At 71.5% G+C, this 57,182-nt stretch carries 47 protein-coding genes, 3 tRNA genes and 2 pseudogenes (1 of these 52 only partly in view); 24 read left to right on the top strand and 28 right to left on the bottom strand.

Features of this window, described 5'->3' with window-relative positions; genetic code table 11:
- From ACI2LP_RS05805 to ACI2LP_RS05795, 3 genes are all read right to left on the bottom strand, one after another.
- Positions 1-4 carry the beginning of a ferredoxin gene (locus tag ACI2LP_RS05805; protein ID WP_404723740.1) on the bottom strand. The gene continues 191 nt to the left of window position 1, outside the view, so only the first 4 of its 195 coding nucleotides appear in the window; its start codon is at positions 2-4; its stop codon lies beyond the left edge, outside the window.
- A 44-nt stretch (positions 5-48) separates the two neighbouring features.
- Positions 49-1,281 carry a cytochrome P450 gene (locus ACI2LP_RS05800; protein ID WP_404723302.1) on the bottom strand — a complete coding sequence of 411 codons (1,233 nt, stop codon included), beginning with the start codon at positions 1,279-1,281 and terminating at the stop codon, positions 49-51.
- Between the two features lie 146 nt (positions 1,282-1,427).
- Positions 1,428-2,222, bottom strand: a complete 795-nt coding sequence (locus tag ACI2LP_RS05795; protein WP_404723739.1) for a helix-turn-helix domain-containing protein — start codon at positions 2,220-2,222, stop codon at positions 1,428-1,430.
- Between the two features lie 147 nt (positions 2,223-2,369).
- Between ACI2LP_RS05795 and ACI2LP_RS05790 the strand changes: the two genes are divergently transcribed.
- Positions 2,370-3,344 (top strand): DMT family transporter, encoded by a 975-nt coding sequence (locus ACI2LP_RS05790; protein WP_404723301.1) that lies wholly within the window; start codon positions 2,370-2,372, stop codon positions 3,342-3,344.
- On the opposite strand, the gene nirD is transcribed toward ACI2LP_RS05790, so the two are convergent.
- Genes nirD through ACI2LP_RS05775 form a run of 3 tightly spaced genes read right to left on the bottom strand, consistent with a single transcriptional unit; the run spans position 3,338 to position 7,441 of the window.
- Complete coding sequence (gene nirD, locus ACI2LP_RS05785) at positions 3,338-3,688, bottom strand: nitrite reductase small subunit NirD (RefSeq protein ID WP_404723300.1); 351 nt, start codon at positions 3,686-3,688, stop codon at positions 3,338-3,340. The two genes, ACI2LP_RS05790 and nirD, sit on opposite strands and share 7 nt — an antisense overlap.
- Positions 3,685-6,264 carry a nitrite reductase large subunit NirB gene (nirB, locus tag ACI2LP_RS05780; protein WP_404723299.1) on the bottom strand — a complete coding sequence of 860 codons (2,580 nt, stop codon included), beginning with the start codon at positions 6,262-6,264 and terminating at the stop codon, positions 3,685-3,687. Before nirB ends, nirD begins: the two co-directional genes overlap by 4 nt.
- Before the next feature lies 1 nt (position 6,265).
- Positions 6,266-7,441 carry an NAD(P)/FAD-dependent oxidoreductase gene (locus ACI2LP_RS05775; RefSeq protein WP_404723298.1) on the bottom strand — a complete coding sequence of 392 codons (1,176 nt, stop codon included), beginning with the start codon at positions 7,439-7,441 and terminating at the stop codon, positions 6,266-6,268.
- Positions 7,442-7,618: 177 nt separating this feature from the next.
- Between ACI2LP_RS05775 and ACI2LP_RS05770 the strand changes: the two genes are divergently transcribed.
- From ACI2LP_RS05770 to ACI2LP_RS05750, 5 genes are all read left to right on the top strand, one after another.
- Positions 7,619-8,212, top strand: a complete 594-nt coding sequence (locus tag ACI2LP_RS05770; RefSeq protein WP_404723297.1) for a hypothetical protein — start codon at positions 7,619-7,621, stop codon at positions 8,210-8,212.
- A gap of 24 nt (positions 8,213-8,236) precedes the next feature.
- A complete protein-coding gene (locus ACI2LP_RS05765; RefSeq protein WP_404723296.1) occupies positions 8,237-9,493 on the top strand; it encodes a sensor histidine kinase in 1,257 nt (418 codons plus the stop codon).
- Positions 9,494-9,514: 21 nt separating this feature from the next.
- Complete coding sequence (locus ACI2LP_RS05760; RefSeq protein ID WP_404723295.1) at positions 9,515-10,165, top strand: LuxR C-terminal-related transcriptional regulator; 651 nt, start codon at positions 9,515-9,517, stop codon at positions 10,163-10,165.
- A gap of 183 nt (positions 10,166-10,348) precedes the next feature.
- Complete coding sequence (locus tag ACI2LP_RS05755; RefSeq protein WP_404723294.1) at positions 10,349-11,200, top strand: putative protein N(5)-glutamine methyltransferase; 852 nt, start codon at positions 10,349-10,351, stop codon at positions 11,198-11,200.
- Between the two features lie 37 nt (positions 11,201-11,237).
- Complete coding sequence (locus ACI2LP_RS05750) at positions 11,238-12,023, top strand: sulfite exporter TauE/SafE family protein (protein WP_404723293.1); 786 nt, start codon at positions 11,238-11,240, stop codon at positions 12,021-12,023.
- Positions 12,024-12,121: 98 nt separating this feature from the next.
- Here ACI2LP_RS05750 and ACI2LP_RS05745 read toward each other — a convergent pair whose 3' ends face one another.
- Both ACI2LP_RS05745 and ACI2LP_RS05740 read right to left on the bottom strand, forming a co-directional pair.
- Positions 12,122-12,745, bottom strand: coding sequence for a class F sortase (locus ACI2LP_RS05745; protein ID WP_404723292.1), 624 nt, complete (start codon positions 12,743-12,745; stop codon positions 12,122-12,124).
- A 94-nt stretch (positions 12,746-12,839) separates the two neighbouring features.
- The gene (locus tag ACI2LP_RS05740) at positions 12,840-13,355 is read right to left on the bottom strand and encodes a hypothetical protein (RefSeq protein ID WP_404723291.1); all 516 of its coding nucleotides are present in this window, start codon (positions 13,353-13,355) and stop codon (positions 12,840-12,842) included.
- A 375-nt stretch (positions 13,356-13,730) separates the two neighbouring features.
- On the opposite strand from ACI2LP_RS05740, the gene cutA reads away from it, so the two are divergent.
- Entirely contained in the window at positions 13,731-14,063 is a 333-nt protein-coding gene (gene cutA / locus ACI2LP_RS05735; RefSeq protein WP_404723290.1) for a divalent-cation tolerance protein CutA, read from the top strand.
- Positions 14,060-14,491 (top strand): gamma-glutamylcyclotransferase family protein, encoded by a 432-nt coding sequence (locus tag ACI2LP_RS05730; protein WP_404723289.1) that lies wholly within the window; start codon positions 14,060-14,062, stop codon positions 14,489-14,491. The genes cutA and ACI2LP_RS05730 overlap by 4 nt, the downstream gene beginning before the upstream one ends.
- A 40-nt stretch (positions 14,492-14,531) precedes the next feature.
- Here the strand turns inward: ACI2LP_RS05730 and ACI2LP_RS05725 are convergent, their stop codons facing one another.
- The 8 genes from ACI2LP_RS05725 to ACI2LP_RS05690 all read right to left on the bottom strand — a co-directional run bounded on the left by ACI2LP_RS05725 (position 14,532) and on the right by ACI2LP_RS05690 (position 30,815).
- Positions 14,532-16,799 (bottom strand): molybdopterin oxidoreductase family protein, encoded by a 2,268-nt coding sequence (locus ACI2LP_RS05725; RefSeq protein ID WP_404723288.1) that lies wholly within the window; start codon positions 16,797-16,799, stop codon positions 14,532-14,534.
- Between the two features lie 116 nt (positions 16,800-16,915).
- Positions 16,916-17,497 (bottom strand): TIGR03086 family metal-binding protein, encoded by a 582-nt coding sequence (locus ACI2LP_RS05720; protein ID WP_404723287.1) that lies wholly within the window; start codon positions 17,495-17,497, stop codon positions 16,916-16,918.
- 75 nt (positions 17,498-17,572) lie between these two features.
- On the bottom strand, positions 17,573-18,187 hold the full coding sequence (locus ACI2LP_RS05715) for a vancomycin high temperature exclusion protein (RefSeq protein WP_404723738.1): 615 nt from the start codon (positions 18,185-18,187) through the stop codon (positions 17,573-17,575).
- 102 nt (positions 18,188-18,289) lie between these two features.
- Positions 18,290-20,299: a hypothetical protein gene (locus tag ACI2LP_RS05710; protein ID WP_404723286.1), complete on the bottom strand. Its 2,010-nt coding sequence runs from the start codon at positions 20,297-20,299 to the stop codon at positions 18,290-18,292.
- Positions 20,296-23,865 (bottom strand): DUF5682 family protein, encoded by a 3,570-nt coding sequence (locus ACI2LP_RS05705; RefSeq protein ID WP_404723285.1) that lies wholly within the window; start codon positions 23,863-23,865, stop codon positions 20,296-20,298. The genes ACI2LP_RS05710 and ACI2LP_RS05705 overlap by 4 nt, the downstream gene beginning before the upstream one ends.
- Entirely contained in the window at positions 23,852-25,003 is a 1,152-nt protein-coding gene (locus ACI2LP_RS05700) for an AAA family ATPase (RefSeq protein ID WP_404723284.1), read from the bottom strand. The genes ACI2LP_RS05705 and ACI2LP_RS05700 overlap by 14 nt, the downstream gene beginning before the upstream one ends.
- Positions 25,000-29,943: a hypothetical protein gene (locus ACI2LP_RS05695; protein WP_404723283.1), complete on the bottom strand. Its 4,944-nt coding sequence runs from the start codon at positions 29,941-29,943 to the stop codon at positions 25,000-25,002. The genes ACI2LP_RS05700 and ACI2LP_RS05695 overlap by 4 nt, the downstream gene beginning before the upstream one ends.
- On the bottom strand, positions 29,940-30,815 hold the full coding sequence (locus tag ACI2LP_RS05690; RefSeq protein ID WP_404723282.1) for a DUF4132 domain-containing protein: 876 nt from the start codon (positions 30,813-30,815) through the stop codon (positions 29,940-29,942). Before ACI2LP_RS05690 ends, ACI2LP_RS05695 begins: the two co-directional genes overlap by 4 nt.
- Before the next feature lie 150 nt (positions 30,816-30,965).
- Between ACI2LP_RS05690 and ACI2LP_RS05685 the strand changes: the two genes are divergently transcribed.
- The 5 genes from ACI2LP_RS05685 (at position 30,966) to ACI2LP_RS05665 (ending at position 38,001) form a co-directional block, all read left to right on the top strand.
- Positions 30,966-31,943 carry a sirohydrochlorin chelatase gene (locus ACI2LP_RS05685; protein WP_404723281.1) on the top strand — a complete coding sequence of 326 codons (978 nt, stop codon included), beginning with the start codon at positions 30,966-30,968 and terminating at the stop codon, positions 31,941-31,943.
- A gap of 46 nt (positions 31,944-31,989) precedes the next feature.
- The gene (locus ACI2LP_RS05680; RefSeq protein ID WP_404723280.1) at positions 31,990-33,306 is read left to right on the top strand and encodes a deoxyguanosinetriphosphate triphosphohydrolase; all 1,317 of its coding nucleotides are present in this window, start codon (positions 31,990-31,992) and stop codon (positions 33,304-33,306) included.
- Positions 33,307-33,434: 128 nt separating this feature from the next.
- Entirely contained in the window at positions 33,435-34,697 is a 1,263-nt protein-coding gene (locus tag ACI2LP_RS05675; protein ID WP_404723279.1) for an NAD(P)/FAD-dependent oxidoreductase, read from the top strand.
- Positions 34,698-34,731: 34 nt separating this feature from the next.
- On the top strand, positions 34,732-36,630 hold the full coding sequence (gene dnaG, locus ACI2LP_RS05670; RefSeq protein ID WP_404723278.1) for a DNA primase: 1,899 nt from the start codon (positions 34,732-34,734) through the stop codon (positions 36,628-36,630).
- Positions 36,631-36,747: 117 nt separating this feature from the next.
- Positions 36,748-38,001: a sigma-70 family RNA polymerase sigma factor gene (locus ACI2LP_RS05665; protein ID WP_404723277.1), complete on the top strand. Its 1,254-nt coding sequence runs from the start codon at positions 36,748-36,750 to the stop codon at positions 37,999-38,001.
- 183 nt (positions 38,002-38,184) lie between these two features.
- Here ACI2LP_RS05665 and ACI2LP_RS05660 read toward each other — a convergent pair whose 3' ends face one another.
- From ACI2LP_RS05660 to ACI2LP_RS05645, 4 genes are all read right to left on the bottom strand, one after another.
- On the bottom strand, positions 38,185-40,119 hold the full coding sequence (locus ACI2LP_RS05660) for an ABC transporter ATP-binding protein (RefSeq protein WP_404723276.1): 1,935 nt from the start codon (positions 40,117-40,119) through the stop codon (positions 38,185-38,187).
- Entirely contained in the window at positions 40,116-41,849 is a 1,734-nt protein-coding gene (locus ACI2LP_RS05655; protein WP_404723275.1) for an ABC transporter ATP-binding protein, read from the bottom strand. The genes ACI2LP_RS05660 and ACI2LP_RS05655 overlap by 4 nt, the downstream gene beginning before the upstream one ends.
- A gap of 103 nt (positions 41,850-41,952) precedes the next feature.
- The gene (locus ACI2LP_RS05650; RefSeq protein ID WP_404723274.1) at positions 41,953-43,398 is read right to left on the bottom strand and encodes an FGGY family carbohydrate kinase; all 1,446 of its coding nucleotides are present in this window, start codon (positions 43,396-43,398) and stop codon (positions 41,953-41,955) included.
- A 35-nt stretch (positions 43,399-43,433) separates the two neighbouring features.
- Positions 43,434-43,733, bottom strand: a complete 300-nt coding sequence (locus ACI2LP_RS05645; protein WP_360879718.1) for a YtxH domain-containing protein — start codon at positions 43,731-43,733, stop codon at positions 43,434-43,436.
- A gap of 174 nt (positions 43,734-43,907) precedes the next feature.
- Between ACI2LP_RS05645 and ACI2LP_RS05640 the strand changes: the two genes are divergently transcribed.
- The 3 genes from ACI2LP_RS05640 to ACI2LP_RS05630 all read left to right on the top strand — a co-directional run bounded on the left by ACI2LP_RS05640 (position 43,908) and on the right by ACI2LP_RS05630 (position 44,334).
- Positions 43,908-43,980, top strand: a tRNA-Asn gene (locus ACI2LP_RS05640).
- 5 nt (positions 43,981-43,985) lie between these two features.
- A tRNA-Asn gene (locus ACI2LP_RS05635) sits at positions 43,986-44,058 on the top strand.
- A gap of 202 nt (positions 44,059-44,260) precedes the next feature.
- Positions 44,261-44,334 (top strand) — tRNA-Ile (locus ACI2LP_RS05630).
- A gap of 606 nt (positions 44,335-44,940) precedes the next feature.
- On the opposite strand, the pseudogene ACI2LP_RS05625 reads toward ACI2LP_RS05630, so the two are convergent.
- Positions 44,941-45,132: pseudogene (locus ACI2LP_RS05625) on the bottom strand (thioredoxin-disulfide reductase); the annotation flags it as partial.
- Between the two features lie 146 nt (positions 45,133-45,278).
- On the opposite strand from ACI2LP_RS05625, the gene ACI2LP_RS05620 reads away from it, so the two are divergent.
- The gene (locus tag ACI2LP_RS05620) at positions 45,279-45,827 is read left to right on the top strand and encodes a DinB family protein (protein ID WP_404723273.1); all 549 of its coding nucleotides are present in this window, start codon (positions 45,279-45,281) and stop codon (positions 45,825-45,827) included.
- Here ACI2LP_RS05620 and ACI2LP_RS05615 read toward each other — a convergent pair.
- The 5 genes and pseudogenes from ACI2LP_RS05615 to ACI2LP_RS05595 form a co-directional block, all read right to left on the bottom strand.
- The gene (locus tag ACI2LP_RS05615) at positions 45,820-46,269 is read right to left on the bottom strand and encodes a GNAT family N-acetyltransferase (protein WP_404723272.1); all 450 of its coding nucleotides are present in this window, start codon (positions 46,267-46,269) and stop codon (positions 45,820-45,822) included. The genes ACI2LP_RS05620 and ACI2LP_RS05615 overlap by 8 nt on opposite strands.
- 33 nt (positions 46,270-46,302) lie before the next feature.
- Positions 46,303-46,629 carry an ArsR/SmtB family transcription factor gene (locus ACI2LP_RS05610; RefSeq protein WP_404723271.1) on the bottom strand — a complete coding sequence of 109 codons (327 nt, stop codon included), beginning with the start codon at positions 46,627-46,629 and terminating at the stop codon, positions 46,303-46,305.
- A 156-nt stretch (positions 46,630-46,785) separates the two neighbouring features.
- Positions 46,786-47,157: an ArsR/SmtB family transcription factor gene (locus tag ACI2LP_RS05605; protein WP_404723270.1), complete on the bottom strand. Its 372-nt coding sequence runs from the start codon at positions 47,155-47,157 to the stop codon at positions 46,786-46,788.
- Between the two features lie 44 nt (positions 47,158-47,201).
- A pseudogene (locus ACI2LP_RS05600) lies at positions 47,202-48,119 on the bottom strand (flavin-containing monooxygenase); the annotation flags it as partial.
- A gap of 18 nt (positions 48,120-48,137) precedes the next feature.
- The gene (locus ACI2LP_RS05595) at positions 48,138-48,260 is read right to left on the bottom strand and encodes an FAD-dependent oxidoreductase (protein WP_404723269.1); all 123 of its coding nucleotides are present in this window, start codon (positions 48,258-48,260) and stop codon (positions 48,138-48,140) included.
- Between the two features lie 106 nt (positions 48,261-48,366).
- Between ACI2LP_RS05595 and ACI2LP_RS05590 the strand changes: the two genes are divergently transcribed.
- From ACI2LP_RS05590 to ACI2LP_RS05580, 3 genes are read left to right on the top strand one after another with little or no spacing between them, the layout of a single operon-like run.
- Positions 48,367-48,585, top strand: coding sequence for a hypothetical protein (locus tag ACI2LP_RS05590; protein WP_404723268.1), 219 nt, complete (start codon positions 48,367-48,369; stop codon positions 48,583-48,585).
- A 54-nt stretch (positions 48,586-48,639) separates the two neighbouring features.
- Positions 48,640-49,998, top strand: coding sequence for an NAD(P)-binding domain-containing protein (locus tag ACI2LP_RS05585; protein ID WP_404723267.1), 1,359 nt, complete (start codon positions 48,640-48,642; stop codon positions 49,996-49,998).
- A 5-nt stretch (positions 49,999-50,003) separates the two neighbouring features.
- A complete protein-coding gene (locus ACI2LP_RS05580) occupies positions 50,004-51,224 on the top strand; it encodes an MFS transporter (RefSeq protein WP_404723266.1) in 1,221 nt (406 codons plus the stop codon).
- 979 nt (positions 51,225-52,203) lie between these two features.
- Here the strand turns inward: ACI2LP_RS05580 and ACI2LP_RS05575 are convergent.
- Entirely contained in the window at positions 52,204-52,584 is a 381-nt protein-coding gene (locus ACI2LP_RS05575) for an AraC family ligand binding domain-containing protein (protein WP_404723737.1), read from the bottom strand.
- 142 nt (positions 52,585-52,726) lie between these two features.
- On the opposite strand from ACI2LP_RS05575, the gene merB reads away from it, so the two are divergent.
- Complete coding sequence (gene merB, locus ACI2LP_RS05570) at positions 52,727-53,332, top strand: organomercurial lyase (RefSeq protein ID WP_404723265.1); 606 nt, start codon at positions 52,727-52,729, stop codon at positions 53,330-53,332.
- Between the two features lie 57 nt (positions 53,333-53,389).
- Positions 53,390-53,701, top strand: coding sequence for a hypothetical protein (locus tag ACI2LP_RS05565; protein ID WP_404723264.1), 312 nt, complete (start codon positions 53,390-53,392; stop codon positions 53,699-53,701).
- Between the two features lie 143 nt (positions 53,702-53,844).
- On the opposite strand, the gene ACI2LP_RS05560 is transcribed toward ACI2LP_RS05565, so the two are convergent.
- Complete coding sequence (locus tag ACI2LP_RS05560) at positions 53,845-53,988, bottom strand: hypothetical protein (RefSeq protein WP_404723263.1); 144 nt, start codon at positions 53,986-53,988, stop codon at positions 53,845-53,847.
- A gap of 150 nt (positions 53,989-54,138) precedes the next feature.
- Here ACI2LP_RS05560 and ACI2LP_RS05555 point away from each other — a divergent pair, with 150 nt between their 5' ends.
- Positions 54,139-55,215 (top strand): medium chain dehydrogenase/reductase family protein, encoded by a 1,077-nt coding sequence (locus ACI2LP_RS05555; protein ID WP_404723262.1) that lies wholly within the window; start codon positions 54,139-54,141, stop codon positions 55,213-55,215.
- A 66-nt stretch (positions 55,216-55,281) separates the two neighbouring features.
- Complete coding sequence (locus ACI2LP_RS05550) at positions 55,282-57,108, top strand: glycoside hydrolase family 15 protein (RefSeq protein ID WP_404723261.1); 1,827 nt, start codon at positions 55,282-55,284, stop codon at positions 57,106-57,108.
- The last annotated feature ends 74 nt before the right edge of the window (positions 57,109-57,182 follow it).

Here is a 57,182-nt window from a genome sequence, read left to right as displayed (position 1 = left end):
CGATGCCGATGCCGATGCCGATGTCCGTACGGTCGGTGCCCATGACGGCTACCAGGCCACGGGGAGTTCGAGCATCCCCTGGATCGTGTCGCCGGGTTTGAAGGGGATCGAATCGGCGGGCTCCGCAAGCCGCAGTCCCGGCAGCCGGCCGAAGAGCGTCCGCAGCGCGATCTCCATCTCCGCACGGGCCAGGTTCTGCCCCAGACACTGGTGGATACCGAAGCCGAACGCGACATGGTGGCGGGCCGAGCGGTGCCAGTCCAGTGCGTCCGGCTCCGCGTACGCGGCGGTGTCGCGATTGATCAAAGACGTCGAGAAGACGACGCCCTCGTCGGCCCGGATGGTCGTGCCGGCCACCTCGATGTCCTCCGTGGCCACCCGCAGCATCCCGTCCGCGATCGACAGGAACCGCAGCAACTCCTCGACGGCGGTGGGCATCAGAGAGTCCTCGGCGCGCAGCTCCGCCAGCTGCTCCGGGTGCTGGAGCAGGGTGAACGTACCCAGCGAGATCATGTTCGCCGTCGTCTCGTGACCCGCGACGAGCAGAATCGCGGCCAGGCTGATCAACTCGCGCCGGTTCACGGCTCCTTCGCGCAGCTGCTGCTGGATGAGCTCGTCGAGGAGCCCGTCGCCCGGGTCCTTGCGCTTGCGGTCGATCAGCCTGCCGAGGTAGTCGTTCAACTGGTCGCGCGCGTCCCCCGTGTCGGCGGCGCCCGGCCCGCGCAGCAGCCTGCGCGACTGCTCCTCGAAGAAGTCGTGGTCGGCATAGGGCACGCCGAGCAGTGCGCAGATCACCATCGACGGCACCGGCAGCGCGAAGGCGCTCACCAGCTCGGCGGGCGACCCCTGCTCGGTCATGGCGTCGAGCAGCCGGTCCACGGTCTGCTGGATCTGCGGCCGCAGCGCGGTGATGCGCTTGACGGTGAAGCTGGGGATGAGCCTCCGCCGCTGGGTGTTGTGCTCGGGGTCGTCGACGCCGAGCAGTGCCGTACGGCGATTGCTCAGCCGCGCGAAGCGCTCCGTGGGCATCGGGAACGCCTGGTTCTCGCGGTTGGTGGAGAGCCGCGGGTCGACCAGCAGCTCGCGCGCGACGGCGTGTCCGGTGACGATCCACACGGAGCGTCCGTCGTAGAGCGAGACACGGGAGAGGGGCCGCGCTTCGCGCAGCGGCGCATAGGGGGTGGGCGGGTGGTAAGGGCAGCTGCGGTTCTGCGGAAAGGTGATCCGGTCCACGTCTGCGGGCTCTGAGGCGATACGTTCTGTGGCAGTGGGTTCTGTCATGGTGACCTCATAAGCGAAGAGTTCCCCCGTGCCGATCACCATTAGATGCCTCGGGCATCTAGTCGTCCATGCGCAGTTCGGCCAAATAGCGCAGCGGCGAAGCCCGCTTCGATGGCTCCTTCTCGCCCCCCCCCGGGGGGCAGGTCCTATCCGGAACGACCGGTCACGATGGGTGTGGCGTTCCGGTACGCGCCCGGAGTCACCCCGAAGCAGCGCACGAACCAGCGGTGGAAGTGGCTCTGGTCCGCGAATCCGGCCGCGGCTGCCGCCTCCGCCGCCGAACTGCCGTCCGCCAGCAGCGCCCGCGCCCGGCGCAGCCGCAGCAGCCGCTGACAGTCGCTGGGCGACATGCCGTACTCGGCGTGGAAGGCGCGGTACAGCGCGAACCGGCTGCAGCCCGCGGCCTCGGCAAGCCGCTCGGCGGGGATCTGCTCCGCGTACGCCTCCTCGAGGAGAGCCCGCGCCCGGCGCGCCACGGTCCGGGTCCGGCCGCCCCGCTCCAGCTCGCGCACCCGCAGCGGCCGCGTGGTGCCGCGCCCGACCATCGCGGTGACGGTCGCGGTCAGCCGCTCGTCCCGCACCAGCGGACCGGCGTCGCCGACGAGCGCGGTGTGCAGACGCAGCAGGGCGGTCCTGAGCACCGGATCGCTCAGCGCGGGCTGCGCGAACAGCGGCATCACGGCCCGCCCGTCGGTCACATCGGTAAGCAGCTCGCGCACGACGTCGGGCCCGATGTGCACGATCCGGTACTGGTATCCGAGGTCGGCCGCGGCCCGCCCGTCGTGCGGATCGTCCGGGTTGAACGCCATGACCATTCCGGCACCGCTGGTGTGCGCCGCACCGCGGCAGCTGAAGCGCTGGGCACCGGCCTCGGTGATCCCGAAGGAGTACGCGTCGTGGCTGTGCAGGTGGTACACGTGCTGGAAGAAATGCGCGTGCATGGCCTCCAGCGGGCGGTCCGGGTCGCGCCAGTAGCGTGCCCAGCCGTCGCGGCCGTCTGCCGTGGTCCGTGCGGTGTCCACCTCTCCATTGTCACCGCCGCACGAGCGTTCAAGACGGGCCGGGTGCCGGGGGCCAACCATCGGCGCATGAGCACAGTCAAGAGCCAGAACAACCCCTACCTCCTGCTGACGGCCACCATGGTGCTGTGGGGCAGCGCCTTCAGCAGCTCGAAGGTCGTCGTCGAGCAGGTGCCGCACGGTGTCGCCGCGCTGCTCCGCTTCGGCGGCGGCGCGCTGGCGCTCCTGCTCGCCCTGCGCCTCTTCGGCAGGCGGGACACGGCGGTCTCGGCACGCGACCGTGGCCGGGCCGCACTCGCGGGGGTCCTCGGCGTCTTCGCATACAACGTCTGCTTCTTCTGGGGTCTTGCCCTCGCGCCCGCCATGGACGGCGGCGTGATCATCCCGGTCATGAGCCCCGTACTCACCACCGCTTTCCTGCTGGTCAGCCGCAAGGAACGGGCCTCGCCCGCGCGGATCGCGGGACTGTGCCTGGGTGTGGCCGGAGCGGTGGTCTTCTTCATCGGCGTCTCCACCGGCGGCGGGGGCACGGGGCGGCTCGCCGGGGATCTGCTCTTCCTCCTCGGCGCCTGCTGCTGGGCCGCGTACACCCTGGCCGGACCACGGGTCCTGGCCGGCATCGAGCCGCTGCGCGCGACGACGTACGCGACGCTCGCCGGCGCGGTGCTCCTCGGCATCTACTCCGCGCCCGAGATGGGCCGGGTGGCCTGGAGCGATCTCACGCCCGGGCTCTGGCTGAACGTCGTCTTCCTCGCCGTCGGCCCGGCCGCAGTCGCCAATCTCCTCTACTACCGGGGAGTCGCGGCGGTCGGACCCGCGTCGGCGTCCGTGATGATGTTCATGGTGCCGGTGTTCGGGACCTTCTGCGCCACGGTCTTCCTGGGCGAGTCCTTCGGCCCGGTCCAGACGGTGGGCGCGCTCATACTCCTCGGCGGCGCGGTGCTCGCCGTGACGCAGGGGAGGAGACGGCCGTCAGGCCGCTCACGCGTCGCGGGGAGTCAGGGCAGTGACCTACGACGCGTGAGCGGTGTCAGCGGTCAGTGAAGCCGTACCTCGTACGCCGTCACCGACACCGTCTCGTCGTCCAGGCAGCGCCCGCTCGCCAGGTCGAAGCGCTGCTTGAGCAGCGGCGACGCGACGAACGGGCCGCCGGACGACGAGCCGAGCAGGCCGCGGGAGAGAACCTGGGCGCCGGAGAAGGGGTCGCGGTTGTCGATGGCGTACGCAATGCCCTCGCGGTCCAGGAAGACCGCGGCCTGACGGCCGTCGGGCAGCAGTGCCGCGACACCGCGTCCGGGGGTGAGCAGGGACAGCGCACACAGCGCGATCCACTCCTGGCCCAGGCGGAGCTGGACCTGAGTATCCGTCTTTTCGGGGGCGATCGTCATCGGGCGGCAGTACCTTCCAGGGCTTCCAGCGGACGGATGGACAGCAGCGGCAGATCGGGCTTGACCTGATCGCGCTCGGGCACGAACTTCACCGTCGGGTCCGGGACGTCGGGCGCGTTGACGAACGAGACGAAGCGGCTCAGCCGCTCCGGGTCGTTGATCGTCTCGGACCACTCGTCGCGGTAGCCCGCGACATGGTCCGCCATCAGCGACTCCAGCTCGGAGCAGATGCCGAGCGAGTCGTGGACGACCACGTCCCGGATGTGATCGAGGCCGCCCTCGATCCGCTCCAGCCACGTCGAGGTGCGCTCGAGACGGTCGGCGGTGCGGATGTAGAACATCAGGAACCGGTCGATGAGCCGGATCAGCTCCGCGTCGGAGAGATCCTGGGCGAGCAGATCCGCGTGGCGCGGCGTCGCGCCGCCATTGCCGCCGACGTAGAGGTTCCAGCCGTTCGCCGTGGCGATGACGCCGAAGTCCTTGGACTGTGCCTCCGCGCACTCGCGCTGGCAGCCCGAGACCGCGGATTTCAGCTTGTGCGGGGAGCGCAGCCCCCGGTAGCGCAGCTCCAGATCGATCGCCATCCGGACCGAGTCCTGCACGCCGTAGCGGCACCAGGTCTGGCCCACACAGGACTTCACGGTGCGCAGCGCCTTGCCGTACGCATGCCCGGACTCGAAGCCCGCGTCCACCAACCGCGCCCAGATCAGCGGCAGTTGATCGACGCGTGCGCCGAACATGTCGATGCGCTGGCCGCCCGTGATCTTTGTGTAGAGACCGAAGTCACGCGCCACCTCGCCGATCACGATCAGCTTCTCCGGCGTGATCTCGCCGCCCGGAATACGCGGCACGATCGAGTACGAGCCGTTCTTCTGCATATTGGCGAGGAAGTGGTCGTTGGTGTCCTGGAGCGCGGCCTGCTCGCCCTCCAGGACATAGCCCGAGGCGCCGATCGTGGGCGCGAGGGAGGCGATGATCGAGCCGACGGCCGGCTTGCAGATCTCACAGCCGTTGCCGCCGCGGGCGCCGTCCCGTCCGTGCCGGTCGAGGAGATCCTGGTACGAGGTGATGCGCATCGCCCGCACGATCTCGTACAGCTCCTGGCGGCTCTGGCCGAAGCAGCCGCACAGGCCCTTGTCGACCTCGACGCCCGAGGCCTCCAGCTCGGCGTTGACCAGCTGACCGAGCACCTTGACGCAACTGCCGCAGCCCGTACCGGCCTTGGTGCACTTCTTGACCTCGGGCACGGTGGTGCAGGAGTGCTCGGTGACCGCGCCGCGGATCGTGCCCTTGGTGACGTTGTGGCAGGAGCAGATCACCGCGTCGTCGGGCAGCGAGGACGGGCCGAGCGCGGCCGGTGCGCCGATCCCGGCGGGCAGCACGAGCTGCTCGGGCGAGAGGGGCGGGACGGAACCGGTGAGCGGGCGCAGCATGCCGTAGGAGTCGGCGTCGCCGACCAGTACGCCGCCGAGCAGCTCGCCCTCGCGGCCGATGACCAGCTTCTTGTAGATCCCGGAGCGGGAGTCGGAGTACACGACGTCCAGGCAGCCCTCCGCGGTGCCGTGCGCGTCGCCGAAGGAGGCCACGTCCACGCCGAGGAGCTTGAGCTTGGTGGACAAGTCCGCGCCGGTGAAGGCCTTGACCTCACCCTCCAGCGCGGCGGCCGCGGTCTCGGCCATCTCGTAGCCGGGCGCGACCAGGCCGTACACCCGGCCGTCCGACGCCAGCGCGCACTCGCCGATCGCGAAGACGGCGGGGTCGGACGTACGGCACTGCTCGTCGACGACGATGCCGCCGCGTTCGCCGATCTCCAGGCCGCAATCGCGCGCGAGCTGGTCCCTGGGCCGCACACCCGCCGAGAAGATGACCAGGTCGGTGTCGATGGACGAGCCGTCCGACAGCGCCATCGCGGTCACGGCGCCGTCCTCGCCCGCCGTGATCTCCTTCCCGCCGACGCCCGTGTGCACGATCAGGCCCATGTTCTCGACGGTGCGGCGCAGCGCGGCGCCGCCGCCCTCGTCCACCTGCAGCGACATCAGCCGCGGATTGAACTCGACGATGTGCGTGGCGAGTCCCAGCCCCTTGAGGGCCCCGGCCGCCTCGAGGCCCAGCAGCCCGCCGCCGACCACGGTGCCGGTCGTGCAGTTCTTGGCGTACTCCTCGATCGCGAGGAGGTCCTCGATGGTGCGGTAGACGAAGCAGCCGTCGCTGTCCTTGCCGGGCACGGGCGGCACGAAGGGGTACGAGCCGGTGGCCAGCACAAGCGTGTCGTACGTGAAGGTCCGTCCGGCGCGTGAGGTGACGGTGCGTGCCTGCCTGTCGATGGTCTCGGCCGGGTCGTCGAGGTGCAGCTCGATGCCGTGGCGCTCGATGAAGTCGTCCTCGACGAGGGAGAGTTCGTCGGGGGTGCGGCCGCTGAAGTAGGAGGTCAGCTGGACCCGGTCGTAGGCGGGGCGGGGCTCCTCGCACAGCACGACGATCCGCGCCCGCCCGGCAACCCCGCGCTCCGCGAGGGCCTCCAGGAAGCGCTGGCCGACCATCCCGTGGCCGACGACCACGATCGTGGGGGTGGACATCTCAGGAGCCTCCAAGCAGGTGCAACAGCGGGGTGGAGGGGAGCGGCTCGTCGCCCTCCCAGGTACGGGCCAGTTCGCCGACGGTGCCGAGGTCGCCGAGGAGAATCCCCCCGACGAGCCGGTCCCCGCGGACGACGACCTTGCGGTATGCGCCCCGGGTGGCGTCGGCGAGCCGGACGACGTCGTCCCCCGGGAGCGGGGTCGTCTCGCCGAACGCGGCGAGGTCGAAGGGGCCCTGCCCGGCCAGGGTCAGCCGGGTCAGGGCGCGGGTGCCGGTGTAGGCGGCGGTGCCGCCGGTGAGTACCTTCGCCAGGACGTCGGCCTGGTCGAGGGCCGGACCGGCAAGTCCGTAGCTCTGACCGTTGTGCTCGGCGCAGTCGCCGATGGCGTGGATGTACGGGTCCGAGGTGCGCAGTTCGTCGTCGACGACGATGCCCTTGCGGACGTCGAGACCGGCGTCCTGCGCAAGACCGACCCGGGGGCGGACGCCGCAGGCGATGACGACGAGTTCGGCGTCGAGGACATAGCCGTCGGCGAGTTCGACGCTCGTGCCGCGCAGTCCGCGCAGTCCGCGGACCCGGCACTCGGTGTGCACCTCGACGCCCAGCTCTTCGAGGTGGCTGCGGAGCAACTGCGAGGCGGCGACATCCAGTTGGCGCTCCATCAGATGCTCGCCCTGCTGGGCGAGCACCACCTTGGCGCCGCGTTGCGCGAGCGCTCGTGCCGCGGAGACGCCGAGCAGCCCGCCGCCGACGACGACCGCGCCGATGCCGGGCCGTACGGCCGCGGACAGGGCCGTGCAGTCGTCCATGGTGCGGAAGGCGTGCACCCCCTCGGGCAGCCCGCCGTCGAGCCCCCGCAACGCTGGCAGCACCGGGTTCGAGCCGGTCGCGAGCACCAGCCGGTCGTACGCCAGCGAGGTACCGTCCTCGCAGTGCACGAGCCGCCGGTCCCGGTCGATGGCGGTCGCCCGCACACCGCGCCGCACGGGCACCTCGGGCAAGGCGATCACCTCGGGCCCGTACCGTCCGGCGAGAACCTCCGCGAGCAGCACCCTGTTGTAGGGGGCGTGGGGCTCCTCACCGATGACGGTGACGGACATGCCGCTGGTGACGAGCTGCCGCGCAAGTCGCGCGCCCGCCGTCCCGCCGCCGATCACCACAGTCTCCGAAGCCATGTCTGAAGCCTGCGGCGTCGGTGTTACCCGGCAGGTCCTTTGCTGTTACCCGACGGGAACGCTGAGCTCAGCGCGCCGAAGGAGAAGGTGTGAGGGGCAGCGGTTCGGTCTACCCCACCCGACAGCTCCGTACTGGCACGATCGAGCGCCGGGCGGCCCCGCGGAAGCCTGGGGTGCATGGACACCACACAACGGAACCCGCTCGTCGCGAACCGTACCCGCGTGATCCTCCGTGCCCCCTTCACCGCGGACACCTGGAAGCGGGTCGGATACATTGCGCTCGCTCTCCCGGTCGGCATTGTGTGCGTCCCGATCGCTCTCGTGGGCGGCCCGGCCGGGCGCATACAGCGCGGGCTCGCCGAGCGCCTGCTCGGGGTGGACGCACACGGGCCGGAACGTACCGGACCGCTCGCCCTGGCGCACGCGTTGATCAGCCTGCCGATCAACCTTGTCGCGCTGACCGTCACCTTCTACTTCTGGACCGTGGTGGCGGTCAACCTCGGCTTCCCGCTGCGTCCCGACAACGACCCCACCCAGTCCTGGGGAGGCCCCACCCCGGCCGGCGCCTGGGCCGTGCACGCCATCGGCGGCGGCGTGCCCTTCCTGTTCCTCACCCCGTGGGTCGTCAAGGGATTCACGAAGCTGCAGGCGCGGCTGGTCACGGGCTTCCTCGGCTGGGACCGCGGGGGGCTGGCGAGGACCGCCGGGATCGCGGCGGCCGTCGCCGCGGTGTGCGCCGTCCTTTCCGTACCCGTGATCCACCAGCTCTAGGTTGGCGCCATGCAGCCTCGCCCCATGCAGCCTCGCGCCCTGCTCCTCCTGCGCACCGCCGGATTCGCCGTCCTCGCCCTGCCGCTCGCCCTGGTGAACATGCCCCTGGTGCTCGCCGGGCTGCTGGCGGGCGGGGTGCTCTCGGTGACGGCGGCCGGTCCGTGGCTCATCGCCCTGACCGTGCGCGGGGCGCTGGCCGTCGGCGGGCTCCAGCGGGCTCTCGCCCGCGCCCTGCTCGGCCTCGGCATCGAGCCGCCGGTGCGGCGTGAGGAGCCCGGGGCCTTCGGCTGGCGGCGGGCGGTGCTGGGGGACCGGGCCGGCTGGCGGGCAGTGGGCTGCGCGCTGGGTGCCCCGCTGACCGCACTCCTGCCCTTCGGTGCGGTGGTCGTCGCCTATGTGTACGGGATGCTGTTCGTCCTGCACCCCCTCCTCAAGCGCTGGAACTACACGACGGTGCGCGAGCCGGACGGCTCCGTACGGCATGTGACGCTCGAGTTCTGGGACGTCCAGATGGACTCCTGGCCGCGCTGGCTCGTCGTCATGGCGGCCGGAGTGCTGCTGCTGTACATAGCCCCCTGGCTGCTGCGCCACGCCCTCGTACCGCACCGGCTGCTGCTGTCCACGCTGCTCGGCCAGGACCCGGCGGAGCGCCGGATCCGCACGCTGGAGGAGACCCGGGCGCTGGCCGTCGAGGACGCGGCGGCGACCCTGCGCCGCATCGAGCGGGATCTGCACGACGGCACACAGGTCCGGCTCGTCGGACTCGGTATGCACCTCACGATGATCGGCGAACTGATCGCGGCGGACGCGGACCGGGAGCGGGCGCTTGCCGTGGTCGAGACGGCCCGTACCAACGCCACCCAGGCGGTGGCCGATCTGCGCCATCTGGTGCGCGGTATCCATCCGCCCGTACTCGACCAGGGCCTGGACACGGCGCTGGAGACGCTCACGGCGGACGTGCCGCTGCCGGTGTCGCTGACGGCGGACATGCGCGAACGCCCCTCTCCCGCCCTGGAGTCCATCGTCTACTTCTGTGCTGCCGAGTTCCTTGCGAACGTCGTCAAGCACGCGCACGCCACGCGAGCCGCCGTCGACGTGTCGTGCGGGAACGGCGAACTGCGCCTGTCCGTACGGGACAACGGCCGCGGCGGGGCGGCGATCGGCGCGGGCAGTGGACTGACAGGGCTGCTCGGCCGGATCCGAACCGTCGACGGGGTACTGACCTGCGACAGCCCGGTGGGAGGCCCTACCGTGGTGACCGTCCTGCTCCCCTACCACTGAAACCGACTGAGGACTCATCCCATGCGCGTGGTCATCGCCGAGGACTCCGCGCTGCTGCGCGACGGCCTGGTCCAGCTCCTCGCCCTGCGCGGCGTGGAGGTGGCTGCGGCGGTCGGCGACGCGGCATCCCTGCTCGCAGCGGTCGCCGAACACAGGCCGGACGCGGCCGTGATCGACATCCGGCTGCCCCCGGGCCACACGGACGAGGGCCTGCGCGCGGCCGTCGAGATCCGCTCCTCCTGGCCCGGCGTCGGAGTGCTGATCTTCTCTCAGTACGTGGAGACGCGGTACGCGACCCAGCTGCTCGGCGACGGCGGCGCGGGAGTGGGCTATCTGCTGAAGGAACGGGTCGTGGACATCGGCGAGTTCGTGGCGGCACTGGAACGGGTCGCATCGGGCGGCACCGCGCTGGACCCCGAGGTGGTCGCCCGGCTCTTCGGCGCCACCCGCAGGGCCTCGGCGCTCGACGCGCTGACCCCGAGGGAGCGTGAGGTGCTCGGCCTGATGGCCGAGGGCCGTACGAACCAGTCGATCGCCGAGAGCTTCGTGGTTTCGGACCGGGCGGTGGAGAAGCACATCGCGAACATCTTCGCCAAGCTCGGCCTCGTGCCGGGGGAGCCGGGCCACCGCCGCGTCCTGGCGGTACTGCGGTACCTGGACGCGAGGTCCTGAGCCGAGGGCCCTTCTGTGTTCGCCGTCCGAACTGTCGGGTAATGTTGCTGTCTCCAGCAGCACACGTTCCAGGAGGTGAGACCCATTACCGCTGTAGCAGGCCGGGTGCTCTCATCTCACGGCTGCGCGGCTCGCTGAGCCGGCTGACCGGGAGAGCGCCCTTCGGTGTCCCGAAAGGCTCTCGTGTCAGTTTCTCCTTCTCCCTCATCCCTTTCTCAGTCCGCCATCGTCACCAGGCTGCGCGCCGCCGGCTGTGTTTTCGCCGAGGACGAGGCGCAGTTGCTCATCTCCACGGCACGGTCCCCGGACGACCTCGCGGCCATGGTGGACCGGCGCATCGCCGGGCTGCCCCTCGAACACGTCCTCGGCTGGGCCGAGTTCTGCGGTCTGCGGGTGGCCGTGGACCCCGGCGTCTTCGTACCCCGCCGCCGAACCGAGTTCCTTGTCGGACAGGCCGCCGCCCTCGCCGGGCCGGGAGCCGTCGTGGTCGATCTGTGCTGCGGCTCGGGCGCGTTGGGCGCGGCACTGGTGGCCGGGCTCGACGGCGGAGAGCTGCATGCCTCCGACATCGATCCCGCAGCGGTGTGCTGTGCCCGGCGCAATGTCGCCGCCGCCGGTGGGCGGGTGTACGAGGGCGATCTCTACGATCCGTTGCCCCCCGGCCTGCGCGGCCGTGTCGACGTCCTCCTGGCCAACGTCCCGTACGTGCCGACCGAGGAGATCGAACTGCTGCCCGCGGAGGCGCGCGTGCACGAGGCGCTGGTGGCGCTCGACGGCGGTGCGGACGGGCTCGACGTGCTGCGCCGGGTGACCGCCGAGGCCTCGCGGTGGCTGGCTCCGGGCGGCTGCCTGCTCTTCGAGACGAGCGAGCGCCAGGCGCCGCGGGCTGTCGAGACCGTCGCCCGCGGCGGACTGCTCCCGCACGTGGCCACGTCCGACGAGCTGTACGCCACCGTCGTCATCGGAACCAGGCCGCCCCTTGTGTCGGGGCCCGCCGCCCCGACCTCAGACGTCGCTCAACTCTTCCGGGATTGATGGACGCCACACCCATCACGTTCGTAGGGTCGCGAGCATGCCCGACATATCGCTGACCACGCTCGTCTTCCTCTGCCTCGCCGCCGCGGCGGCGGGCTGGATCGACGCGGTGGTGGGTGGCGGCGGGCTGCTGCTCCTGCCCGCCATGCTGCTCGGCCTGCCGCATGTGCAGGCCGCGCAGATCCTCGGCACGAACAAGGCCGTCGCCATCGTCGGCACCTCGGGCGCGGCGATCACCTATGTGCGCAAGGCGCCGGTGCAGGTGAAGACGGCGGTACGGATCGGGCTCGCCGCGCTCGTGGGCTCGATGGGCGGCGCGTTCTTCGCGGCCGGGATCAGCAGTGACGTACTGCGGCCCGTGATCATGGTGGTGCTGCTCGGCGTCGCGGCCTTTGTGATGCTGCGCCCGGCCTTCGGCACCGCGACGGACGCCGACCGGCGCAGTGTCGGCCGGGCCAGGACGGTGGTCGCGATCGTGCTCGTGGGCGGCGGGATCGGCTTCTACGACGGGCTGTTCGGGCCCGGCACCGGCACCTTCCTGGTGCTCGCGCTCACCGCCGTACTCCACCTCGACCTGGTGACCGCGTCCGCCACCGCCAAGATCGTCAATGTCTGCACCAACGGCGGGGCGCTGGCGATGTTCGCCTATCAGGGCACGGTGATGTGGCAACTGGCCGGTCTGATGGCGTTGTTCAACCTGGCGGGCGGGATGTTCGGCGCGCGGACGGCGCTCAGGAAGGGCAGCGAGTTCGTCCGCGGGGTGCTGCTCGTCGTCGTGTTCTCACTGGTCGCGAAGCTCGCCTTCGACCAGTGGACGGCGTAGTCACGCCGGCGCGGGCCGCTTGGCCGGAGGACGCTGACCGCTCTTGGGCCGGTACCGCTTGAATCACGAGCCGCGCACAGCGAGTACGACTGCGTGCACTATGCCTGCCGTACCCCGATGAGATGCCCGTACGCCACCACATTGCCGCGGTAGCCGGTCTTCTTTGTGAATCCGCCCCCGCAGGTGATCACCCGCAGCTCGGCCCGGTCCCTGGACCCGTACACCTTTTCGTCCGGGAAGTCGTCGGCCTCGTACACCTCGATGGCGTCGATGGTGAACACCGCGGTGCGGCCGTCCTTGCGGGTCACCTCGATCCGGTGCCCCTTCTTCAGCGCGCCCAGGCTGTAGAAGACCGAAGGACCCTTCGCGTTGTCGACGTGTCCGACGACGATCGCCGTGCCCTTCGCCCCCGGGGCAGTGCCGTCGCGGTACCAGCCCACGAGGTTGCGGTCGCCGGCCGGCGGCACCTGCAGGCTGCCGTCCTCGCGCAGGCCCAGTCGTGCGACCGGGGCGTCGACCCTGATCTCGGGGATGCGCAGCCGTACGGGCGCGGACGGCGGCAACGGGTCGGCGGCCGCGTCGGTGTGGATCCTGGGGCCGGCCGCGAACGCCTCGGCGGCGGACGGCACGGGCGGGGTGACATTCTCGGAGCCGCTGTGCACCAGCCACAGGCCGGCGCAGACGGCGACGGCTATGCCCCAGCCCTTGCCCCTGCCGCTCATCGGTCCTCCGGAATCTCGCCCGCTCCCGTCAGGTCGCGAAGACCTGACGGGAGCGGGGACACGGCGGTACGAGGGGACGGTGGCAACCGGCCCGTCAGCTGTCCTGCGCGCCGCTCGCCCGACGGCGCAGGAGCAGCGTCCCGCCGACGGCGGCTGTGGCCAGTACGGCCACACCCGCCGCGATCTTGGTGGTGTCGGGACCGACGCTGCCGCCGACGCCGGTGTTCACATGGCCGCTGGGCTGCTGGCTGTGGTGCCGCACGACCAGGTCGCCGGTGGCATGCCGGCCGTTGCTGCACTTCACCCCGATGGCGTAGGTCCCCGCCTGGGCGTGATCGGGAACCCTGAACTGGCCGCCCAGGGCCTCCTTGTGGCTCCCCGGTGACAGCTGGAACTCGTCGACGCCGAGCGCACGCGCGTCACCGACGCCATGGCCGCCCGTGCCGCAGATCGTGATGTTGATGTTCACGATGATGACGGTGCCCGGCGTGGCGGTCGCCGGAAAGATCTCCAGTGAGTCGATGTCCGCCGCGTACACCCCGTGGGCACCGATCCCTATGGTGGCGAGCGCCAGCGCGGTGCCGGTGAGCAGGCGGGCGGTGGTGCGCATGGTGTTCCTCCGGGGAAGCGCGGAGTGCGACGGGCGTCGTCCTCCCCTCCTTGGTAAAGCGCAGCCCATGACTCACGCCTGCTGATGGGCAATCAGATTTCCCGGCATGGCGCGGAGTGTCGCGCTGGACGTGAGGCGTCGTCGCAGGTCATCGCGGGTGATGGGGAATCAGGCGACCTTTGGGGACCCCGGCGCGCCGAATGGGTGACGGCACGTCGGCTCAGGGGTTCCGGAAGGCTGTGCGTCTATTGACGTCGGCCGTTCCATCATGGTCGTCACGGTAGTCCTCCGCGCTGCTCTCGTGCGCAAGGAACGACCGACCGGTGCTGGACTCGGGTCCCGTCCCGGGACCCGACGACGACAAGGAGCCTGTCAGTGGCCGAGGCGCTGACCGTACTGACCGTGTCCACCACGACCGACAGCGCCGACACGGCGCAGCAGCTCGCGCGCGGGGCCGTGGAGGCGAGGCTGGCCGCGTGCGCGCAGATCTCCGCGCCCGTCACCTCCGTCTACCGCTGGAAGAACGCGATCGAGACGACGGAGGAGTGGCAGGTTCTCTTCAAGACAACCGAGGCGTGCTATCCGGCGCTCGAAGCGCAGCTGATCGCGGCGCACAACTACGACACCCCGGAGATCATCGCGACGCCGGTGGTGGCAGGCAGCGGGGCCTATCTGGCGTGGATCGGCGCGGAGACCGTCGCGCCGTGAGCGGGTCCGGGCATCGGGATGCGCTGCCGTTCTTCGTCTACGGCACGCTGCGCCCCGGCGAGTGCAACCACGACCTGTTCCTGCACGGCCGAACGGCGAAGGAGGAGCCCGCGGTGCTCGAGGACGCGGTGCTGTACGACGGGCCGGGCTATCCGTACGCCCTTCTCGAACCCGGCGGCGGCGCGGTCGTGGGCGAGGTGGTGACGGCGGCGCCGGGGGAGTACGGGGAGCTGCTGGCCGTACTCGACCGGCTGGAGGAGTACGTCGCACCGGGGCACCCGCGCAATCTGTACGAACGGGTGGCGCGCGAAGTCCACCGCCCGGACGGCACGGCGATACGGGCGTGGGTGTACGTCGCCGCGCCGGTCGTGGCCCAGGAGCTGCGGGCGAAGGGCGCGCGGATCCACGGCGGCGACTGGCGCGGCTGAGCGCGGGCGCTGTGCGCTGGGTGCTCTGCGCTCGGCCGGGCTAGGGCTGCTGCTCCACGCGCTCCACGCGGACCGCGCACAGCTTGAACTCGGGCATCCGCGAGGTCGGGTCGAGCGCGGGATTCGTCACCGAGTTGACCCGGCCCTCGCCCGGCCAGTGGAACGGCATGAACACGGTGTCCGGCCGGATACCGGCAGTGATCCGCGCGGGCCCGACGGCCCGGCCGCGCCGCGACACGACGGCGAGGGGTTCACCTTCGACGGCCCCGAGCCGCTCGGCGAGCATCGGATGCAATTCGACGAACGGCCCGGGCGCGGCGGCATTGAGCTCGTCGACACGCCGGGTCTGCGCCCCGGACTGATACTGCGAGACGACCCGCCCGGTGGTGAGCAGCACGGGATAGGCCTCGTCGGTCTCCTCGGCGGCGGCCCGATGAGCGACGGCGATGAACCGGGCACGCCCGTCGGGTGTGGCAAACCGCTCGAGAAAGAGCCGGGGCGTCCCGGGGTGGTGCGCGCGATCTGCGGGGCCGTCGGGCTCGGCGGCGACGCCCGGCAGGGCTGCGGGTGACTGAACGCCGCCCGTCGTCGCCGGTTCGGCGAGCCGGGGTCCCTCGTGGCCCAAGGCGACCGGCTCCGCGCCGGGGCCATCGGGCTCGGCGGTGGTCTCCGGGCAGGGCCAGAACACCCCGTTCTCCGCCGCGATCCTCCCGTACGTGATGCCCGAGTAGTCCGCCGGGCCACCCGCCGACGCCCGGCGGAGTTCGTCGAAGACCTCCTCCGGGTCCGACGGGAAACCCTTCTCGTGGCCCAGCAGGTTCGCAAGCCCGCCCAGGACCTCCAGGTCGCTCCGTACTCCCGGCGGCGGCGACACCGCACGCCGGCGCAGCAGGACCCGGCCCTCCAGGTTGGTCGTCGTACCTGTCTCCTCCGCCCACTGGGTCACCGGCAACACCACGTCCGCCAGCGCCGCCGTCTCCGAGAGGACCACGTCCGCCACCGCCAGGAAGTCCAGCGAACGCAGCCGCTCCTCCACATGCCCGGCGTGCGGCGCCGAGACCACCGGGTTCGAGCCCATCAGCAGCAGGGACCGGACGTCGCCGCCCAGCGCGTCGAGCAGTTCGTATGCGCTGCGGCCCGGGCCCGGCAGTGTCTCGGGCTCCACGCCCCACACCCGGGCGACATGCGCCCGCGCAGCCGGGTCGTCCAGCTTGCGGTAGCCCGGCAACTGGTCCGCCTTCTGGCCGTGTTCGCGGCCGCCCTGGCCGTTGCCCTGGCCGGTCAGGCAGCCGTAGCCGGACAGCGGCCGTCCCGCCCGCCCCGTCGCCAGGCACAGGTTGATCCACGCGCTCACCGTGTCCGTGCCCTTGGACTGCTGCTCGGGCCCGCGCGCCGTGAGCACCATCCCCGAGTCCGCGTCGCAGAACAGCCGTACCGCCTCGCGCAGTTGGGGCACGCCCACGCCCGTGAGGCGTTCGACCAGCTCCGGCCAGTGCGCCATCACCGCCGCCCTGGCCTCCTCCCAGCCGCTCGTGCGGTCCTGGATGAACGCCTTGTCCGTACGCCCCTCGGCCACCACCACATGCAGCAGTCCCAGCGCGAGCGCCAGGTCCGTCCCCGGCCGGGGCGCCAGATGCAGGTCGGCCTGTTCCGCGGTCCGGGTCCGCCGCGGGTCGACGACGATCAGCTTGCCGCCGTTTTCCCGCAGCTCGGTCAGATAGCGCAGCGCGGGCGGCATCGTCTCGGCGAGGTTCGACCCGACGAGGATCACGCACCCGGAGCGCGGAATGTCCTCCAGCGGGAACGGCAGCCCGCGGTCCAGACCGAACGCCCGCTGATGCGCGGCCGCCGCCGACGACATGCAAAAACGCCCGTTGTAGTCGATCTGCGAGGTGCCGAGCACGACCCGCGCGAACTTCCCGAGCGCGTACGCCTTCTCATTGGTGAGCCCCCCGCCCCCGAAGACGCCGACGGCGTCGGGACCGTACCCGGTCCTCGTACGCCGCAGCCCGGCCGCGATCCTTTCCAGGGCCTCCTCCCAGGTGGCCGGCTCGAGCCTGCCTGTGGCGTGGCGACGGACCAGGGGCTCGGTCAGGCGCACCCGGGAGGAGAGCAGGGCGGGCGCGGTACGGCCCTTGCCGCACAGCGCGCCCCGGTTCACGGGGAAGTCCGGACGCTCCACGACCTCGACCGCCTCGGGGCCCCCGCGCAGGCTCATGCCGCACTGCAGGGCGCAGTAGGGACAGTGGGTCGGGGTGGCCGTCGGGGCGGCGGCAGTGGCGGGGGTGGCGGGTGCGAGGTCGGGCATACAGCCAGATTGAAACGTCCGTGTTACGCGTACGGGCGCGCCGGATTACGGTCCGGGTACGCCCATCTCCACCCGCGCCCCGCCGTCCCGTGAGGCCGCATCCCCGTGAGGCCGCGTCAGGCGCGGCGGCCGAGCAGGGCCAGCAGCCTCGCCTGGTGGCTGTCCGCCGGCGGCGGCTCGATGGGCGCCGCGAACAGCCCGGACTTCGACAGCTCCGCCGCGTACGGCGTGACCTCCTCGAGCGCAAAGCCGACCAGCGTGTCCGGCAGCCGCTCGGGCGCGCCGATCGCCCGGGACAGGTCCCAGCCGTGCACGACCGCGTCAGTGATCATCTGTGCGCAGTACGCGACGGCCGGGGTCTCCCCGTACGAGAGCCGCACGGTCTGCTCCAGGGCGCCGGGCGCCGCGAAGGCCCTGCGGGCGGCGCGCGCGGCGGCGTCCCAGGCGGCCCGCGGGTTGTCGCCGAGCACATCGCCCTCGTACGCGTCGCCCACTTCTTCCGTGCTCAACCCGTCGGTCACCAGGTCGGGCACCCACAGCTGTTCCGCGGTGAGATGGTTGACGAGATCGCGTACGGACCACTCGGTGCAGGGCGTCGGGTCGTCCCACTGATCGGCCCGCACGGAGTGCACGCGGTCGGTGAAGAGCGCCAGCGATTCGGCGTGGAGACTGAGCAGGGTTGCTACGTCTTTTTCCATACAGCTCACTGTCGCGCGCGGCGGATCGGGAAGCGAGTCCCTGGCCGCGAGCCGCCGACGCGTGTCACCTTCGGGTCACCTTGCCGCCGCGGCCAGCGCTTCCTGCACGCCGGGCTCCTTCGCCCCCAGGAACCGCGGATCCGGGGTGAAGGCGGCGTCCAGTGCCGCCTTGCCCGCCGCGAACACCTCGCGCGTCCCGCCGTAGTACCAGGTCGCGTCGTGAGGCTCGGCGACCCCGACGCCGTACGACTCGACGCCGGCCGCCTGACAGAGCGCGACGGCCCGCCGGATGTGGAAGTCCTGGGTCACCAGGACCGCGCGGTCGACCCCGAAGATCTTCTTGACGCGTACGCAGGAGTCCCAGGTGTCGAACCCCGCGTAGTCGCTGACGATCTGCTTGTCCGGCACACCGCGGGCGGTGAGGTACGTGCGCATGGCATCCGGCTCGTCGTACTCCACGCGACTGTTGTCCCCGGTGACCAGCACGACCCTGACCTTGCCGGCCCGGTAGAGCTCGGCCGCCGCGTCCAGCCGGTGCGCGAGGTAGGGCGTGGGGCGGCCCTTCCACAGACCCGCCCCGAAAACGACGGCGACATCCCGTGCCGGCACCTCGGCAACGGTGCGGACCCGGCTGTCGGCGACGGCGTGCATCCAGGTCGCCGGCGCGAGCGCGAATACGCACGCGAGCATCACCGTCTGGGCGAGGCGCCGCTGGGCGCGCCGGGTGCGGGGCCACTTCGGCAGGCGCGGCTGCGGCAGGCGCAACGTGAGTCTTGGTCGCTTCACACCTGGTCAGACGAGTGGAGCGGCTGATCGGTTCGGTCCCGGCGCCGACCAGGCGGCCAGCAGCAGGGATCTGGCCGCCGCCGATGAGTAGACCGCCGTCGCCAGCCAGGCCTCAGCGAACGCGTCCGGGTCGGCGGGCAGCAGCCGACCGAGCGCGTCATGGCGGCGGTCCGCGGCCGTCTCGGCCAGAGAGCGCGCGCACGCCGCGCCCGTGGTCAGGCCCACCGCGCGCAGTCTGCGCGGGAGTTCGCCGTCGGCCGATGCGGCGGTGACGGCGCGGCCGCCGGCGACGGTACGGTCCACGGCGCGGCGCAGCAGGTCCAGCTCCACGGGGAGGGCGGGCGGCGCGGAGGAAAGCGGCCGGGCGCCGGCGGCCGGTGCAGCGGCCTGGGCCGGTGTGCCCTGTGCCGGTGTGGCGGAGCGCTGTGCCGGGATGGCGGCGGCCTGGGCCGGTATGTGGGAACGGTTCAGCCGACGCAGGCCCAGGTCCGCGCGGACCGTCTCGCCGTCGTGCCCGGTCCAGGCGGCGGCGAGGGCGTGGACGCCGCCCGGGCGGTCGGGAACGGCCCGGGCGATCAGCCGCAGGACGAGCCCGGGGCGCGCGGCTAGCAGCCGCAGATTCTCCGCGTACGGCAGCTCGGGCCGCTCGTCCGGGGCGAGCAGGCGCAGGGCCGGGCCATCGGTGACAGCGAAGCCGCCGTCGCTGATCGTCCCGGTCAGAAAGAGCAGGTCGCCGCCCGCGGGGCGGGTGTCGGCGGGCTGGTCCAGCCGGTCGAGGGCGGCCGCGAGCTGAGCCGCGGGCGACCGCTGCCAGAGTGCGTCGAGCGGCGGCTCGTGCCACTGGGCGCCGCTCGCCCGTACGGAACGGACGCGCGAGCCCCCGCCGATCCGGCCGTCCGGGGACACCGTCGGGTTGGTGAGGATCACCCCGCCGCCGTCGCCCCACTCGCGCAGCGGCAGCGCACACCCGCCGGGCACCGGCGAACCCGCCGCCTGAGCAGCGCGCTCGGGCCCGCCGGGCGCGACGTCCGACACGGTGCGGAGGGTGCCGTCGGGCGCAACGCCGTAGGTGGTCGCCCCCGCATAGCCGGAAGCAGTGACGACCGGCTCCGTGAACAGGCCGTACAGGCGCAGGGGCTTGGCCGGTTCGTAGGAGCGCCGGGCGGGCGTGACGGCGTCGTCCGGCCGCCGTACGAGATCGAGCAGCCCGGCCAGCTCGGCGGACAGCACGGACAGCCGGAACGCCGGATCATCGGAACGTGCCTCGCCCAGCCGGCGCGCGATGCGGACCGCTGCGGAGGACGGCAGATGCAGCCCGGCGAGGCGCGCTGAGTGGGCGGCATGGAGCAACTCGGCACGCTGTACGGCACCGCCACCGGTAACTCCGGCCACCAGCACGGATGTTGCGGCGGATCGAAGGGCGCGGAGGGCGGTCGTCTGAGCGAGGGTGACGCGTGCGGCAGCCGCGGGCGCCTCGGCGACGGCGGCCCGGGTGCCGGGCTCGCGGCGTGTGCCGGTGCCCGCGCCCTCGGCTGTGCCCGCGCCCGTGCCCGCGCCCTGGGCTGTGCCACCAGCCGTGCCCGCGCCTGTGCCCTCGGCCGCGGCGTGCACCGTCGGTCCTGTGTCCCGTGCGGGCGGCGCCTCTGCCGAGGCAGCCGCGTCCATCGTGGCCGTCGCCTCCTGCCCGGGCAGCGCGCCCTCCGTGAGCGGCGCAGCTTCCGCGAGCGGTGTCAGGGACAGCACCGCCGCGCGGTGCAGGCACGCCGGGGCCAGCAGGCAGTCGCACGCCGCGTCGGCCGCATGCGCCACGATCCCGTCCGTGACCTTCAGCGTCACCGCCGTGTCGTCGTCCACCCTGACGCGTACGCCATCGGGCGTGGCCTCCACCGGCCACCCCGCCGCCTTCACCAACGCGCCGGACACGCGCTTGCGCAGCCTCGCCGGGAGCAGGTCGAGTGCCCCGGCCGCCACTTCGGTCGCCACCGGGGGCAGTCCCGGGGAAGGATTCGTCGTCACCGGTGCGTACCTCCTACGCGTTCGCCGACCCAACGGGCCAGCTCCAGAGGGCTGAGTGCCGCGACCGGCATGCCCGCCGCCACCAACCGGCCCGCCACACCCGCCGAGTAGCGCGGCAGGCCCTTGTCGTCCAGCGAGGCGCAGCCCAGGACGTGGCAGCCGGCGTCAATCAGCGTCCGTACCTCCGAAAGGAGCGGGCCGATGGGGCCGCCCTCCTCGAAGTCGCTGACCAGGACGACCAGCGTGCGGGACGGTACGGTCACCAGTTCGCGGGCGTGCCGCAGTCCGCGGGCGATGCTTGTGCCGCCGCCGACCCGGACCTCCAGCAACAGGCTCAGCGGATCGTCCACATGGTCGGTGAGGTCGAGCACCTCGGTGGAGAAGGCGACGAAGTGCGTGCTCAGGGCGGGGACTCCGGCCAGCACGGACGCGGTGAGCGCGGACCAGATCGTCGAGGCCTCCATCGAGCCCGAGACATCGACGACGAGCACCAGCCGCCAGTCCGTCGATCTGCGGGCCCGGGTACGGAACACGGGCCGTTCCGGGAGGACCGTCACCGCGCCGGTGACCGCGTCCCGGCGGGCCGTCGCCAGATTCGCCCGCAGGGTACGGGGGAGGTCCAGCGGGCCGCCGGGGCGACGGGTGGGGCGCGGATGGGTGAGCCCGGTGAGGGCGGGACGCAGCCGGTTGGCGAGCGCCTCGGTCAACTCCCGTACCAGCCGCGCCACCAGGGGCCTGAGGCGGGCGAGTTGCTGCTCCGGCAGACCGCCCGCGTAGGAGAGGACGGTGCGCAGCAGCTCGACGGAGGGGCGGGCGGCGGCGGGGTCCAGCTCCAGCGCGGCGTCGAGCCGCCCCGTGTCGGCGGCCGCGGCGAGCACTTCCTCGCGCACCCCCGGACCGAAGAGCGCGGCGAGCTCGTCCGACCAGGCGCGCACATCGGGATACGGGGCCTCGCTCCCGCCTCCGGAACCGAAGCCGTCACGCCCGTCCTCACCCCGGGAGCCCTCGCCCCGGCCGCTTCCGTACAACTCGTCGAGCGCGGCGGCAATACGGGCTCCGGGCCCGGTCAACTCCCGTCCCCGCCCCAGGAGAAGCCGCCACCGCTCACCGGGAGTGAGCCCGTCGGCCCCTGTCCTCGCGCCGGACTTGGGTGTGGATGTGGATGTGGACGTGGGTATGCATGTGGGCGTGGATGGGGACGTGGACGCGGGTACGCCCGTGCGGTTCGGCCGCTCAGGGCCCGGGCCGTCCGCCGCACCGGGATCCATGGGGAGCCCCCGTACTGCCAGCGCTTCCCGCCCCGCCAGGTCCGCAGAGGCAAGGAGCGCCAGCGCCGCCGGGTCGGTCACCGGGCCCGAGAGCGTGCCCGCCGCCGTGCCCGTGCGGTCCTCCACCACCGACAGGAGGCGGGATCTGGCCGCCGGAGCCAGTGTGTCGAAGCCCGCGCGCAGCGCGGGGAGCCGGTCCAGGAACGCCCGGTCCGGCAGCGACTCCACCCGTTCCAGCAGTGGGTCCAGCGCGCGGCCCGTCTCCAGCAGCGGGCCCGCCGCCAGCAGGGCGCCGCGCAGGAACTCGCTCAGTCCCGCGCGCAGTTCCGGCGACGTCGCGCCGTCCGCCCGCGAGGCCAGACGGGCGCCGAACTCGCCCGGGTCCCGCTGCCCAAGCAGCACCCGCGCCGCGCCCGCAGCGCCCCGCATCAGCGGCGTCGCCTCCACCTCCAGCCGGGCCAGCGCGTCGGCGAGGCGCAGGCCCCCGCCCACCTCGGCGGCGCGCCCGGCGAGCGCGACCAGGGCGCGGGCGTCGTCCGGTTCGGTGGAGCCCGCAAGGCCGTCGAGCGCGCGCACCCCTGCCGCGGCCAGCTCCTCGTACGCCGCGTCGACCGTGCCCCGCTCCCACGTGGCGTCGAGCCCCGGCACATGCCCGGACCTGATCCGGTCCAACAGGGCCATTCCGGCGAGCAGTTCGGGCAGGCTGCCGGTGGCCGGGAGCAGCTCGGTCGTCTCGGTCAGCCGCTGCGCGGCGAGGCCGGGAAGGGCGCACCGCGCGGCCTCCGCAAGACCGTCGAGCGCCTGAGCGGCAGTCGGCCCGCCCTGCCGCCGCTCGTCGGCGCGCCGCTGCCGCAGCATCCCGGCCGCGGACTGCTCCAGCGTGACCCCATGCACGCTCGCCACATCGAGCATCGCGGCCGTCGACGGGGACCAGGCCACGGCCCACCGCGTGGTGAGCGCCGCCGCGTCGCCGGTACCGGCGACAGCGGACTCCTCCCCGTAGGGAACGCGGCAGACCGCGAGCCGCCGCAGAGCGATCTCGCGGCGCCGGTCGAGGTCGGAGCGGAGCATGTCCAGGCGCAGATCGCGCTGCCCGGGCGCGTCAGGACCGGGCAGCTTCAACTCGCCGAGCAGCGTCTCCACCGCGGGCCCGAGCCCCGAACGCGGCGTGCCCGGCGCCAGCCTGCCCTGCCGGCTGCCGACCAGCACCTGCTCCATCGCGGCGGCCACGACCCGGCCCCGCCCCAGCAGACGTCCCTGGGTGAGCACGGTCTGCGCCGCCTCCGCCAGCTCGCCCCGCCCGGCGGCGGGAAGGCCGCGCAGCGACGCCAGGTCTCTGGCGACACGCACCACTTCACGGGCGTCGGCCGGCCCGCTGGGGTGACCGGCGTCCCGTACGGTCGCGCAGATCCGTACGGCGGTTGAGGTCAGCAGCTCGTCCAGCCGCGCCGGATCGCCCGCCGCGTGGAAGACACCGCGCTGCCATTCCGGGTCGCGGATCCCGGCGGGATAGCCGGACCGCTCGTCGAGCAGCGCGTACGAGTACGGCACCAGGGAAGTCACCACCTCGGCGAGGTCCGCCGGCGGCGGCTCGGGCAAGCCGCCGTCAGCCTTGAGCGCGGCCGTCAACGCGGGTGTCAGCGCGGGCGCGTGGAACGCCCCGACGACCGCCGCCGCCCGCCGCCCCGCGTGCTCCGCGAGACACCGCCGCATGTTCGCCTCGCGCCGCAGGTCGTACGGGTCCACCGCGCCCGCGTCCCGACGCAGCGCCCAGCCGACCATCAGCGCGGCACGCCGCAGCGCCTCCGCGCCCGAACCCGGAGCGGTCGCCTCCACCAGCCGGTCCCACAGATCGTCACCGGGCCGCCCCCCGGCCCTGGCCCGCAGCACGGCCGCGATCGACCCCGCACCCGGACCGGGGTCCACCGGAGCGGCCTCCGCCTGCGAGCGCGCACCCAGTGGCAGATCGAACGGCACCACCTCCACGCCCGCCTCCCGCGCCCAGCGGATCGCCGCCAACTCGGGCGAGAACTCCGCGAAGGGCAGGAACACCAGCCCGGCCCCGCTGCCCGCCAGAGCGACCGGCGGCACCGTCGCCGGGTCGGCGAGGTGCTCCAGCCACGGCGCGAACTCCTCCGGCAACTCGACGAACAGCACCTGAGGCGCCGCTTCGTCCAGCAGCGCGGGAACGGCCGCCGCCAGCGCGGGGGAGTGGTGCCGCACCCCGATCAGATACGGCTCGCGGCACCCCGCGAGTGAAGCCAGCGCACCGGCGGGATCCGGCTCAGGCGAGCTCATCGCGCAGCTCCCACAGGGTGCGCCACAGCGGCGCCCCGCCCTCCGCCCGTCGCCGCACCGGCCCGTCCCAGTACCCCAACAGCCGTGCGTGGTCGGACGGATCGTCCTTGCGGACCGTGCCCAGCAGATGCCCGGGCAAGGTGCGTACGACATCACGCCCGTCGCTCAGATACGCCGCGCCGAGCCCCATCGAGGTGGCCACCTGCACTGCCTCCGCCGTCGACATGACCGTCGAAGGACGCTCCACCTCCCAGCCCTCGGCGCTTCGCCCGGTCCGCAGGTCCCGGAACGCCGTCACCAGCGCCTCGAGCACCGCCTCGTCCACCCCGAAGGCCGCGCCGGAACGTGCCAGCGCCGCCGTGGCCTGCCCGCGCACCAGCGCCGTCTCGGCGTCGAGGTCGCCGATCGGGCCGACCTCCTCGAAGTTGAACCGTCTCTTCAGCGCCGCGGACATCTCGGAGACGCCCTTGTCGCGGAGGTTGGCCGTGGCGATGAGCGTGAAGCCCGGCACGGCGTGCACGGTCCCGTCCGCTCCGTCGCCGCCGGCCAGTTCGGGCACGGACATTCGGCGTTCGGAGAGCAGTGAGACCAGCGCGTCCTGCACCTCGGGCAGACAGCGGGTGACCTCCTCGACCCGGGCGACCGCGCCGCGCGTCATCGCGGTGAGGACCGGCGAGGGCACCAGGGCCTCCCGGCTCGGACCCTTGGCCAGCAGCATCGCGTAGTTCCAGCCGTACCGCAGCTGGTCCTCGGTGGTGCCCGCGGTGCCCTGCACGGTGAGTGTGCTGGTGCCGCACACCGCGGCGGCCAGCAGCTCGGACAGCATCGACTTGGCCGTGCCGGGCTCGCCGACGAGCAGCAGCCCGCGCTCGCCCGCCAGTGTCACCACGCACCGCTCGACCAGGGCGCGGTCGCCCACGAACTTCCGTGAGACGACGAGCTGTTGACCGTCGGCCGACCGCAGCGCCTCGCCGTCCGAACCGCAGACGAAGAGCACGGCCGCGCGCGGTGTCATCCGCCACCCGGGCGGCCTCGGCCCGTCGTCGTACGCGGCGAGGAAGGTCAGCTCCTCGCGGTACCGGTCCTCGGGCAGCTCCACCTGCCGTGCCCGCCCCACCCTCACGGTGTTCTCGCTCATCGCGAACCTCCCCTGCCGCTACGGCCCTTGAACTCCTCGAACCCCGGCGCGTCGCCGTCCACGACCCGCTGCCACGCCGCCGCGAACAGCTGCGCCACCGGACGGTCGGGCACCACGAAGCCGTACAGATCCCACGGCACGAGCGCCGTCTTCCAGCTCTCCCCGGGCAGCCGTGGTGTCTTCTGCTCCAGCCAGCCGCCGGGCAGGAACAGCGAACGCCCCGCCCGCGCCCGCTTGGCCTCCACCACCAGGTCGGTGGCGGCCAGTTCAGCCCGTGCCGCCTTCAGCCGGGCGGGCTTCCAGCCGGTCCACTCCGCCTGGTTCCGGTCGGTCGGATCGGGCAGCGCGAGCAGCATCAGATACAGCGCGGCCGCGTCCTTGGACAGCCCGTACCGCTCAGCCGCCTGCCCCACCAACTCCGGGGCGCTGTGCGGCGGATACTGCGGAGCCCCGGCCGGTCCGTCGGCCGTCACCAGCGCCGTGAACTCATCGCTCAGCACCGCACGCAACGACGTCAGCCCGGGCGTCTCCCGCGCGATCCCCGCCAGCAGCTTGAGCGCGGGATGGTCGGGCCCCCCGCCCTCGCCCAGCAGAGCCGCGGGCCGCACCCACACCGAGTCCCACTCCGCCCGGTACCGCATCGGCGCGAGCACCAGCGCGTCCGAGAGCTCGACCACCCCTTCCTTCGACCCCTCGTCCCGCAGCGGCTGCCCGAACGCCTCCCGCAGCCGCGCCGAGGTCGCGTTCCCGTCGACGTCCCAGTCGACACCGAGATCGAGCAGCAGCCCGGGATCGGCCAGCCGTTCGCGCACCATCCCCAGCGTGACCGGCAGGATCTCGCGCAGCGGATCGCGGTACGGCAGCCGGTAGGCCAGCCAGCGCAGCACGGTGACGTACGAGCTCATCATGGAGCCGGTGAACATCTTCTGCGGCTCCGCCGGAACCATCGCGCCGCCGTCGGAGTGCTGTTCCGTGCGGCCGGTGAGCTGGCTCTGCGTCTCCGGGTTGAGTACCGAGTCGAGGATTGTGCCCGGTCCGATCTCCGCGACCACGCGGGTGATCAGCCAGGCGGGCGCGGTGCGCCGCTTGCCGCGTGCCGCCAGCCAGGCCCCGGTGAGCGGCTCCAGGTCGAATCCCTTCGTCCACAGCTCGTCCACCCGCGCGGGCTCGACCGGCAGCAACAGGCCGGTGAACACCTGCCGTTCGGCAGGAGCCATCGCGCTCAGGACCGCCCGTCCCGTCTGCGCCTCGGCCCTCTTGGCACCCAGCGGCGCGAGATACTCGGCCGCCAGCAGGCCGTCCCTGCCGTAATCGGTGACTCCGGGCACGCCGAGAGACAGCAGCGCACCCGTCACCGCGCCGACCCCGACCCGCTCGGCGAACTCCAGCGCCTGCTCCGGCCGGTACGGCAGCGGCCCCCGCTCCCGCACGCCGTCCACCAGCCGGCGCACCGCGTCCGCCCGCACCGGATCGTCGGCCGTGCCCAGCACCTCCGACTCGACGAGCGCGAAGCCGTCCCAGGCGCCGAATGACCCGGCCGGGTCGTACTCGATGCCGTTCCAGAACGCGTGCTCGTCCTCGACGCGCTGGCAGGCGACGATCAGCAGCCGCCGCGACCCCGAGTGCCTTACCGTGCCCAGCAGTTGATCGCCGGGCGAGGACCGCGCCGCCTTCAGCTGGACGAGCCGCAGCCGCCCGCGCGGGTCGACGAGGACCGCGTCGCCGTCCGCCCGCACCTCCAGCGCCGCATCGAGGAATTCCAGCAGCGCCGCCCGGTCCGCGTCCTCGGTCGCCGGCGCCGCCGCGCGCACGGCGATCGCCGCCATACCGGCGCCGGGAAGGGTCAGCCAGCCGACGCTGGTGCCGGTCAACGCCACCTTGGCGTCATTGGCACCGGGCGCCAGCACCCCTCGCAGCTGCCGGAGTTGATCGACGGCCGTGGTGGTGCTGCGCTCCCAGCCGTGCGCCGCGTAGAAGTGCTTGGAGCCCATGAAACCGGCGAGCACATCGCGCAGCCTGCCGTCGTGCGCATGCTGCACGGCCGGCTCCCGCGCCTCGTCCGGGTCCCGCTGCCCCTTCGTCGCACGCTCCGCGAGGACGCCGATGCGCTTGCCGTGCCGCGCGGCCTCCTCCACAAGACCGGCCACGCCCCCGAGCAGCCCCGGGTGAGTGATCTCCGGCAGCACCTGCCGTACGGCGGCGTCCGGCTTCGCGCCCTGTGCGACGGCCGCGAGCAGCGCCCCGGCCGCTGCCTCCGTCACCTGCCGCAGCGCGGCCGAACCCCGCTCGTCTCGCGGCCGCAGCGCGTGCCAGTAGCTGATCGGCGGCACCAGCGGGGTCCCCGCGGCATGCGCCCTGCCGTGGTCGCCCTCCTGGAGCGTGGCCAGGCAGATGCCGTCCGTGTCGTACAGCTCGATCTTTGCGTCATGGCCGCGCTCCTCGCGCGGATGCAGGACGGCTCCGCCCGGCAGCCGCAGCGGCGGCAACGGAATGCCGTGCGTGACATGCTCGATCCTGCTGCCCGCCGGGATTTCGACGGCCGGGCTGCGGCTGCCGTCCACCGAGCAGGCGGTGAGCGTCCGGGCCTGCGGGTCGTACCGCACCCACCAGCCGAGCAGCCCGTCCTTGCTGCCGAACGGCGAGGACTCCATGCCTGGTTGTACGGGCAGCAGCCGGCACGAGTGCTCCAGCAGTGTGCCCGTGCCCTCGGCCAGCGCCGAGTCGAAGAAGGCGGGCACCGAGATCCGGCCCCTGCGGGCCGACTCCGGGTCGTACTCCCACCACGTGCCCTCGTGCAGCACCCACACCGAGATGCCGTCCGATGCGACCGGCCGCCGCTCCGCCGCGAACGAGGTGTCGCCGGCGTGGATCGGCCGCCCGCCGAACGTGCGGCTGCCGTCGGGCAGTTGCAGCGAGGGAGTCTGGTACGAGATCCAGTGGTCGTTCAGCTCGCCGGCGGGCTTGAACACCTCGGCCGCCCTGCCCGACCAGCGGGCCCGACGGCTGTCGCCGTGGCCGTTGGCCACCAGCCACTGGCCGCCGACGTAACGGACCGTGGGCACGTCCCAGTAGTGCGACGAAGACACCGGCAGGGAGAGCGTCTGCCGGTCGAGCACGGCGTCCGGCCCCACCGCGGCGGCCTGCATGCCGACCCGTACGACAAGCGCGGGCCAGGCGTCCGACAGGCGGTACCACTCGTCGACGCCCCGGCCGTACCGCTGGCCGGAGGCCATGGGGTCGACCTTGCCGAGCTCAGGGACGGCCTCTTCCAGCGCGGGCCAGCCGAGCTCGTCGAGGATGCCGGCGCGCAGGGTGCGCGCCAGCGCCCCGGCGGGGTCAACGGCAGTGATCCGTTCCACCGCCTCGGGAGCGGTCGCCAGCACGGACGGCGCGGAGAAGTGGCTCAGCCGGCCGAGCAGCCGGTCGAGACCCGGCAGTCCGAGCGGCTGCGACAGATCGTCGGCCCGGTCGGTCAGCCAGCCCGCGAGTGCCGTGCGCAGCGCCGGGTGCTCCGCGATCCGCTGCAGCTGGGTGGAGGCCTCATGGGTGCCTGCCAACCGCTCGATTCCGCCGCGCAGCAGTGGCGCGAACCGGGCGTCGCCGGCCAGCGCCGCGAGATCCCTGCGCCCCTCGCGCTCGTCGGACAGCCAGGGCGCCAGCTCCAGGTTCTCCATGCCGTCCGACGGCGACTCGACCGGAACGCCGAGTGCCAGGGCGAGGTCGAGGAGATCGAGGTCGACGGTGGTGCGCCAGCCGCCGCCGCGCAGCAGCTTCAGCGGTGTGCCGTCCGCGATCAGCCGGTCCGCCAGCCGTTCCAGCAGCGTCAGGTCGGCCGGGAGCCGCTTCATGCCGCGCCAGCCACGCTGGCGGTGCCGGGCCCACGACGACAGCCACTCGGCCGCCGGAACCGTCCCGTCGAGCAACAGCCCGATCGCACCGCACCGGTCCAGCAGCGCGAGCCATTCCTCGTCGAACTGCTCAGGGCTGTCGCCGCTCGTCACCGGCAGCAGCGCCAGCAGCCGCTCCCGTACGGCGATGTCCTCGGCCGCGACAGCCGCGAGCGCGGGCAGCGCCGACTTCCAGAAGCTCCCTGCCGCGCGGTTCATCGCGCCGGTGTGGATGATCTCCGCGATCAGCGCGCGCTCCTCGGCCGCCGCGTCGAGACCCGCTGCCTTGGCGAGCCGCCGCAGATCCTCGACCATGCCCGCGTACGGGGTGAGTCCGGCCGCGCACCGCTCCGCGGACACGGCTCTGAACTCCGCGTACGCCGTCGGCGCCGACAGCCGCGCGGCCAGCCCCTTCGCGTACTCCCGCAGGGCTTTGCCGCTCAGCGCGCCTGCCCCGGCGAACTCCAGGAAGACCTCCCGCAGCCGCTCCTCGTCGACCGCCAGCGCATGCCGCTGCTCGGCTGCCCGCGCCTTGCCGAAGAACACCGATGCGTGCTGCCGCGACTCGGCGGCCAGGAAGAGCCGCGCCGCCTGCTCGTAGAAGGTCGGCAGGAAGTGCGGCACGGAACGGTCCAGCCGCTCGCCGATTTCGTCGAAGCCCTCCTTGGCGAGTCCCGGCTTGGTCGTCACCAGCCGCGCCAGGCGCTCCATCTCCTTGACCACGGCGAGCGCATGATGGCCGTTGTCCGGGTCGTGGACCAGGGCCCAGGCGGGAAAGCCCAGCGACTGCCGCTTCACCCGGCCCACCGGCGCCGACCCGGCGCCGGTGAACCCCAGATACTCCAGGGCAAGGTCCTCGGCGGGCGCGATCGCCTCGGGCACCAGCCGCACCACCGTGCGGCCCTCCAGCGCCGGATGTCCGTACGCCCGCGCCGTCAGCTCGTCGCCCTGCCCCTTCTTCCGGCGTCTTCCCGCGCCGAGCGGCAGCACCGCCCCGGCCTCCAGCAGCCCGTCCTCCACCGATCCCCCTGTCGTCTTCCGTGCGGTGCTCACAGCCGCCCCTCCTCGTCGTCCGCGACCACCCGGCCCGCGTACACCAGCGCCGCCATCCGCTCACCCTCCGACCAGGAGACCGGCCCCACTTCGGCGAGCGGCAGCCGCCGGCCGTCCCTGTCCCGCCACTCCAGTGCCCCGGTCAGCGTCTCGCCGTCCGGATAGTCGTCCCCCACCCAGTACGCCGCCTCCAGCGACCGGCGGTCCTCCACCAGCGGGCACACCGCCTGGCCGCCGCGCACCCGGTAGCCCAGCTGGACCGCGCGCGTGGTCGCGTGCCGCAGCTGCTCGAACTTTCCGTTGGCGTATGTCTGCCAGTCGTGGCCGCGCACGTCCTCCGGCCGCCGCCACACCTGGCGGAACAGCTGCTCCACGCCCTGCTCGACCCCCAGCTCCACGGCGAACTCCCGCAGATCGTCGAGGTCTTCGAGGAGCACCGGGTGCGGTATCAGCACCGTCTCGCACTCCAGCCGCACCGAGTCGCCGTCCAGGTCGACGATGCCCGCGCCCTTCTCGGGGTCCGCGTCACGCAGAAACCCGGCGCGCTCCATGTCGGCCGTCCCGTCGGCACCGAGCGGTGCCACCACCAGATCGCGCAGGGCCGTCTGCCACGCCGTGTCCGGCCACACCCGCGCCAGCAGCGCCACCGGCACCGGCAGTGAGCGCACCAGCCAGGTGTCCACCTGCTCCCGGCACTCCCGTGCGTGCCGTTCAAGCCACTCGGCGAGCTGCCGCAGCCGCACCACCGCGGCGTCGTCCCGCAGCTTCGCCGGCACCTGCTTCAAGGCGCGCCCCGCCGCGTTTCTGCACAGCACCTTGGTGCCGTCCAGCGTTACGGCATATCCGCCGCTCTCCGTCTCGATCCAGCCCATGGCAAGACCGCCTCCCCGACGTTCCGGTTCCGATGTCGATCACAGTAGGTGACGGGTCTGACAACGCCGCCGGGCAGCCGGTGAGCCCGTGGAAAACACCCGTCACCCTCACGCAACGACCTCGCAACCTGCGCCCGTCAGGATCGGTGCATGACGGAGCCGGCACACCTTCGTGAGTCCCTGCCCCTCGACCCGCCCCGGCTCGAGAGAGCCCCCCTCGACGCCAGCCCTCTCGACAGCACCGCGCAGCTGCTCTCGCGCATCACGGACCAGCTGGGCACTCAACTCAGCCACGTCACACTCAACGGAAGCCGCAGGCGCATGCCCCAGACAACAAGGCCCACCCTCGTCGCCGTCGCCCACGGCAGCCGCGATGCAGGCGCCCTGCACACGGTCACCCGGCTGCTGGAGGGGGTCCGCGACCTGCGCCCCGGACTCGACGTCCGTCTCGGCCACATCGAACTGAACGAGCCGCTGCTGCCCGACACCCTCGCCGCCGTCGAGGCCGAGCAGCGTGCCCAGGGCGTCCGGGCGGTCCTCGTGCCCCTGCTGCTCGGCCGCGGCCACCACGTCAAGCACGATCTGCCGCAGTGCGCCGCGGCCGTCGTCGGCGCGGACATCCGCATCGCCGCCCCGCTCGGCCCGCACCCCCTCCTCGTCGAGGCCCTCTGCTCCCGCCTGGCCGAGGCCGGCTGGCGACCCGAGGACGGCGCAAGCCGCAGCGCCGGAGTCGTCCTGGCCGCCGCCGGATCCCGCGACCCCGACTCGGCGACCGACGCCCGCCGGATGGCGGACCTGCTCAGCGAGCGCCTCGGTGGCGTGCCCGTCGTCCCCGCCTACGCATCCGCCGTCTCGCCCACCGTGCCCGCGGCCGTACGCGCGCTCACCGCCCGCGGCCGCCATCGCATCGCCGTCGCTTCCTATTTCGCCTTCCCGGGCCAGTTCGCCGCCGCCAGCGCCGCCGCCGCGCCCTGGATCGCTGCCGCCCCGCTGGGCGCCCACCCGGCCCTCGCCCGGCTGGTGCTCCAGCGTTACGACGACGCCCTGACCACGACGACCTCTGCTTCGACCCCGACCGCGGCCTCGGCCTCGTACGCCGGTCAGCGGCGCGAACTCGCCACCGCGTGAGCCACCTCATCGCCCGCCTGCCACCGGCTCCGGTTACCTTCGGTGCATGGCAGGCACCACCAGCACCACCTCATCCGGCACCGGCTCCTTCGACGGCGCGTACGACGATGCGGCCACCGCGCGCTGGGCTCCCGAGCCGGACAAGCGCCCCGGCCGCACCGCCTTCCAGCGCGACCGCGCGCGCGTGCTGCACTCCGCCGCGCTGCGCAGGCTCGCGGGCAAGACGCAGGTGGTCACCCCCGGCACGCGCAACCTGGCCTGGGACGCGAGCCCCCGCACCCGGCTCACCCACTCCCTGGAGTGCGCGCAGGTCGGACGCGAGCTCGGCGCGGCCCTCGGCTGCGACCCCGATCTCGTCGAGGCCTCCTGCCTGGCCCATGACATGGGCCACCCGCCCTTCGGGCACAACGGCGAGCAGGCGCTCAACGACTTCGCCAAGGACTGCGGCGGCTTCGAGGGCAACGCCCAGTCACTGCGCCTGCTGACCCGTATCGAGCCCAAGCGCTTTGTCCACGACGGGACCGGCGAGCTGGTCAGCGTCGGCCTCAACCTCACCCGGGCCGTCCTGGACGCCGCCACCAAATACCCGTGGCCGCGCGGCGGGCACCCCACCGACCCCGACTCGGTGAAATTCGGCGTCTACGAGGACGACCTGCCGGTTTTCGAATGGGCCCGCCAGGGAGCCCCGGCGTACCGCAAGTGCTTCGAGGCCCAGGTCATGGACTGGTCCGACGACGTGGCGTACTCGGTGCACGACTTCGAGGACGGTCTGCACGCCGGCCACATCGACCCCAACCTCCTCCTCGCCGAGTCCGAGCGCAGTGACATCTGGCGGGTGGCGATCGGCCGGTACGTACCTGAGGACACCGATCCGCAGGAGCTGGCCGAGGCCCTGGACCGGCTCGTCGACCAGGAGTGGTGGCCACACCACTACGACGGATCGGCCGTCGCACAGGCCCGGCTGAAGGACGCCACCAGCCAGCTCATCGGCCGGTTCTGCCTGGCCGCCGAGGGCGCGACCCGCCAGGCGTACGGATCGGGGCGGCTCACCCGGTACGCGGCCGAACTGGTCGTTCCGCGCGAGACCCGCAACGAATGCGCCGTGCTCAAGGCCGTCGCCGACCGCTATGTGATGCAGCGCGCCGAGCAGGAGGCGCTCCGCGCCGACCAGCGCATTGTGCTCGCCGAGCTGGCCGAGGCGATGACGGCCCGCGCGCCCGACACCCTCGACCCGCAGTTCCGCGCCCTGTTCGACGCCGCGCCCGACGACCGGGCGCGCAAGCGGGTGATCGTCGACCAGCTGGCATCCCTCACGGACGCCTCGGCGCGCACCCTGCACACCGACCTCACAGCCCGCCAATGAGCAGCCGGGAGGGCCGCCGCGGCGCGTCCGGGATGACACGCCCACGGCCACTCCCTCTTCCGCCATCACGCTCCGTGCGGGACGCTCGCTGAAGGCTGCGCAGCGTAGAAGCAAAGAGGAGGCATCAAGTGGTCGACGCACATCGGACATTCGTCATCGTCGGCGGTGGGCTTGCCGGAGCCAAGGCGGCCGAGACCCTCCGTGCCGAGGGGTTCACCGGACGGGTGATCCTCATCGGTGACGAACGCGACCACCCCTATGAACGCCCGCCGCTCTCCAAGGGCTATCTGTCGGGCAAGGAGGAGCGCGACAGCGTCTTCGTGCACGAACCCGGCTGGTACGCCCAGGCCGATATCGAACTGCACCTCGGCCAGACCGTTGTCGCGGTCGACCGCGAGGCCAAGTCCGTCCGGCTCGGCGACGGCACCGTTCTGCACTACGACAAACTGCTGCTGGCCACCGGCGCCGAGCCGCGCCGCCTGGACATCCCCGGCACCGAGCTGGCCGGCGTCCACCATCTGCGCCGCCTCGCCCACGCCGACCGGCTGCGGAACGTACTCGCCGCGCTCGGCCGCGACAACGGCCAGCTGGTCATCGCGGGCGGCGGCTGGATCGGCCTGGAGGTCGCCTCGGCCGCCCGCGGCTACGGCGCCGAGGTCACCGTCGTCGAACCGGCAGGCACCCCGCTGCACCATGTCCTCGGCCCCGAGCTGGGGCAGATGTTCACCGAACTCCACCGCGAGCACGGCGTCCGCTTCCACTTCGGCGCCCGCCTCACCGAGATCACGGGTCAGGACGGCATGGTGCTCGCGGCCCGTACCGACGACGGCGACGAGCACCCCGCCCACGCCGTCCTCGCCGCGATCGGCGCCGCCCCGCGCACGGCGCTCGCCGAAGCCGCCGGTCTCGACATGGCCGACCGGGCGCACGGCGGCGGCATTGCCGTCGACGCGAGCCTGCGCACCTCCGACGCCGACATCTACGCCGCTGGCGACGTCGCGGCCGCCGACCATCCGGTCCTCGAGTCCCGGCTGCGCGTCGAACACTGGGCGAACGCCCTCAACGGCGGCCCGGCCGCCGCGCGCGCCATGCTCGGTCAGGAGGTCTCCTACGACCGCATTCCGTACTTCTTCTCCGACCAGTACGACCTGGGCCTGGAGTACTCGGGCTGGGCGCCGCCCGGTTCGTACGACCAGGTGGTGCTGCGCGGAGACGTAGGAAAGCGGCAGTTCATCGCCTTCTGGCTGAAGGACCGCCGGGTGCTCGCCGGGATGAACGTCAACGTGTGGGACGTCACCGACCCGATCCAGCAGCTGATCCGCTCGGGCACCCCGGTGGACCCGGAGGCGCTCTCCGACCCGTCCGCGGCGCTCACTTCCCTCAACGGCTGACGGGAGTGTCACCGCGCCACCGTAGACTTCACGCGTGGCAGGCAGGATCAACGATGACGACGTGAAGGCGGTACGGGACGCGGTCCCGATCGACGCCGTCGTTTCCGAGTACCTCCAGCTGCGCAACGCCGGCGGCGGCAACCTCAAGGGGCTCTGCCCCTTCCACGACGAGAAGTCCCCCTCCTTCCAGGTCAGCCCGAGCAAGGGTCTCTTCCACTGCTTCGGCTGCCAGGAGGGCGGCGACACCATCGCCTTCGTGATGAAGATCGACCATCTCTCCTTCTCCGAGACGGTCGAGCGCCTCGCCGCGACGGCGGGCATCACCCTGCGCTACGAGGAGGGCGGGTACAACCCCAGCCACCAGCGGGGCGAGCGCATCCGTCTGGTCGAGGCGCACAAGATCGCCGCGCAGTTCTACATCGAGCAGCTGGAGAACAGCGCCGAGGCCGAGACGGGTCGCAAGTTCCTCGCCGAGCGCGGCTTCGACCAGGCCGCGGCCCAGCACTTCAGCGTCGGGTACAGCCCGCAGGGCTGGGACCACCTCACCCGCTTTCTGCGCGGCAAGGGCTTCAGCGACAAGGAGCTGATCCTCTCCGGCCTCTCCCAGGACGGCCGCCGCGGGCCCATCGACCGGTTCCGCGGCCGCCTGATGTGGCCGATCCGCGACATCTCGGGCGATGTCGTCGGCTTCGGAGCGCGCAAACTGTACGAGAGCGACAACGGGCCGAAGTACCTCAACACCCCTGAGACGGGCATCTACAAGAAGTCCCAGATGCTCTACGGCATCGATCTCGCGAAGAAGGAGATCGCCAGGACCAGCAGGGCCGTGGTCGTCGAGGGCTACACGGACGTGATGGCCTGCCATCTGGCCGGTGTCACCACCGCCATCGCCACCTGCGGCACGGCCTTCGGCGGCGACCACATCAAGATCCTGCGTCGGCTGCTGATGGACAATGCCACCGCCGAGGTGATCTTCACCTTCGACGGCGACGCGGCCGGCCAGAAGGCGGCGCTGCGTGCCTTCGAGGACGACCAGAAGTTCGCCGCCGAGACCTCGATCGCGATCACCCCCGGCGGCATGGACCCCTGCGAGCTGCGCCTCGCGGAGGGCGACGACGCGGTGCAGAAGCTCGTCGAAACGCGTACCCCGCTCTTCGAGTTCGCGATCCGCCACAGCGTGCAGCGCCACAATCTGGAGACGCCCGCGGGCCGGGCCGCCGCGCTGGACGAGGCCGCGCCGATCGTCGCGGGCATCAAGAACATCGCCATCCAGCACGAGTCGGCGGTGCAGCTCGCCGGCATCCTCGGCATCCTCGACACCCAGTTCGTGGTCAAGCGCGTTGCACAGCTGGCGCGTTGGGCCCGTGACCGCGGCGGCCGCGGCCCGGTTCCCTCCCGTAACAGCGCACCGCAGCAGGTCCAGGCCCCGGCCGTGCCGTCCGGACCCGCGCTCAACCTGCGCAGCCCCGCCCACCGCACCGAACGCGAGCTGCTGAAGCTGGCGCTCCAGCACCCGGAGCTGGTCTCCCCGGCCTTCGACGCGTACGGCGTCGACGAGTTCACCGCCCCGCCGTACGCCGCGGTCCGCCAGACCATCGCCGAGGCAGGCGGCGCCGAACAGGGCACCCAGGACTCCCCGGAGTACCTCGCCCGGGTCCGCGACGCCGCCCCGAACGACACGGTGCGCGCTCTGGTCACCGAGCTCGCCGTGGAAGCCGTCCACGCGAGGACCGTCGACGAGAGCTACGCCGGAGTCCAGCTCGTCCAGGTCCGCCTGCGGGCCGTCGACCGGCGCATCCGCGAGGTCCAGGGCAATCTCGCCCGCCTCGGCCAGCACGCCGACCCCGAGCAGCACACGGCCGTACAGAACGAACTGTGGGTCCTTCAGCAGTACGCCCAGTCGCTGCGCAACCAGGGCGCGGACGCCCTTTAGGCCCTGTCCGGTCGACCGCAGATCCTGCTTCGGTAACCGCCCGGTCACGCACTGGACTCAAAAAGTCGCCGCACGCCCCTCGTGGACGCTGTGTGTCGTACCCCACACTGGGGTGCGGTGCCTGAGTCCCCGGAGCGCGGCCGGTCCACCCACCGTGGGCCTCTCACCCCCGTGGATCCGCTCATCGTGTACGGGACGGAAAGCGGCCCGGCCGCCCCCGTCCCGCTGCCGCACGCCCCCGAACCGGCAGCGATCACCCTGGAGGTCGCCCCCGTGCAGACCCAGACCCTGACCGAGACCGATACTGTCGCGGCCGTCTCCGCGCAGGTCCCCGCGCAGAGCCGGGCCGTACTTCACCCGGAGACCGTGCCCGAAGCCGTCCCGGAGACCGTTGTCGAGGATCCGGTGGAAGTGCCCGAGCCTCCTGGCCCGCGGGCCGGCAGCCGAGTCGAGAGCGGTCCCTCGTCCGACCTGTTCCGCCAGTATCTGCGGGAGATCGGCAGGATTCCGCTGCTCACGGCCGTCGAGGAGGTGGAGCTCGCGCGCCGGGTCGAAGCCGGTCTGTTCGCCGAGGAGCGGCTTGGCCACACCCCCGACATCGACGACTCCCAACTCGCCGTCGACCTCGACAGGTTGGTGGTCATGGGCCGGATGGCCAAGCGCCGGCTGATCGAGGCCAACCTCCGGCTCGTCGTCTCCGTGGCCAAGCGTTACGTCGGCCGCGGACTGACCATGCTCGACCTCGTCCAGGAGGGAAACCTGGGCCTGATCAGGGCAGTTGAGAAGTTCGACTACGCCCGCGGCTACAAGTTCTCCACGTACGCCACCTGGTGGATCCGCCAGGCCATGTCCCGGGCGCTCGCGGACCAGGCACGCACCATCCGGGTCCCGGTCCATGTCGTCGAGCTGATCAACCGGGTCGTCCGGGTCCAGCGCCGGATGCTCCAGGAGCGCGGCTACGAACCCACCCCCGAAGAGGTCGCGGTCCAGCTGGACCTGGCGCCCGAGCGGGTGAGCGAGGTGCTGCGGCTCGCCCAGGAGCCGGTCTCGCTGCATGCGCCGGTGGGGGAGGAGGACGATGTGGCCCTCGGCGACCTCATCGAGGACGGCGATGCCGCGTCCCCCGTCGAGTCGGCCGCCTTCCTGCTGCTGCGTGAGCACCTGGAGGCGGTGCTCTCCACCCTCGGCGAGCGCGAGCGCAAGGTGGTGCAGCTGCGCTACGGGCTGATGGACGGCAGGCCGCGGACGCTCGAGGAGATAGGCCGGATCTTCGGCGTGACGCGTGAACGCATCCGCCAGATCGAGTCGAAGACGCTGAACAAGCTGCGCGACCACGCGTTCGCGGACCAGCTGCGGGGCTACCTGGACTGACACCGGGGCTCCGCCCCGGACCCCGGGGCGCCCGCTGGGGGTCCCCCCAGGCCCGCAGGGCGTGGGGGGAGGGTCCGGGGCGGAGCCCCGGTTACGGGATGGAGGTACCTCCCACGGCCGCCGGGCCGTAGGGGGAGGGCGGGTAGGGGACAGCCCCGCAGGGGCCCACCGACCCCACCCCGGTTACTCCACCTCCACCACCGCCTGCGCGAACTGCGCCGCGTACAGCCGCGCATACGCCCCCTCCGCGGCCAACAGCTCGTCATGCGTGCCCTGTTCCACGATCGCGCCGTTCTCCATCACCAGGATCACGTCCGCGTCCCGGATCGTGGAGAGCCGGTGCGCGATGACAAAGCTCGTACGACCGTGGGCGAGCCGCGCCATCGCCTTCTGGATGAGCACCTCGGTACGGGTGTCCACCGAGCTGGTGGCCTCGTCGAGCACCAGGATCACCGGGTCGGACAGGAACGCCCGCGCGATGGTGATCAGCTGCTTCTCGCCCGCGCTCACGCCCGAGCCCTCGTCGTCGATCACCGTGTCGTAGCCGTCGGGCAGCGTACGGATGAAACGGTCGGCGTGCGCAGCTCGCGCCGCCTCCTCGATCTCCGCCCGGGTCACCTCGCGGGAGGAGCCGTACGCGATGTTGTCCGCGATGGTGCCGCCGAACAGCCAGGTGTCCTGGAGGACCATCCCTATCCCGGACCGCAGTTCCTCCCGGGACATCTTCGCGATGTCCACGCCGTCCAGGCTGATCCGGCCGCCCGTGACCTCGTAGAACCGCATCAGCAGATTCACCAGGGTCGTCTTGCCCGCGCCGGTCGGACCGACGATCGCGACCGTGTGGCCCGGTTCCACGCTCAGCGAGAGATCCTCGATGAGCGGCTTGTCCGGGTCGTAGCGGAAGGCGACCTTCTCGAGCGCGACCTGTCCGAGCCGCCGCGACCGCTCGCCCGTCGGCTTGCCGGCGTCCTGCTCGTCGGCCTCCTGCTCCTCGGCGTCCAGCAGCTCGAAGACCCGCTCGGCCGAGGCGACACCCGACTGCACCAGGTTCGCCATCGAAGCGACCTGGGTGAGCGGCATCGAGAACTGCCGGGAGTACTGGATGAACGCCTGCACATCGCCGATCGACAGCGTGCCGGACGCGACCCGCAGCCCGCCGACGACCGCCACCAGCACATAGTTGAGGTTCGACACGAAGAACATCAGCGGCTGCATGACCCCGCTGTTGAACTGGGCCTTGAACCCCGCCTCGTACAGCGCCTCGTTCTGCTCGGCGAAGTCCTTGGCCGACTCGTCCTGCCGCCCGAAGACCTTCACCAGCGCATGGCCGGTGTACATCTCCTCGATATGGGCGTTGAGCTTGCCCGTGGACTTCCACTGCTGCACGAAGTGCGGCTGCGAGCGCTTGCCGACCTTCGTCGCCACGAACACCGACACCGGCACGGTCACCAGCGCGACCAGCGCGAGCAGCGGCGAGATCCAGAACATCATCGCCAGCACGCCCACGATGGTCAGCAGCGAGTTGATCAGCTGGCCCATCGTCTGCTGGAGCGTCTGCGAGATGTTGTCGATGTCGTTGGTCGCCCGGCTGAGCACCTCGCCGCGCTTGGCCCGGTCGAAGTACGACAGCGGCAGCCGCGACAGCTTCGCCTGTACGTCCTCGCGCATCCGGTAGACGGTCCGGTTGATCACCCGGATCGACAGCCGCGTCGCCACCAGCATCAGCAGACCCGCGGCCAGGTACACCACCAGCGCCACCAGCAGCACATGGCCCACGGCGGTGAAGTCGATACCGTCGCCGGGCGTGAAGTCCACGCCGGACAGCATGTCGGCGAGCCCGCCCTGGTCCTTGTCCCGCAGGCCGGCGATCGCCTGGTCCTTGCTGGTCCCGGCCGGCATCTCCCGGCCGACGACCCCCGCGAAGACCAGGTCGGTCGCCTGCCCCAGAATCTTCGGCCCGACCACCGCGAACGCGACGCTCAGCACACCCGCCGCGAGCATCACCCACAGCGTCATACGCTCGGGAGCGAGCTGCCGCAGCAGCCGTTTGCCCGAGCCCTTGAAGTCCATGGACCGCTCGACGGGGCCCATCATCATCCGTCCGCCCGGCCCGCTCATGCGGCCTCAGCCTCCGTCAGCTGCGAGAGCACGATCTCTCGGTAGGTCTCATTGCTCTCCATCAGCTCGTGATGGCGTCCGCTTCCCACGACCTGCCCCTCGTCCAGGACCACGATGCGGTCCGCGTCACGGATGGTGGACACCCGCTGGGCGACGATCACCACCGTGGCCTCGGTGATCTCCCGGGCCAGCGCCCCGCGCAGCGCCGCGTCCGTCGCATAGTCCAGCGCGGAGAAGGAGTCGTCGAAGAGATAGATCTCCGGGCGTTGCACCAGCGTCCTGGCGATCGCGAGCCGCTGGCGCTGCCCGCCGGAGACATTGGTGCCGCCCTGCGCGATCGGCGCGTTCAGCCCGCCTTCGAGCTCCCGTACGAAGTCGGCGGCCTGCGCCACTTCCAGCGCCTCCCACAGCTCCTCGTCGCTCGCGCCGGGCTTGCCGTAGCGCAGATTCGTGGCCACCGTCCCGGAGAAGAGATACGGCTTCTGCGGAACGAGCCCCACCGTCTTCGCCATCAGGACGGGATCGAGCTCGCGTACATCGACGCCGTCGACGAGCACCTCGCCGCCGGTCACGTCGAACAGCCGCGGTACGAGCCCGAGCAGCGTCGACTTTCCGCTGCCCGTGGACCCGATGATCGCGGTCGTCTCGCCGGGCCTGGCCACCAGGCCGACGCTGCGCAGCACCGACTCCTCCGCACCCGGATAGCGGAACTCCACGTCCCGCACCTCCAGATGCCCGCGACGGCGCAACTGCCGCACCGGCTCGGCCGGCGGCACCACGCTCGAATCCGTGCCCAGCACCTCCTCGATCCGCTCGGCGCAGACCTCGGCGCGCGGCACCATCATGAACATGAAGGTGGCCATCATCACGGCCATCACGATCTGCATCAGATACGCGAGGAACGCGGTCAGCGCGCCGATCTGGATCGCGCCGCTGTCGACCCGCTGGGCACCGAACCAGATGACCGCGATGGACGACACGTTCACGACCGTCATCACGGTCGGGAACATCAGCGCCATCAGCCGGCCGGTGGACAGGGACACATCGGTCAGCTCGGTGTTGGACCCGCGGAAGCGCTCCTTCTCGTACTCGTCACGGACGAAGGCACGGATGACGCGGTTGCCGGTGATCTGCTCCCGCAGCACCCGGTTCACCGTGTCCAGACGTACCTGCATGGTGCGGAACAGGGGCCGCATCTTCTTGACGATCAGCGACACCGCGATGCCCAGCACCGGCACCACCGCGAGCAGCACCGCCGACAGCGGCACATCCTGGCCGAGCGCCATGATGATGCCGCCGACGCACATGATCGGCGCAGACACCATCAGCGTGAACGCCATCAGGACCAGCATCTGCACCTGCTGGACGTCATTGGTCGTACGGGTGATCAGCGACGGAGCCCCGAAGTGGCCGACCTCGCGGGCGGAGAAGCTCTGTACCCGGTCGAAGACGGCGGCCCGGACATCGCGGCCGAGCGCGGCGGCCGTCCGCGCTCCGTAGAAGACCGCTCCGATGTTGCAGAGCACCTGGACGATGCTGACGGCGATCATGAGAGCGCCGACCCGGAGGATGTAGCCGGTGTCCCCCTCGACAACACCGTTGTCAATGATGTTCGCGTTGAGGGTGGGCAGATAGAGGGTGGCGCTGGTCTGCAGGAGCTGGAGCGCCACCAGCAGGGCGATGGGTTGTCTGTACGGACTCAGGTGAGTCCGTAGTAGTCGTATCAGCACACGCTGTCTCTCGTCGGCAAGATCTGGGGTCACCCCAATCTTCCGACACTCCACCCCCGGAACCTCAAGCCATTAATTCAAGGCAGGGTCAAGATGTCATGCGTCAAGATGGCGGGTTGAACGCCCCGGGGTGGATCTGATCCCGCGTTGCCCCGTACTGCTGGCGCACCGCCTGACCCACCGCCAGCTCGTCACCGGGCTCGAAAATCTGCGCGGCCGCACCCTGCCAGGCCGGCGGAGCGGCCGGCGACAGCGTCCCCTGCGAGACGCCGAGCGCCCATGCGGCCTGCCGGGCCGCGCCCAGCGCCGCATAGTCGGCGGGCTGGGGCACCACGACCTGCGCCCCGAAGATCGCGGGCGCCGCGGCCTGGACTGCGGGCAGTTCGGCGGCCGCACCCAGCAGAAAGACCCTGCGTACCTCGACCCCGCGTCCGCGCAGCACGTCCATGGCGTCCGCAAGCGAGCAGAGCATGCCCTCGAAGGCGGCCCGCGCCAGATGCTCGGGCTTCATCGACTCACGGCGCAGACCGCTCAGCGTCCCTGCGGTGTGCGGCAGTTGCGGGGTACGCTCGCCCTCCAGATACGGCAGCAGCACAAGCCCCGACGCACCGGGCGTCGACTTCGTCGCCAGCGCGGAGAGCTCGTCGAGTCCCTCGGCCCCCAGCAGCTCGGCCGCGCCGCGCAGCGCCCGTACGGCATTGAGCGTGTGCACCACCGGCAGGTGCATCCCGGTCGCATCGGCGAACGACGTAATCAGCCCGCTCGGGTCGGCCAGCGCCTCATGGTGCACGGCCATCACGGAGCCCGATGCGCCCAGCGACACCACCGCGTCGCCGATCCCGACGCCCAGCCCGAACGCCGCCGCCATCGTCTCGCCGGTCCCGGCGGAGATCAGCAGTCCCTCGGGCGTCGTCCCCGCCGCCTCGGCCGGTCCGAGCACCTCGGGCAGCGCACACTGGTGCCCGAGCGCGAGCTCCACCAGATCGGTGCGGTAGGAGCCGGTACCCGCCGACCAGAAGCCGGTGCACGAAGCGCCGCCGCGGTCGGTGGTCCTGCGGGCCGGCCGGCCGAGCAGCTGCCACACCAGCCAGTCGTGCGGTTGCATGACGCCCGCGACGCGCTGCGCCACATCGGGCTCGGAGCGCGCCATCCAGCGCAGCTTCGCGACCGGCTGCGCGGCCTGCGGCACCGAGCCGACGGCCTCGGCCCAGGCCTGCCGCCCGCCCAGCGCATCGATCAGATCGGCGGCGGCGACCTGCGCCCGCTTGTCGTTGCCGAGCAGCGCGGGACGTACGAGATTGCCCTGGGCGTCCAGCGTGACCAGGCCGTGCTGCTGTGCGGAGACGCCGATGGCCTGCACGCCTTCGAGGAGCCCGCCGGCCGCGGCATCACCGAGCGAGAGCAGCCACGCCTGCGGATCGATCTCGGTGGCCTTGGCCTCGACGGGGTGCGGCGCGTACCCCTGGCGCAGCACGGCACCCGTGTCCGCGTCACAGACCACGATGCGCGTGAATCCAGACGAACTGTCCAAGCCGGCGACTATCCCCATGTCAAGGATTCTGCCGCACCCGCGGGGGTATCACGTCACGTGTTGGTGGTTCCCCAGTCGTCCTCACCGCTCGCGGTCCGCTCCCGCAAGGAGCGCACCCGCTCGGCCACGGAGTCGGGCACCCGGTCCCCGACCTTGTCGCTCACGGCGTGGAAGGCCTTGCCCGCCGCCTGGCGGCCGTTCTGTGCCGCGGCCTCGGCGGCATTGCGCACAGCAGGATTCTGGGAGAACTCGCGCACGGACTTCTTCAGCTGTTCGTACCGCTCACGCCCGGCCCGAGTGCCGAGCACGTAGCCGAGGGCGAGTCCAAGGACGAACGTGACCTTGTACCGCATGACTGCCACCCTTCCCTTGCGTCGGTGCAGGCCGCCTACCCGTCGTGGCCCGTGATCACCCGGGCCCCATACCGATTGGCGGAGCACCCCCCTGCTTGCGCTAATGTATGTGTCGCAGCGAGCACACGCCCTCCGGGACGCCCCGGGTAGGTACGTTCGGTGCACACGCAGCAATCCCCTGTAGCTCAATTGGCAGAGCAGCCGGCTGTTAACCGGCAGGTTACTGGTTCGAGTCCAGTCGGGGGAGCGCGATCCCCTGTAGCTCAATTGGCAGAGCATTCGGCTGTTAACCGGAGGGTTGCTGGTTCGAGTCCAGCCGGGGGAGCAGCTACCGGAAGAGGGCCCCTCGGGGTCCTTTTTCATGTGTCCTGGACGATGTTCCGACGATCTTCTTCGCGACTCCTGGAACCGGGCAGGGGGCAGCGCAGTCCTCATGGTTGTGCGTTGCCGACCATCCGAGGCAGGAGATCGTATGAGCGGCTATGCTGCGGCAGACGGCGCGCACATTTGTGCGCGACGCGCCGTTAGGGGCGGTAGCTCAGCCGGTTAGAGCAGCGGACTCATAATCCGTCGGCCGTGGGTTCGAGTCCCACCCGCCCCACTACGCAGGCCTCTGACCTGCAGAAACGTATCATCACGCGTGCGGATTCAGGACTTTGGCTCAACGGACTGAATCCGCTGCGCATGACTTCAAGGGCGTTGCCGTCAGCGGTTGTTCGAACGGATCCGACCTGCACAGATGTGCCGTGCCGTAGCCAGCAAAGCTGCCGCACGTGGCGTGTGTGAGTGGCTGGATGCTGAATTCGGGACGCTGGCAGGACGTAGGGAATCGGAAGTGGCCGCCTTGGGGCCATCTCGTCGATGCTGCTCAAGTGGGGGTGGCAGAGTGGGCGCGGGTGGCGGCAGGCGACCGGGGCGCTGAGCCTCCGCTGGATCACAGGGCTGCGTGCGGAGTGCGGGTAAACGGCCCCTACTGAAAATGGCCCCGGGAGAGCACCCCAGCTCGTACCAAGACGGCTCACAGGACGCGGCCGCACCAGTTCCCCGTGGAGTTGGACCGGGCAGTCGGCCTCTCGAGGGCTGGGGGACAGCCCTCCACGAGCGAGGTCCGCGGCTGAAACGCGATTGCCCGTGAGTCCGGGCGCAGGCTTCGCTCCCGGACTCGCGGACCCATGGCCGGACGTGGCGATGCGATGGTTCCGATCCGCTACACAGCTGTTGCCCTGACCGATGCCACAGGGGACATGTCATCGAGCGCCGCGAGGTACCGCTCAGCGTCGACGGCTGCTTGACAGCCGCTGCCAGCCGCGGTGATGGCCTGGCGGTAGGTGTGGTCGACGACGTCCCCGGCGGCGAAGACGCTGGGGACGTTTGTGCGTGTCGAGGGCGAGGCGACCTTCCTCGCCCTCACCGGCCTGCTCTACACCGCCCGGCGTTGACTCAGAGGCAGTCTTGAGGTCGGCACGCCAGTGGTGCGCTGCTGTTGGCTCCGGACTCGTAACCGGGCATCATCACAGCCACGAGCCCGACCGAAAGCAGGGCGCCATGGCACATGGGCATCCGATGGACCGGCAGGCCGTACACGACGACTACGAGCGGGTCCGGCAAGTCTTCCGCCACCTGCTCGACACCGCCCAGGCAGACCGTGACCGGGCCACCCGCGGCACCCGCTGGACCAACGAGCAGTTGTTGTGGCACATGCTCTTCGGCTTCATGCTCGTCCGGGTGCTGCTGGTGCTGGCGTATTTCTTCGGACGGCTGCCCCGGCGCGTGAGCAAGCTGTTCGCCTGGCTGCTGAACGCGGCGACACGACCGTTTGACCTCGTCAACTACGCCGGACCCTGCGGCGCGGTAAAGGTGTACGGGCCGCGCCGGATGGCTGCCGCGTTCGACCGCGTCATCGGCTGCCTGCAGCGCCAGCTCGCCGCGGAGTCCGACGCCGGTCTGGAGCGCGGTATGCACTACCCCGTCCGCTGGGACCCGTTCTTCAAGGACTTCATGACACGCGCAGACATCTACCGTTACCCAGTCCAGCACTTCGACTTCCACCACCGCCAGCTCACCCTGGGCGACGACGCACACGACCTCACGTGACCCGCGGACTGCGCCGCTCCAACAGCACCACATCGCGCCAGACACCGTGGTGACGGCCGATGCGCTCGCGCGTACCGATGACGCGGAAGCCGGCCCGCTGGTGCACGGCGAGGCTGGCGGTGTTCTCGGGGAAGATCCCGGACTGGATGGTCCAGATGCTGGCCGCCTCGGTGGAGTCGATGAACGCCTTAAGAAGTGCGGAGGCGACGCCGCGGCCGCGGGCGTCGGGGTGAACGTAGACGGAGTGCTCGACGACGCCGGCGTAGGCGCGCCGGTCGGAGACCTTGGTGGCCGCGACCCAGCCCAGCACGGTGCCGTCGACGCTCAGGGCGGCGAAGCGGTGTTCGGGCAGCTTGGCCGCGTCGAACACTTTCCATGTGGGGGCGGTCGTTTCGAAGGTGGCGTTGCCCTCGTCGATGCCGAGCTGGTAGATGCGCAGCACCTGCTCGGCGTGGGTGGCGGTCAGCGGCGATGTTCATGTCTGGGCCGTGATCGCTCGGACGGCGGCCGGGAAGCATTCCAGGCAGGCGCCGTTGACCTGGTACCGAGTCGAGGTGCCGATCCGCTCGGCCAGCACAAAGCGGACATCGGCCAGGATCTTCAGGTGATGGGACACCGTCGGCTGGCCGATCGGCAGCTGTTCGACGATCTCCCCGACGGCCATCGGGCGCCGCTCCGTAGCCAGCAGGTTCAGCACTCGGACCCGCATGGGGTCGGCCAGGGCTTTGAACCACCCGGCATACAGGGCGGCGTCTTCCGTACTGAGCGACGCCGTAGCGCGCTTTACCTGCGATTCATTCATCGATAATCGACGATAGTCGATGGATAAGGGGCTCGGGAAGTCGGGGTTGCATCCGGTAGTCAGGTGCAGGTTTACCGTCGCACCCTGCGGCAACTGACCACGGCCTGATCGTGACGAGGGGGCCGTCCACACCGGACGGCCCGCTCGACGCCGAGATCAGGCTGTTGCGATGGCGGGGGCAAGGAGCTTGCCCATCGCGGCGAGCACGGACGGCTCGACGCGGTAGTAGACCCAGGTCCCACGCCGCTCGGAGGTCAGCAGACCGGCCTCTTTGAGCTTCTTCAGGTGGTGGGACACGGTGGGCTGGGAGACGCCGACGTCGGAGATGTCACAGACGCACGCCTCGCCGCCCTCGTGGGAGGCGACCGCGGAGAACAGGCGCAGCCGGACCGGGTCGCCGAGGGCCTTGAACATCTTCGCCGCCGTCTCGGCTTCCTCGGCGTTCATGGGGCGCTCGGTCAGCGGCGGGCAGCACGGCGCCACGGTCTCGGCCTGTTCCAGCAGTGGCAGCACCTTCACGTTCGACATGCGTCTATGTTGACATACGTCGAACTAGTGTGGCCAGGGGTCGGTCAGCTGCGGCTGAGCCGGTGGGCCAGGTGGCGGGCCGTTCGGGCCGCGTCCCGACCGACGCCCCGCAGCGAGTTGGACGACAGCGAGCGTTGCCATTCCAGCCCGACGAACGCCAGCTCGGGGTGCGTCAGGGAGGCGCCGTCGCGATGGCTCGGCCGCCCCTCGGCGTCGAGGGCGCCGAGTCCGGTGAGGTGGGGCAGGTCTGGGCGGTGCCCGGTGGCCAAAAGGATCACGTCGATCTCCTCCGCCGTGCCGTCCGCCCACGTGGCCTTGCGGTCTTCCAGGGCGGTGAACAGCTCTCGGCGGTCCGGCTTGCCCGCCGCCAGTGCGGAGCGGTAGCGGCCGTCGTCGATGACGGGCTGGCCCGGCGGAGTGCGCAGAAAGCGGCCGAGTGGCGCGGTGTCGAGGCCGGTCGTCTTGAGCCAGAAGTGCAGGTCGCGGCCGAAGAGGTGCTGGCGGGCGAACTTCACCGGGTGGCGGCTGGCGAGCGTCACCTGCGCCACGGTGGCGAGCTCGGCCGCGATCTGCATGGCGGAGTTCCCGGCCCCCACGACGATGATCCGCTGCCCGGCGAAAGGGGCCGGGCCGCGGTAGTCGGCGGCGTGCAGCACCGTTCCGGGGAACTGCTCGAGGCCCGGCAATGCCGGCCGGTGCGGGCGTCCGAAGGTGCCGGACGTCGCGACCACTGCGCGCGCCGACAGCCGGCCGCCGCCCTCCAGGCTGAGGATGAACCCGGCTGTGTCCTGGCGGACTTCCGTGACGCGCCTGCCGGTGCGGATGTCGGCGTCCAGGCGTGCGGCGTAGGAGGTGAGGTAGGCGACGACCTCGTCGCGGTGCGGGTAGCGGTCCGGATCCCCGCTGTCGAACGGCATGCCCGGCAGTGAGCTGTACCGGGCGGGCGAGAACAGGGTGAGGCTGTCGTAGTAGCGCGGCCACTAGCCGGCCACCCGGTCGGAAGCCTCCAGCACCACCGGCTTGAGCCTGCGCCGGCTCAGCTCATACGCCGTGGCCAGCCCGGACTGGCCGCCCCCGATCACCGCGACGTCAACATGCTCCATGAAACAACTCCCTGATTCGACAAATGTCTATGTTGACGTTCATCGAAGCAGGTGCCATGCTGGCAGCGCAAGACATCGACAGGCATCGAAACAACGAGGAGTCGTCATGAACGAGCCCGTCGCCCCGGCCACCGGGACCACCCCCAACTCCACCGAGGCCGCGCCCCCGTGCTGCGGACCGGCTCCTGCACAGCACTCCGATGTGACGGCTCCGGCCGCTTCCTCCCCGTGCTGCGGCACCAGCGAAGGCGCGAAGGCAGCCGGGGCCTGCTGCGACCCGGCGGCCAAGCGCGAAGCCGTCGCCACCGGCACCGGCTGCTGCTGACAAGCCGACCCACCACCCGCCCCACGCCCCTTCGTACGAGTCCGGAGACATGTGATGAGTAAGAGCCCCACCGCCGAGCTGCCCGTCGTCGTGATCGGAGCCGGTCCCGCCGGCCTGGCCGCGGCCGCCCACCTGATCGAGTACGGCCTCGAGCCACTGGTTCTGGAGGCCGGACGGGCCGCCGGTGCCGCGGTGCGGGAGTGGAGCCACGTGCGGCTGTTTTCCACGTGGGGCGAGCTCACCGACCAGGCCGCGGAGAAGCTGCTGGCCCCGACCGGCTGGGTGAAGCCGGACGCAGCCACGTACCCGTCCGGCGGGGGCTGGGCCGAGCAGTACCTCCAGCCCCTGGCCGACGTCCTTGGCGAGCGCGTCCGCTTTGGCGCCACCGTCACCGGGGTCTCCCGCACCGGCCGCGACCGGATCGTGGACGCCGACCGCGAGGGCCAGCCCTTCGTCGTGCACTTCGCCACCCCAGACGGCGATGAGGAGCGGGTCTTTGCCCGCGCTGTCATCGACGCCTCCGGCACCTGGACCACGCCCAGCCCCGCCGGCGCCAGCGGCTTGCCCGCACTCGGGGAGAAGACAGCCGCCGACCGCATCACCTACCGCGTCCCCGACCTGAAGAACCCGGCCATCCGCGCCCGCTACGCGGGCAAGCGCACCGCCGTCATCGGCTCCGGCGCCTCCGCCTTCACCGCACTGGCCACGCTCGCCGACCTCGCCGAGGCCGCGCCGGGCACGCACGCGGTGTGGATCCTGCGACGCGGCATCAGCGGCTCCACGTTCGGCGGCGGCGAAGCCGACCAGCTGCCCGCCCGCGGCGCCCTCGGGCTCGCCGCGAAGGCCGCCGTCGACAACGGCCACGCGGACGCAGTCACCGGTTTCCGCACCGAGGCGATCGACCGGACGGACGACAACCGCCTGGTCCTGATCGGTGAGGACGGCCGACGCCTGGACCCGGTGGACGAGGTCATCGTGCTGACCGGCCTCCGCCCGGACCTGTCGTTCCTGTCCGAGATCCGCCTCGGCCTCGACGAGCGCCTCCAGGCCCCCACCGAGCTCGCGCCGCTGATCGACCCCAACCAGCACTCCTGCGGCACCGTCTACCCGCACGGCCACCGCGAGCTGTCCCACCCCGAACCGGGCGTCTACCTGGTCGGCATGAAGTCCTACGGCCGCGCGCCCACGTTCCTGGCCATGACCGGCTACGAGCAGGTCCGCTCCGTCGCCGCGGCCATCGCCGGGGACATCGAAGCCGCTGACCGCGTCGAACTCACCCTTCCCGAGACCGGCGTCTGCGGCGGCGCGGGCCTGTTCGAACAGCCCGCCGCTGAGGAAACCAGCGGCGAAGGCTGCTGCGCTGCCCCGGCCACCCTCACCATCGGTGCCCCCGCCTCTTCTGGCGGCTGCTGACCACCGTGCCCATAACCCAGGCCAGCGCGGCCGCGACCGGGACGGGGGTCCGATCGCGGTCGCGCGCCGTACTGCCCGCACTGTGCGCCACCCAGATCACCAGCTGGGGCATCGTCTACTACGCCTTCCCCGTCCTCAACCCCGCCATCACCGCGGCCACCGGCTGGCCGGCCGGAGCGACGACGGCCGCGTTCTCCGCCGCCCTCCTGGTCTCCGCCCTCGCCGGGATCTACGTCGGCCGGATCCTCGACCGCCGAGGCCCGCGCACGGTCATGACCGTCGGCTCGATCCTGGGCGTGCTGAGCCTCCTCATCGTGGCCGCCGCCCCCAACCTCTTCGTATTCACCGCCGGGTGGCTGCTCGCAGGGCTCGCGATGGCATCCACCTTCTACCAGCCCGCTTTCGCCGCCCTCACCCGTTGGTGGGCGCCCGACCACGTCCGCGCCCTGACGATCGTCACCCTGGCCGGCGGCCTGGCCTCCACCGTCTTCGCACCCCTGACCGCCGCCCTGGAAAGCCACATGTCCTGGCGCGCGACCTACACGGCGCTCGCCGGGATCCTCGCCCTCCTAACGATTCCCGCCCACGCTCTGGCGCTGAAGGCACCGTGGCCACCGGCCGCAGACGGTCCCGCCCACCTCGACCGCGGAACAAAGGACGTCGTGCGCAGCCGGCCGTTCTGGATGCTGGCCGCCACGCTCACCCTCTCGGCATTCGCGATGTACGCCGTCGTCATCGCCCTCGTTCCGCTCCTCCTCGAACGCGGCTACTCCACTGCGCAGGCTGCCTGGGCCCTCGGCTTGGGCGGCGCGGGACAGACGCTCGGGCGGACCCTGTACGCGACACTCGCCGGCCGCACTAGCGTTACCGCCCGCACGGCCGCTCTGGTCGGGCTCGGTGGCCTCCCCACCGCAGCCCTAGCCATCACGCCCGGCCCCTATGGCCTTCTCGTCGTTTTCACAGTGCTGGCGGGAACCATCCGCGGCAACCTCACCCTCTTGCAGGCCACCGCTGTCACCGACCGTTGGGGCACCACCCACTACGGCCGCCTTTCCGGACTCCTCACAGCGCCCGGCCACGTCGCAGCCGCCCTTGCGCCCTTCGCCGGGGCCGCCCTCGCGGTGCCGCTGGGTGGCTACCCCAACTTGTTCGGCCTTCTCGCCGCAGCTTCCTTCCTCGCCGCCGCACTCGCTCTAAGCACTCGGCCCCGCCACACAGGCGCGTAGGAACGGCGACTGCCGACCGGCTGGCGCACTCTCGCGGCCGGGGGCCCTGTCGAGGCAGTAGTGCGCCGTCGATCGATAGTCTGTTCGCAGAAGTCCGGGCGGGGACAGGCCACAGAGGTCCGCCCCACCGCCAGGGGCTCAAGACGCTGCGCGTTGGAAGGGAAATCCGCTGCGCGGAGATTCGAGTCCCCTTTTCGAGCTGGCGAGATCGCTCTCGTCCCCTTCGATCCTGTCCAACCGGGACGCATTCGGGACGCGTTCAGGACACAAGGACAGGAACAGACTGACAAAGACGAAGTAACACCGACACAGCTCGCCCGCTCTGACGAGCAAAAACGTCGTAGATCGGCGTAGATCGACAAGGGCAGCCAAGATCCCCAAAGGACTCATAATCCGTCGGCCGTGGGTTCGAGTCCCACCCGCCCCACTGTGCACGTCTGTGACCTGCGGAAACGTCTCATCAGGGGCGCGGATTCAGAACTTTGGGCCAACGGACTGAATCCGCTGCTCACGAGTTCAACGCCGTTACTATTGGCGTTAGTTCGAGCTGATCTGACCTGCGCAGACGTGTTAGACCCCCACCGGGGCAAGCCGCTGCAGGTGGCCTGTGTGAGCGGCTCGACGCTGAATGCGGGACGCTGGCAGGACGCAGGTAATCGGAAGTGGCTGGATGGGGACCTTCACCTACGCCACTCTGACTGTGGGCGGCGGGGTCGGTGCGATATGGCGGCGGGCCACGGGGTGCTGCGCAACATCAGGATCACCGGGCTGCCGCTGCGGCCCGAGCTGAGCGCCGGGGAAACAGCCCGTAGTGAAACGGCCCAGAGCGGACCGCCCTCACCTTCTCCAGCCCCGCGTTGGTCACGCGTGGACCGGGTCCAGGCGGCCCTCCTGGTGTGTACTGCCTCGGCCTGGTCCCGGTCGTGCTCGTGGCCGTGGCCCCCCGCCACAGCCGTGAGCCCAGCCGAAAGGGGCGGTGTCACACCCTGCTGGCCGACTGATCAAACCGATCGAATGACGCAGAGTTTCTCCACAGGCAACGCCGTGGCGCTCCGGTCTCCTCGCGCTGTGCGACAGCCGCCGCTGACGGTATGACCGTGCGCGCCCGCGATGCATGACCCGCCGACCTGACAGGAACGTCCGCGCTGCGCTCTGCCGCGGCGTCGAGGACATCCCGGAGTAGGTCCTCGCCGAGGTGCAGCATCCAGTAGCGGTACCCGTGGCGGACGGCCGACTGTCCGTCGTGCGGTTCGTCCGGATTGAACGCCATGACCAGTCCGGCCGCGCTGACGTGCCGCTCTCCCCGGCACGCGAACGACTGGGCACCGTCGTCGGTGACCCCCGCCTCCTGGAGGCGCACCCTGGACACGTTCGCCTCAACCAGCGAGGGAATCACAAAAATGACCGGGAACGTCTCAGCAGAACCAGCGAGCCTTCACGGGAGGGAGAGGGTCCGCCTGGCTGTCTATACCGGATTCGCGCGCACCGGCCGTGCTCCGGGCGTGCCGGAACTGGCCGCACTCGCCGGACTCGCCCCGGACCAGGTGCGTCAGGAACTGCGCGCCTTTCATGACAGTCATGATGTGGTCCTGGACCCGCAGGACACCGACCGTGTCGTGATGGCCCACCCCTTCGCGTCCGTGCCGCTCGGCTTCTCTGTCATGGGGGCGCACACGCTGTGGTGGGGCGGCTGCGCCTGGGACTCGTTCGCCATGCCCCATCTGCGTCAGGACGAGCCCGACGTCCTGGTCGCCACCCGCTGTCCGGCCTGCGACACCCCGCACGCCTGGGTGGTTGGCCGAGACGCACCCCCGCAAGGCAACCAGGTGGCTCATTTCCTCACTCCGATGCACCAGGCCTGGGACGATGTCGTGCACACCTGTGGCAACCAGCGCCTGTTCTGCTCTACCGACTGCGTCGACACCTGGCTGTGGGGGACGGGCCGGGAGCGTGGCTACGTCATGGATCTGGGCACCCTGTGGCGCTTCGCCAGCGACTGGTACACCGGACGCCTGGAACCGGGCTACACCCGCCGCGACCCCGCCTCCGCCACCGCCTACTTCGCCGAGGTCGGCCTGCACGGATCCTTCTGGGGACTGCCCGACTGAGGTCTCGATCAGCCTGGCGCGCCGGGGCAGGCCAGGGGGAAGCGCGGGAGTGCGCCGGTGCCCGCCGCCCGCGCCGCTGGACGTTCCGGGGTCCACGGCTGCCCGTTCGTGCGTGCCGGCCTGGAACTGCCGGCGGGGCATCCGGGGCGCCAGGTTGTACGAGGCCACAAAGCACGGTTCCGGGCACGGCTGCGCGCGCTGACGCAGGCGCTGTATGCGGCGGATCCGGCGGTGCTGGCCTCCCAATTGGTGACGTTGGCCGAGGGCGCCGCCGCCGAGTGCGTACTGCAGGGCAGTGGCCCCCCGGACCGGGCTGCCCGTGCATTGGCGATGCTCGGGATCGACGCGGCGAGGGAGGAACAGGAATGACTGCGGCGATGGGCAACCAGGTGTTGCGCCGGATCCGTTGAACAGCGGTCATCACAGGCCCGGCATGCGGAGAGGCTCACCGCGAGCAGCGTCGGCGGAACCGGCTCAGCGGGGAAAGCTCAAGCGCGTCGCTGCCTCATGGGTCAGAGGAGGTCGGCGACGCCGTCCAGGAGCCGGTCCACGTCGTCGGTGGTGTTGTAGGGGCCAGGCCCGCTCGTAGGTCGGTCCTTGAGATGCAGAGCGGTGAAGGGCTCGTGTGGGTAGAACGATCCGGCGGGTGCCACCACGTTGCGTGCGGCTGGTGGCTTGCGCCTTAGCCGCGTCGACGCGGCGACCTATCAGTGCCGCCTTCCCCTGCGGAGAGCGCCGTCCCAATGTCGGCCCGACGAATCCTGTGAGGGTATGCGAGGACGGCGCGGCCCACCTAGGCTGAAGGCATGAGGCGCGTCATCGTTGACCATTTCGGCGGGCCCGAGGTCCTGAGGGTCGTGGAGGACCAGGATCCTCGCCCGGGGTGGGGCGAGGTGTGCGTCAGGGTGCTGGCCGCAGGCGTGTCGTTCACCGATGCCCTGCTGCGCGCCGGCACGTATCTCGGCGTACCGAAGCCGCCGTTCACGCCCGGCTACGAGCTCGTCGGCGTCGTCGAGGAGCTCGGACCGGGGTGTTCGAGACTGCGAGAGGGAGACCGCATTGGTGCGCTGACGGTGTGGGGCGCCGACGCGGAGCGCGTTTGCGTGCCGGAGGCGGAGGCGGTCGAGGTGCCCGAGAACCTCGACCCGGCGGAGGTTCTGAACCTTGTCTTCACCTACATGACCGCCTACCAGCTGCTGCACCGCGTGGCGAAGGTGAAGCGCGGCGAGACGGTGCTCGTGCACGGCGCGGCCGGCAGGGTGGGCACCGCGGTCCTCGAGCTCGGAGCGCACGCCGGGCTTCACATGTACGGGACCGCATCAGCCCGCGACCGCGCCGCGGTCGAACGGCTCGGCGCGGTGGCGATCGACTACCGCAACGAGGACTTCCTGACGCGGGTGCATGGGCTTCCCGGCAGAGGCGTGGACGTCGTGCTCGACGGGCTCGGCGGTGCGCTGTCGGTTCGGTCCTTCCGCGCGCTGCGGCCCGGCGGACGGCTTGTCGTGTTCGGCCACTACGCCACGCTCGAGCACGGGCACAAGAACTGGCGGCGGTGGGCGGAGTGGTACGCGGCGACCGGGACCGTGTGGCTTTGGAGCCAGCTTTCGCCCCACCGGCAGGCACTCGCCTACCGGATCCAGAAGCTGCACGACCAACATCGCCAAGTGCTCCCCGTGGCTGGAGGTCACCGAGCACTTCCCGTGGGTGGAGGTCCCCGCGACCCGGATCAGTTCCGGGAGGACTTCCGCGCGCTGCTGGACCTGCTCCGTGAGAACAAGATCCACCCGGTCGTGGCCGAGCGCCTGCCGCTGTCCGACGCCCGTCGGGCGCACGAGATGCTCGAGCGCACGGCGGCGAAGGGAAAGCTCGTGCTCGTGCCATAAGCCGAGGAGGACGCTCGCCGATGGTGCGCGACGGCCGTGCCGGCCGAATAGCGGGAGGCGTGTCAGGTGGACTTCGGCGGGCACCACGGGGCGCGCTACCTGCCTATCGCCGAGCATGGGCTGATCGGTGACCTGCACACCGTCGCGCTCGTCGGCACCGACGGGACGATCGACTGGTACTGCTGCCCGCACTTCGACTCGCCGAGCGTCTTCGCTGCGATCCTCGACGCCGACCGCGGGGGGCTGTTCCGTATCTCGCCCGACTGTGAAGGCTGGAGCTCCAAGCAGCTCTATCTCCCCGACACCAACATCCTCATCACGCGCTTCCTGATGCCCGACGGAGTGGGCGAGGTGCAGGACTTCATGCCCCCGCCGCGTACCGGCGAGGCGGCGCACCGCCACCGCATGATCCGCCGGATACTCGCCGTGCGCGGGCAGATGCGCTTCGTTGTCGACGTCGCCCCGCGCTTCGACTATGCGCGTGCCCGTCACGAGGTCGCGCTCACTCCGCACGGCGCGCTTTTCCGCTCCCCCGAGCTGGAGCTCGGCCTCTCGACGCGCGGCCCCCTCGAGATCGTGAACGGCGGCGACGTCCGCGCCTGCATCACCGTACGGGCCGGGGAGACGGCCACGTTCGTGCTCGACCGCGTCGAGCAAGGCGAGACACAGGTGCCGTACTCCGATGCCGACATCGCCGCCGAGTTCGACGCCACCGTGGCGTTCTGGCGCCGGTGGCTGGGTGGCTCGCACTACAGCGGGCGCTGGCGCGAGACGGTGCACCGTTCGGCGCTCACGCTCAAGCTGCTCACATACGCGCCCACCGGTGCGATCGTGGCCGCTCCCACGACCAGTCTGCCGGAGGAGCTGGGTGGCGCACGCAACTGGGACTACCGCTACACGTGGATGCGCGACGCCGCCTTCTCGCTCTACGCGCTGCTCAGGCTCGGGTTCACAGAGGAGGCTGGCGCGTTCATGAAGTGGCTGGAGGGGCGCTTCCGCTACGCGGCCGACTGCGAGTCGGGCCCACTCCAGATCATGTACGGCATCGACGGGCGCGAGGACCTGCCCGAGGAGGAGCTCTCCCACCTGGAGGGCTACATGGGCTCGGCGCCGGTGCGGATCGGCAACGGGGCGGCGACCCAGCTGCAGCTCGACATCTACGGCGAGCTGATGGACTCCGTATACCTCAGCAACAAGTACGGGCTGCCTCTGTACCACGACGGCTGGATGGAGCTCACCCGCAACATCGAGTGGCTGATGGACCACTGGGACCAGCCCGACGAGGGGATCTGGGAGACGCGCGGCGGCCGCCGAAACTACACGTACTCGCGGCTGATGAGCTGGGTCGCCGTCGAGCGCGCGATCCGGGTCGCCCGCCAGCGCGGCCTGCCCGCCGACCTCCCCCGCTGGATGGCGGTCCGGGACACCATCTACCACCAGATCATCGACCGCGGCTGGCACACCGCCCGCCGGGCCTTCGTCCAGCACTACGACACCGACATGCTCGACGCCTCCCTGCTGCTCATGCCCCTGTGCAAGTTCGTCGCGCCCACCGACCCGCGCTGGATCTCCACGCTCGACGCCATCACCGCGGAGCTGGTTTCCGACAGCCTCGTCTACCGCTACAACGTGGAAGCGTCGCCCGACGGGCTCGCCGGCAAGGAGGCGACCTTCTCGATGTGCTCCTTCTGGTGGGTGGAGGCGCTCGCCCGCGCCGGACGGCTTGACGAGGCACGGCTGGCCTTCGAGAAGATGCTCACCTACGCGAACCACGTCGGGCTGTACTCGGAGGAGATCGGCCCGACGGGCGAGCAACTCGGCAACTTCCCCCAGGCCTTCACTCACCTGGCGCTGATCAGCGCCGCCTACAACCTGGACCGCCAGCTCGGGTGAGCGCCGGCGAGTTCGCGGTCCTCGGCGGCGCGGTCAAGGCCGCTTACCGTCACCCTCCGCCCGTGCCAGGCGAG

It is taken from the genome of Streptomyces sp. NPDC019890 (genome assembly GCF_044903445.1).
Classification (GTDB): domain Bacteria; phylum Actinomycetota; class Actinomycetes; order Streptomycetales; family Streptomycetaceae; genus Streptomyces.
The sequence above is the reverse complement of the archived record's forward strand: the minus strand, read 5'-3'. Positions and strand labels throughout refer to the sequence as shown.

Coding starts and splice junctions, on each gene's coding strand:
- ACI2LP_RS05650 (WP_404723274.1), bottom strand. CDS start 43,398: ATGGGGATAGTCGCCGGCTTGGACAGTTCGTCTGGATTCACGCGCATC.
- ACI2LP_RS05745 (WP_404723292.1), bottom strand. CDS start 12,745: ATGAGCGGCAGGGGCAAGGGCTGGGGCATAGCCGTCGCCGTCTGCGCC.
- ACI2LP_RS05760 (WP_404723295.1), top strand. CDS start 9,515: ATGCGCGTGGTCATCGCCGAGGACTCCGCGCTGCTGCGCGACGGCCTG.
- nirB (WP_404723299.1), bottom strand. CDS start 6,264: ATGTCCACCCCCACGATCGTGGTCGTCGGCCACGGGATGGTCGGCCAG.
- ACI2LP_RS05610 (WP_404723271.1), bottom strand. CDS start 46,629: ATGAATGAATCGCAGGTAAAGCGCGCTACGGCGTCGCTCAGTACGGAA.
- ACI2LP_RS05770 (WP_404723297.1), top strand. CDS start 7,619: ATGGACACCACACAACGGAACCCGCTCGTCGCGAACCGTACCCGCGTG.
- ACI2LP_RS05585 (WP_404723267.1), top strand. CDS start 48,640: ATGAGTAAGAGCCCCACCGCCGAGCTGCCCGTCGTCGTGATCGGAGCC.
- ACI2LP_RS05620 (WP_404723273.1), top strand. CDS start 45,279: ATGGCACATGGGCATCCGATGGACCGGCAGGCCGTACACGACGACTAC.
- ACI2LP_RS05685 (WP_404723281.1), top strand. CDS start 30,966: ATGACGGAGCCGGCACACCTTCGTGAGTCCCTGCCCCTCGACCCGCCC.
- ACI2LP_RS05595 (WP_404723269.1), bottom strand. CDS start 48,260: ATGGAGCATGTTGACGTCGCGGTGATCGGGGGCGGCCAGTCCGGGCTG.
- ACI2LP_RS05740 (WP_404723291.1), bottom strand. CDS start 13,355: ATGCGCACCACCGCCCGCCTGCTCACCGGCACCGCGCTGGCGCTCGCC.
- ACI2LP_RS05720 (WP_404723287.1), bottom strand. CDS start 17,497: ATGGAAAAAGACGTAGCAACCCTGCTCAGTCTCCACGCCGAATCGCTG.
- nirD (WP_404723300.1), bottom strand. CDS start 3,688: ATGACGATCGCCCCCGAAAAGACGGATACTCAGGTCCAGCTCCGCCTG.
- ACI2LP_RS05590 (WP_404723268.1), top strand. CDS start 48,367: ATGAACGAGCCCGTCGCCCCGGCCACCGGGACCACCCCCAACTCCACC.
- ACI2LP_RS05795 (WP_404723739.1), bottom strand. CDS start 2,222: ATGCACGCGCATTTCTTCCAGCACGTGTACCACCTGCACAGCCACGAC.
- ACI2LP_RS05555 (WP_404723262.1), top strand. CDS start 54,139: ATGAGGCGCGTCATCGTTGACCATTTCGGCGGGCCCGAGGTCCTGAGG.
- ACI2LP_RS05790 (WP_404723301.1), top strand. CDS start 2,370: ATGAGCACAGTCAAGAGCCAGAACAACCCCTACCTCCTGCTGACGGCC.
- ACI2LP_RS05690 (WP_404723282.1), bottom strand. CDS start 30,815: ATGGGCTGGATCGAGACGGAGAGCGGCGGATATGCCGTAACGCTGGAC.
- ACI2LP_RS05800 (WP_404723302.1), bottom strand. CDS start 1,281: ATGACAGAACCCACTGCCACAGAACGTATCGCCTCAGAGCCCGCAGAC.
- ACI2LP_RS05680 (WP_404723280.1), top strand. CDS start 31,990: ATGGCAGGCACCACCAGCACCACCTCATCCGGCACCGGCTCCTTCGAC.
- ACI2LP_RS05725 (WP_404723288.1), bottom strand. CDS start 16,799: ATGCCCGACCTCGCACCCGCCACCCCCGCCACTGCCGCCGCCCCGACG.
- ACI2LP_RS05605 (WP_404723270.1), bottom strand. CDS start 47,157: ATGTCGAACGTGAAGGTGCTGCCACTGCTGGAACAGGCCGAGACCGTG.
- ACI2LP_RS05775 (WP_404723298.1), bottom strand. CDS start 7,441: ATGGCTTCGGAGACTGTGGTGATCGGCGGCGGGACGGCGGGCGCGCGA.
- ACI2LP_RS05715 (WP_404723738.1), bottom strand. CDS start 18,187: ATGCTCGCGTGCGTATTCGCGCTCGCGCCGGCGACCTGGATGCACGCC.
- ACI2LP_RS05645 (WP_360879718.1), bottom strand. CDS start 43,733: ATGCGGTACAAGGTCACGTTCGTCCTTGGACTCGCCCTCGGCTACGTG.
- ACI2LP_RS05765 (WP_404723296.1), top strand. CDS start 8,237: ATGCAGCCTCGCGCCCTGCTCCTCCTGCGCACCGCCGGATTCGCCGTC.
- ACI2LP_RS05700 (WP_404723284.1), bottom strand. CDS start 25,003: ATGAGCGAGAACACCGTGAGGGTGGGGCGGGCACGGCAGGTGGAGCTG.
- ACI2LP_RS05705 (WP_404723285.1), bottom strand. CDS start 23,865: ATGAGCTCGCCTGAGCCGGATCCCGCCGGTGCGCTGGCTTCACTCGCG.
- ACI2LP_RS05750 (WP_404723293.1), top strand. CDS start 11,238: ATGCCCGACATATCGCTGACCACGCTCGTCTTCCTCTGCCTCGCCGCC.
- ACI2LP_RS05660 (WP_404723276.1), bottom strand. CDS start 40,119: ATGAGCGGGCCGGGCGGACGGATGATGATGGGCCCCGTCGAGCGGTCC.